General features: G+C 46.4%; 61 protein-coding genes (2 of these 61 cut by a window edge). 11 read left to right on the top strand and 50 right to left on the bottom strand.

The features are described 5' to 3' along the window. From MKY16_RS09870 to MKY16_RS09750, 25 genes are all read right to left on the bottom strand, one after another. Positions 1-131, bottom strand: the start of a protein-coding gene (locus MKY16_RS09870) for an EscU/YscU/HrcU family type III secretion system export apparatus switch protein (RefSeq protein ID WP_023988176.1). The gene continues 169 nt to the left of window position 1, outside the view; only the first 131 of its 300 coding nucleotides appear in the window; its start codon is at positions 129-131; its stop codon lies off the left edge, out of view. Continuing rightward, entirely contained in the window at positions 128-2,254 is a 2,127-nt protein-coding gene (locus MKY16_RS09865) for a DNA ligase (RefSeq protein ID WP_340955199.1), read from the bottom strand. The genes MKY16_RS09870 and MKY16_RS09865 overlap by 4 nt, the downstream gene beginning before the upstream one ends. A 92-nt stretch (positions 2,255-2,346) precedes the next feature. Continuing rightward, positions 2,347-2,994: a ribonuclease HII gene (locus MKY16_RS09860; RefSeq protein WP_081112524.1), complete on the bottom strand. Its 648-nt coding sequence runs from the start codon at positions 2,992-2,994 to the stop codon at positions 2,347-2,349. A gap of 209 nt (positions 2,995-3,203) precedes the next feature. Next, on the bottom strand, positions 3,204-4,064 hold the full coding sequence (ylqF, locus tag MKY16_RS09855) for a ribosome biogenesis GTPase YlqF (RefSeq protein ID WP_029514994.1): 861 nt from the start codon (positions 4,062-4,064) through the stop codon (positions 3,204-3,206). A gap of 77 nt (positions 4,065-4,141) precedes the next feature. Continuing rightward, on the bottom strand, positions 4,142-4,768 hold the full coding sequence (gene lepB, locus MKY16_RS09850; RefSeq protein WP_025721709.1) for a signal peptidase I: 627 nt from the start codon (positions 4,766-4,768) through the stop codon (positions 4,142-4,144). Between the two features lie 101 nt (positions 4,769-4,869). Further along, on the bottom strand, positions 4,870-5,214 hold the full coding sequence (gene rplS, locus MKY16_RS09845; RefSeq protein ID WP_010346403.1) for a 50S ribosomal protein L19: 345 nt from the start codon (positions 5,212-5,214) through the stop codon (positions 4,870-4,872). Positions 5,215-5,438: 224 nt separating this feature from the next. Next, positions 5,439-6,257, bottom strand: a complete 819-nt coding sequence (gene trmD, locus MKY16_RS09840; protein WP_340955197.1) for a tRNA (guanosine(37)-N1)-methyltransferase TrmD — start codon at positions 6,255-6,257, stop codon at positions 5,439-5,441. After that, positions 6,257-6,772, bottom strand: coding sequence for a ribosome maturation factor RimM (gene rimM, locus MKY16_RS09835; RefSeq protein ID WP_013309864.1), 516 nt, complete (start codon positions 6,770-6,772; stop codon positions 6,257-6,259). The genes trmD and rimM overlap by 1 nt, the downstream gene beginning before the upstream one ends. A gap of 98 nt (positions 6,773-6,870) precedes the next feature. Next, a complete protein-coding gene (locus MKY16_RS09830) occupies positions 6,871-7,101 on the bottom strand; it encodes a KH domain-containing protein (protein WP_013309863.1) in 231 nt (76 codons plus the stop codon). A 23-nt stretch (positions 7,102-7,124) separates the two neighbouring features. Continuing rightward, positions 7,125-7,397 carry a 30S ribosomal protein S16 gene (gene rpsP / locus MKY16_RS09825; protein ID WP_013309862.1) on the bottom strand — a complete coding sequence of 91 codons (273 nt, stop codon included), beginning with the start codon at positions 7,395-7,397 and terminating at the stop codon, positions 7,125-7,127. Positions 7,398-7,463: 66 nt separating this feature from the next. Then, positions 7,464-8,840: a signal recognition particle protein gene (ffh, locus tag MKY16_RS09820; protein ID WP_069011393.1), complete on the bottom strand. Its 1,377-nt coding sequence runs from the start codon at positions 8,838-8,840 to the stop codon at positions 7,464-7,466. Between the two features lie 51 nt (positions 8,841-8,891). Next, a complete protein-coding gene (locus tag MKY16_RS09815; RefSeq protein ID WP_029514999.1) occupies positions 8,892-9,260 on the bottom strand; it encodes a putative DNA-binding protein in 369 nt (122 codons plus the stop codon). A 166-nt stretch (positions 9,261-9,426) separates the two neighbouring features. Beyond that, positions 9,427-10,077, bottom strand: a complete 651-nt coding sequence (gene trhA, locus MKY16_RS09810) for a PAQR family membrane homeostasis protein TrhA (RefSeq protein WP_025721713.1) — start codon at positions 10,075-10,077, stop codon at positions 9,427-9,429. Positions 10,078-10,242: 165 nt separating this feature from the next. Further along, a complete protein-coding gene (gene ftsY / locus MKY16_RS09805) occupies positions 10,243-11,259 on the bottom strand; it encodes a signal recognition particle-docking protein FtsY (RefSeq protein ID WP_025721714.1) in 1,017 nt (338 codons plus the stop codon). A 38-nt stretch (positions 11,260-11,297) separates the two neighbouring features. Further along, positions 11,298-14,867, bottom strand: coding sequence for a chromosome segregation protein SMC (smc, locus tag MKY16_RS09800; protein WP_340885080.1), 3,570 nt, complete (start codon positions 14,865-14,867; stop codon positions 11,298-11,300). A gap of 255 nt (positions 14,868-15,122) precedes the next feature. Beyond that, positions 15,123-15,821, bottom strand: a complete 699-nt coding sequence (rnc, locus tag MKY16_RS09795; RefSeq protein WP_029515003.1) for a ribonuclease III — start codon at positions 15,819-15,821, stop codon at positions 15,123-15,125. A gap of 12 nt (positions 15,822-15,833) precedes the next feature. Further along, complete coding sequence (gene fabF / locus MKY16_RS09790; protein WP_029515005.1) at positions 15,834-17,072, bottom strand: beta-ketoacyl-ACP synthase II; 1,239 nt, start codon at positions 17,070-17,072, stop codon at positions 15,834-15,836. 228 nt (positions 17,073-17,300) lie between these two features. Further along, positions 17,301-17,534 carry an acyl carrier protein gene (locus MKY16_RS09785; protein WP_007429985.1) on the bottom strand — a complete coding sequence of 78 codons (234 nt, stop codon included), beginning with the start codon at positions 17,532-17,534 and terminating at the stop codon, positions 17,301-17,303. A gap of 108 nt (positions 17,535-17,642) precedes the next feature. After that, a complete protein-coding gene (gene fabG, locus MKY16_RS09780; protein WP_039274753.1) occupies positions 17,643-18,392 on the bottom strand; it encodes a 3-oxoacyl-[acyl-carrier-protein] reductase in 750 nt (249 codons plus the stop codon). A gap of 50 nt (positions 18,393-18,442) precedes the next feature. After that, positions 18,443-19,387 (bottom strand): ACP S-malonyltransferase, encoded by a 945-nt coding sequence (gene fabD / locus MKY16_RS09775; protein ID WP_029515007.1) that lies wholly within the window; start codon positions 19,385-19,387, stop codon positions 18,443-18,445. A gap of 81 nt (positions 19,388-19,468) precedes the next feature. After that, positions 19,469-20,458: a beta-ketoacyl-ACP synthase III gene (locus tag MKY16_RS09770; RefSeq protein ID WP_029515009.1), complete on the bottom strand. Its 990-nt coding sequence runs from the start codon at positions 20,456-20,458 to the stop codon at positions 19,469-19,471. A gap of 8 nt (positions 20,459-20,466) precedes the next feature. Continuing rightward, entirely contained in the window at positions 20,467-21,459 is a 993-nt protein-coding gene (gene plsX, locus MKY16_RS09765) for a phosphate acyltransferase PlsX (RefSeq protein WP_340955193.1), read from the bottom strand. After that, a complete protein-coding gene (gene fapR / locus MKY16_RS09760; RefSeq protein WP_039274761.1) occupies positions 21,443-22,039 on the bottom strand; it encodes a transcription factor FapR in 597 nt (198 codons plus the stop codon). The genes plsX and fapR overlap by 17 nt, the downstream gene beginning before the upstream one ends. Before the next feature lie 281 nt (positions 22,040-22,320). After that, positions 22,321-22,494 carry a 50S ribosomal protein L32 gene (gene rpmF, locus MKY16_RS09755; RefSeq protein ID WP_007429979.1) on the bottom strand — a complete coding sequence of 58 codons (174 nt, stop codon included), beginning with the start codon at positions 22,492-22,494 and terminating at the stop codon, positions 22,321-22,323. Positions 22,495-22,680: 186 nt separating this feature from the next. Next, entirely contained in the window at positions 22,681-23,199 is a 519-nt protein-coding gene (locus tag MKY16_RS09750; RefSeq protein ID WP_029515015.1) for a YceD family protein, read from the bottom strand. Between the two features lie 356 nt (positions 23,200-23,555). On the opposite strand from MKY16_RS09750, the gene MKY16_RS09745 reads away from it, so the two are divergent. Further along, positions 23,556-24,791 carry a nucleotidyltransferase gene (locus MKY16_RS09745; protein ID WP_340955191.1) on the top strand — a complete coding sequence of 412 codons (1,236 nt, stop codon included), beginning with the start codon at positions 23,556-23,558 and terminating at the stop codon, positions 24,789-24,791. On the opposite strand, the gene MKY16_RS09740 is transcribed toward MKY16_RS09745, so the two are convergent. Next, positions 24,781-25,812, bottom strand: coding sequence for a YlbL family protein (locus tag MKY16_RS09740; protein WP_340955189.1), 1,032 nt, complete (start codon positions 25,810-25,812; stop codon positions 24,781-24,783). The genes MKY16_RS09745 and MKY16_RS09740 overlap by 11 nt on opposite strands. 197 nt (positions 25,813-26,009) lie before the next feature. Here MKY16_RS09740 and MKY16_RS09735 point away from each other — a divergent pair, with 197 nt between their 5' ends. Then, positions 26,010-27,293 (top strand): nucleoside recognition domain-containing protein, encoded by a 1,284-nt coding sequence (locus tag MKY16_RS09735; RefSeq protein WP_069011387.1) that lies wholly within the window; start codon positions 26,010-26,012, stop codon positions 27,291-27,293. On the opposite strand, the gene coaD is transcribed toward MKY16_RS09735, so the two are convergent. From coaD to MKY16_RS09695, 8 genes are all read right to left on the bottom strand, one after another. Beyond that, entirely contained in the window at positions 27,256-27,777 is a 522-nt protein-coding gene (gene coaD, locus MKY16_RS09730; protein ID WP_013309846.1) for a pantetheine-phosphate adenylyltransferase, read from the bottom strand. The two genes, MKY16_RS09735 and coaD, sit on opposite strands and share 38 nt — an antisense overlap. Next, on the bottom strand, positions 27,770-28,411 hold the full coding sequence (rsmD, locus tag MKY16_RS09725) for a 16S rRNA (guanine(966)-N(2))-methyltransferase RsmD (protein WP_340955187.1): 642 nt from the start codon (positions 28,409-28,411) through the stop codon (positions 27,770-27,772). The genes coaD and rsmD overlap by 8 nt, the downstream gene beginning before the upstream one ends. A 313-nt stretch (positions 28,412-28,724) precedes the next feature. After that, entirely contained in the window at positions 28,725-28,847 is a 123-nt protein-coding gene (locus tag MKY16_RS09720; protein WP_023988155.1) for a cyclic lactone autoinducer peptide, read from the bottom strand. Between the two features lie 5 nt (positions 28,848-28,852). Next, positions 28,853-29,368 carry an accessory gene regulator ArgB-like protein gene (locus tag MKY16_RS09715; RefSeq protein WP_340955186.1) on the bottom strand — a complete coding sequence of 172 codons (516 nt, stop codon included), beginning with the start codon at positions 29,366-29,368 and terminating at the stop codon, positions 28,853-28,855. Continuing rightward, positions 29,361-29,993, bottom strand: a complete 633-nt coding sequence (locus MKY16_RS09710; RefSeq protein ID WP_209948015.1) for a hypothetical protein — start codon at positions 29,991-29,993, stop codon at positions 29,361-29,363. Before MKY16_RS09710 ends, MKY16_RS09715 begins: the two co-directional genes overlap by 8 nt. A gap of 171 nt (positions 29,994-30,164) precedes the next feature. Then, entirely contained in the window at positions 30,165-31,283 is a 1,119-nt protein-coding gene (locus MKY16_RS09705) for an acyltransferase family protein (RefSeq protein WP_340955184.1), read from the bottom strand. 139 nt (positions 31,284-31,422) lie between these two features. After that, a complete protein-coding gene (locus MKY16_RS09700; protein WP_029514744.1) occupies positions 31,423-33,240 on the bottom strand; it encodes an APC family permease in 1,818 nt (605 codons plus the stop codon). Positions 33,241-33,433: 193 nt separating this feature from the next. Then, the gene (locus tag MKY16_RS09695) at positions 33,434-34,270 is read right to left on the bottom strand and encodes an AraC family transcriptional regulator (RefSeq protein WP_029514745.1); all 837 of its coding nucleotides are present in this window, start codon (positions 34,268-34,270) and stop codon (positions 33,434-33,436) included. A 138-nt stretch (positions 34,271-34,408) separates the two neighbouring features. Between MKY16_RS09695 and MKY16_RS09690 the strand changes: the two genes are divergently transcribed. The 3 genes from MKY16_RS09690 to MKY16_RS09680 all read left to right on the top strand — a co-directional run bounded on the left by MKY16_RS09690 (position 34,409) and on the right by MKY16_RS09680 (position 38,579). Then, positions 34,409-36,436: a beta-galactosidase gene (locus MKY16_RS09690; protein WP_029514746.1), complete on the top strand. Its 2,028-nt coding sequence runs from the start codon at positions 34,409-34,411 to the stop codon at positions 36,434-36,436. A 69-nt stretch (positions 36,437-36,505) separates the two neighbouring features. Then, complete coding sequence (locus tag MKY16_RS09685) at positions 36,506-37,732, top strand: MFS transporter (RefSeq protein ID WP_340955182.1); 1,227 nt, start codon at positions 36,506-36,508, stop codon at positions 37,730-37,732. A gap of 211 nt (positions 37,733-37,943) precedes the next feature. Beyond that, the gene (locus MKY16_RS09680; RefSeq protein ID WP_340955180.1) at positions 37,944-38,579 is read left to right on the top strand and encodes a hypothetical protein; all 636 of its coding nucleotides are present in this window, start codon (positions 37,944-37,946) and stop codon (positions 38,577-38,579) included. A 73-nt stretch (positions 38,580-38,652) separates the two neighbouring features. Here MKY16_RS09680 and MKY16_RS09675 read toward each other — a convergent pair whose 3' ends face one another. From MKY16_RS09675 to MKY16_RS09655, 5 genes are all read right to left on the bottom strand, one after another. Next, positions 38,653-39,483 (bottom strand): DegV family protein, encoded by an 831-nt coding sequence (locus MKY16_RS09675; RefSeq protein ID WP_039274794.1) that lies wholly within the window; start codon positions 39,481-39,483, stop codon positions 38,653-38,655. A 21-nt stretch (positions 39,484-39,504) separates the two neighbouring features. Beyond that, entirely contained in the window at positions 39,505-39,942 is a 438-nt protein-coding gene (locus tag MKY16_RS09670) for a MarR family winged helix-turn-helix transcriptional regulator (protein ID WP_029514750.1), read from the bottom strand. Between the two features lie 385 nt (positions 39,943-40,327). Next, positions 40,328-40,909, bottom strand: a complete 582-nt coding sequence (locus tag MKY16_RS09665; protein WP_340955177.1) for an NAD(P)H-dependent oxidoreductase — start codon at positions 40,907-40,909, stop codon at positions 40,328-40,330. A gap of 72 nt (positions 40,910-40,981) precedes the next feature. After that, positions 40,982-41,404, bottom strand: a complete 423-nt coding sequence (locus tag MKY16_RS09660; protein ID WP_029514751.1) for a MarR family winged helix-turn-helix transcriptional regulator — start codon at positions 41,402-41,404, stop codon at positions 40,982-40,984. Between the two features lie 212 nt (positions 41,405-41,616). Further along, positions 41,617-42,738, bottom strand: coding sequence for an NADH:flavin oxidoreductase (locus tag MKY16_RS09655; protein WP_029514752.1), 1,122 nt, complete (start codon positions 42,736-42,738; stop codon positions 41,617-41,619). Positions 42,739-42,984: 246 nt separating this feature from the next. On the opposite strand from MKY16_RS09655, the gene MKY16_RS09650 reads away from it, so the two are divergent. Next, positions 42,985-43,581, top strand: a complete 597-nt coding sequence (locus MKY16_RS09650) for a TetR/AcrR family transcriptional regulator C-terminal domain-containing protein (protein ID WP_029514753.1) — start codon at positions 42,985-42,987, stop codon at positions 43,579-43,581. Positions 43,582-43,676: 95 nt separating this feature from the next. Here the strand turns inward: MKY16_RS09650 and MKY16_RS09645 are convergent, their stop codons facing one another. Then, positions 43,677-44,828 (bottom strand): iron-containing alcohol dehydrogenase, encoded by a 1,152-nt coding sequence (locus MKY16_RS09645; RefSeq protein WP_340955175.1) that lies wholly within the window; start codon positions 44,826-44,828, stop codon positions 43,677-43,679. A gap of 253 nt (positions 44,829-45,081) precedes the next feature. Between MKY16_RS09645 and MKY16_RS09640 the strand changes: the two genes are divergently transcribed. The 4 genes from MKY16_RS09640 (at position 45,082) to MKY16_RS09625 (ending at position 48,341) form a co-directional block, all read left to right on the top strand. Next, positions 45,082-46,116 carry a C40 family peptidase gene (locus tag MKY16_RS09640; protein ID WP_340955173.1) on the top strand — a complete coding sequence of 345 codons (1,035 nt, stop codon included), beginning with the start codon at positions 45,082-45,084 and terminating at the stop codon, positions 46,114-46,116. 270 nt (positions 46,117-46,386) lie between these two features. Beyond that, complete coding sequence (locus MKY16_RS09635; protein WP_340955172.1) at positions 46,387-46,917, top strand: GNAT family N-acetyltransferase; 531 nt, start codon at positions 46,387-46,389, stop codon at positions 46,915-46,917. A 202-nt stretch (positions 46,918-47,119) separates the two neighbouring features. Further along, positions 47,120-47,491, top strand: a complete 372-nt coding sequence (locus MKY16_RS09630; protein ID WP_340955170.1) for an iron chaperone — start codon at positions 47,120-47,122, stop codon at positions 47,489-47,491. Between the two features lie 172 nt (positions 47,492-47,663). Next, on the top strand, positions 47,664-48,341 hold the full coding sequence (locus MKY16_RS09625) for a tetratricopeptide repeat protein (RefSeq protein WP_029514758.1): 678 nt from the start codon (positions 47,664-47,666) through the stop codon (positions 48,339-48,341). 102 nt (positions 48,342-48,443) lie between these two features. Here MKY16_RS09625 and MKY16_RS09620 read toward each other — a convergent pair whose 3' ends face one another. The 10 genes from MKY16_RS09620 to MKY16_RS09575 form a co-directional block, all read right to left on the bottom strand. After that, entirely contained in the window at positions 48,444-49,088 is a 645-nt protein-coding gene (locus MKY16_RS09620) for a GDSL-type esterase/lipase family protein (protein ID WP_340955168.1), read from the bottom strand. Between the two features lie 71 nt (positions 49,089-49,159). After that, entirely contained in the window at positions 49,160-49,582 is a 423-nt protein-coding gene (locus tag MKY16_RS09615; protein ID WP_340955166.1) for a GNAT family N-acetyltransferase, read from the bottom strand. A 43-nt stretch (positions 49,583-49,625) separates the two neighbouring features. After that, complete coding sequence (locus tag MKY16_RS09610; RefSeq protein WP_340955164.1) at positions 49,626-50,180, bottom strand: nucleotidyltransferase family protein; 555 nt, start codon at positions 50,178-50,180, stop codon at positions 49,626-49,628. A 19-nt stretch (positions 50,181-50,199) separates the two neighbouring features. Beyond that, positions 50,200-51,453 (bottom strand): MDR family MFS transporter, encoded by a 1,254-nt coding sequence (locus MKY16_RS09605; protein ID WP_340955162.1) that lies wholly within the window; start codon positions 51,451-51,453, stop codon positions 50,200-50,202. A gap of 55 nt (positions 51,454-51,508) precedes the next feature. Next, positions 51,509-53,224 carry an ATP-binding protein gene (locus MKY16_RS09600; RefSeq protein WP_340955161.1) on the bottom strand — a complete coding sequence of 572 codons (1,716 nt, stop codon included), beginning with the start codon at positions 53,222-53,224 and terminating at the stop codon, positions 51,509-51,511. Positions 53,225-53,273: 49 nt separating this feature from the next. Beyond that, entirely contained in the window at positions 53,274-54,338 is a 1,065-nt protein-coding gene (locus MKY16_RS09595) for a cobalamin B12-binding domain-containing protein (protein WP_340955159.1), read from the bottom strand. Between the two features lie 192 nt (positions 54,339-54,530). Then, positions 54,531-54,992: a MarR family winged helix-turn-helix transcriptional regulator gene (locus tag MKY16_RS09590; protein ID WP_029514766.1), complete on the bottom strand. Its 462-nt coding sequence runs from the start codon at positions 54,990-54,992 to the stop codon at positions 54,531-54,533. A gap of 199 nt (positions 54,993-55,191) precedes the next feature. Beyond that, entirely contained in the window at positions 55,192-55,641 is a 450-nt protein-coding gene (locus tag MKY16_RS09585; protein WP_340955157.1) for a VanZ family protein, read from the bottom strand. Then, a complete protein-coding gene (gene rpiA / locus MKY16_RS09580; RefSeq protein WP_068940619.1) occupies positions 55,641-56,309 on the bottom strand; it encodes a ribose-5-phosphate isomerase RpiA in 669 nt (222 codons plus the stop codon). The genes MKY16_RS09585 and rpiA overlap by 1 nt, the downstream gene beginning before the upstream one ends. A gap of 60 nt (positions 56,310-56,369) precedes the next feature. Then, positions 56,370-56,840: a GNAT family N-acetyltransferase gene (locus tag MKY16_RS09575; RefSeq protein ID WP_340955154.1), complete on the bottom strand. Its 471-nt coding sequence runs from the start codon at positions 56,838-56,840 to the stop codon at positions 56,370-56,372. A gap of 466 nt (positions 56,841-57,306) precedes the next feature. Between MKY16_RS09575 and MKY16_RS09570 the strand changes: the two genes are divergently transcribed. Continuing rightward, positions 57,307-57,671: the beginning of a methyl-accepting chemotaxis protein gene (locus MKY16_RS09570; RefSeq protein WP_340955153.1), read on the top strand. The gene runs 1,405 nt beyond the window's last position; 365 of the gene's 1,770 nt are visible here — the first part of the coding sequence; the start codon lies at positions 57,307-57,309; the stop codon falls past the right edge of the window.

Raw genomic sequence — 57,671 nt, 5'->3', positions numbered from 1 at the left:
TCTAAAATGCTATCCGCAATACGGCCGCTCCCTTTGGCAACGACAATCGGTGCTTCGCTCTCACCAGGCGTATATTTAAGGGCGACCGCCTTCTTTATGGAAGGAGAAGGAGGCTCCAACGGCTCTTTCATATTTTAAGATCGACTCCTTTATACGGCTGAGGTACATAGCTTTGTACTTCAGAAGAGACGAGGCTGTTCTGTTCAGTCCTTATAGGCATGGGCTCGGTACGAAGCGATAGAAGTTGGTATCCTAGTGACTCCAATGCTGTGTGAATGGACTCACGCCCACTGGTTAACAACGATGCCGCCCATTCATGATCATTATGGAGCTTGACACTTACAATCCGATCTACAACCTGGACATCTACCAGGGTCCGTCCAAGCCCCTTCATGTCCAAATCAAACCAAAGACGACAGTTGGAGGCGTCCAGTTCTCCCCGTTTGCCGCGGCGAGACTGAATCTGGATCGTAGCTGTTTCACGACCGTCCGGTCCAACGAACGGTATAAACATGTGTACTTGTGCAAAAGGCGCCGTTCGGTCTGTATTGAGCAGCAACTGCTGACCTGTCAGGTGCTGTACAACCTGCTGAGCCGCCTCTTTCAAAGCGGGCGGCAGGTCGTCACTGCTCATCAGCTGGAGCAGCGCACCTTTTACGGTGGCTGCGTCTGCTGACACTGTGTCGCCTGACGTAGCCGCTAATCCCGGCAGTGTCTGGGGCATTCCCTCTGGCGACTCCATACGTGCCGTCGCCCCTTGCGCGACCTGTGTAGTCGCGCGGTGCACTTGCTGCTCATGCTCTGCACCGAGCAGCTTCAGTACGCGGCCCACCCACGGATCCTCCGTGGGGGTGAGCTGCGGGCTGGATGCCGCAGGCTGTGAAGCAGCGGCATCCGCAGTCCGCGAGGCGCCAGCCGCCGGCTGCGCTACCTCTCCCGTGGACTGGTCTGGTGCAGCCGTGCTCAGTTCGGGTGGCACGGCTGCACGCAGCTCTTGCAGCAGGAGGCGCAGCCGCTGGAGCGGCGCCTCTGGCGCAGTAACGTTGTTCGCCGCGGATGGTAGCGTAGAGCCAGCGGCTTGCTGTGCGGAAGGACGGTCTGCCATGACTGCGTTTAAGGCAGACTTCGTCCCCGTAGGCTCTGCCGTGGCCGGAGTTGGAGCACCATCGGCATCCTTAAGCTGCGTACCTGCCGCAGTAGCTTGCTGTTGTTGCTCCGCTTTGACGCGGGAGCCGTTTAATGCATCAGCAGCGCCCGATTCAGACGCATTGGCACCAGCATCCAATACCACTGTCGCTCCTCGCCCGCTAACTGCTTGCGGTTCTTCTGAAGCAGTCCCGTTGGATGCAAATGCAGTAGATCCCGCCGAAGTATCCGAATCTGTAGCCAAAACACTCGCTTCGCTTACTGTAGCAGCGAGATTGGCTGCCTGAGTCCCTTTTAACAATTCCTTGCCACCTGTGACTTGTTGTCCTGTTTCTGCCTGTTTTGTAGCAGCAGAGGCAGAAGCATCCTTGGACAATGTTAAAGCTTGGCCTTCCTGTCCATCTGCAATCACCACAGAAGAAGTGCCTGTTGGACTAACTGACGTTCGGTCAGTGCTTTTTATTGTGGCTGCTTCCCCTACTGAACGGTCAGTAGGCGTTCCCTGTCCTTGCTGCTTTAACACCGCTTCAAGTTCTTGCTCCAGCGAAGATAACAGATCATTTAAAGGAGGCCCAAACATCGCTTGACGCAATCCGTTTATGCTTTCTGCCGTCAATGGAAGTCCCCGCTGAAAAGCAACTGCCGCCGCCTGCACAAATGTTCCCAACTGTACATTGCCACTTTGCTTCGCCATAGCTTCTCGCAAAGAAGCCGCATTTTCAGATGTCAACGGCACACCATTCTTTTGCATTGCCTGTATAAGCTCTCTGTTCTGAGCTGTATCCGGCAGTCCCACCGATTCCAATACATCTGTCAGCGCTACGGTTTGCTGTGGTGTATTGGCCACATCGTTCAAAGGTTTAAGCACCGTCATTCCGCTGGGGGAAGCCGGTTGAACCTGAAACGTTGTAGTCTGCCCAGGTTGAAGAGGGGTCTCCAGCTTTGCCCTGACCTGAGAACCTTGTATTTGCAACACAGCCTCGCCGCCGTCCTCAGACACCTTTAGCACAACTCCTCGTACGACCTGACCTGGCTGCATATCAAGTTTTTTCGCCTCTCCCGCCTTCACATCTCCAAGTAATCCCCGAAATACAGATCCGATGTTCATATCGCCCCTCCTCTCACTCTCCCCCTACTCAAAAGGGGCTTATGGTATTAGTTATCCTTTATATCGGCATTGTCCCGATTCATAATAAGTAATCACAGATCAAACAGCGTCGGTTGCTCCGTCAACAGATTTCCCAGAAAGCTGCGTCTATGCATCTTTGTAGGTCCTAGCGCCAAAATTTGTTCCCTATGCAACTTGGTAGCGTAACCTTTATGTATACCGATCCCATATTCCGGATACTTCGCATCCCATTCACCTTTGCACAGCCGATCACGGGTTACCTTGGCGATGATAGAGGCCGCCGCAATAGACTGACTGTTCGCATCTCCTTTAATAATAGAGAGCTGAGGAATAGGCACATCTACCTTTTCTGCATCCACCAGTAAATAATCAGGAGACACATGTAAAGCCTCAATAGCCTGCTTCATAGCCAAACGAGCTGCTTGCTTAATATTGATATCATCAATCGTCTGCGCATCTACATAGCCAACTCCTACAGCAATGGCCTTCTCCATAATCAGCTCGTAGTACGCTTCTCTCTTCTTATCCGTCAATTTTTTGGAATCATCCACACCTTCCAGTAACTCACCCACTGGTAAAATGACTGCTGCGGCCACAACATCACCAAACAGACATCCGCGACCTACCTCGTCAATTCCTGCAATCCGCTCACAAGACTGCTCCCAGCATTTTTTTTCATAATGTAGCATGTCCTTCACTACAATCTCTTTATCTTCCATATTCAATACCTGCCCATCTATATGTAGTTTAACGCGTCATTCATGCCGTAGCTCTAGCGATTGAATTCAGCTTACCACAGACCTTCATCGTCCAAAACCCTTTTCTAACTGCCTTCAAATACCAAAAAAACCTTCCTCCTCTCCGGAGAGATGGGGAAGGTTCTTCCTTGCCACAAAGTGCTATGTTCTGTATCGGTGTACCTGTAGAATCAGTAAGGAGCTTCCAGACTGAACCGTCCCAGCTTCCCTGCACGCAGCTCACGCAAAATGATTTTTGACGCCTTTTCAAGATCCACACGTCCGCCGCTAACAATACAGCCGCGTTTACGTCCGATCGCTTCCATGACGTTGACAATTTCATCAGGATTTTCTGTATCTTCAGGACGTTTGGTGAGCTCAAAGCGCTCTGCCATTACATCCCAATAGTACTGGACCAAATATTTAGTCGCAAAAAAAGCAATATCCTCGACATTCAGAATTTCTTCCTTGATCGCACCTGTAACAGCCAGACGATAGCCTACATTCTGATCCTCGAATTTAGGCCATAGAATACCTGGTGTATCCAGCAATTCAATTTCACCGATCTTGATCCACTGCTGTGCCTTCGTTACCCCTGGACGGTCACCCGTAGCTGCAATATTACGTCCCGCCATTCGGTTGATCAGTGTCGATTTACCGACATTCGGAATACCAACAATCAACCCACGCATAGGACGCGGGTTCATTCCCTTCCGAATCTGCCGATCTATCTTTTCCTTAAGCAACAGCTTAGCCTGAATCGGGATTTCTTTTAGCCCCGTTCCAGTTGTGGCATCCACTGGTAAGGCCACATGCCCCTGTTCCTTAAAGTAGGCAATCCATTGCTGTGATACTACGGGGTCCGCCAAATCTGCTTTATTCAATATAATCATTCGCGGCTTGCCTTGCAAAATATCATCAATCATTGGATTTCGGCTGGAGAGCGGCAATCGAGCATCAATCAGCTCAATAACCAAATCAATCAGCTTTAATTTTGCTTCAATTTGGCGGCGCGCTCTGGTCATGTGACCAGGAAACCATTGAATCGTCACCGTCATCACCCCATTGTGCGTAACTCCAACTTTTACCCTTAGGCTCTTAGTTAGGATTACGGCAGCTATTAGTTATTCTAGTGGTTAATCCACTGCATATCTTTCGCCGGCCAGAAAATAACGTCAGCCCGACCCACGACTTCTTTCAAATCAATATATCCGATCATCCGACTGTCTGTACTATTGGAACGGTTATCTCCCATTACAAAAATATGCCCAGCCGGAACTTTTCCATCCTTAAACTTCTCATTTGGAAAATTTGTAAACTTGTTGTAAAGCTCGCCATTTTGATGCGCTTCTTCCAAAGGAGCTTTCAGGTAAGATTCCTGAATCGGCTTGCCATTTACTGTAATTGTGTCACCTTCTACCTTGACCGTATCTCCTTCAACGGCAATGACGCGTTTGATAAAGTCTCTTCCTTCCTCCGGCACATGAAACACGATCACTTCGCCTGGTTTAGGGGCACGGAAATCATACAAAATCTCATTCACAATGACGCGTTCTCCGGTATGAAAGTTAGGCTGCATCGACGGGCCATCCACAATAAACGGCTTAAAGAGAAGCCAGCGGATTAAAAAGACAAGCACTAACGCAATAATGATGGCCTTGAGCCACTCAAAAATCTCATTTTTTGGTTTACGCTTGGGCGTACCATCCTGATCAGTTGGCTGCTGTACAGCTCCTTGTCCTACTTCTTGCTCCATAGCTCACTGTCCTCTCTTTACGGTCAATAATCCACAGTTCCCTATGTACGTAGAAAAAACGAAAGGAGCTTGTAACCAAGCCCCTTTCGTTATTCGTTGTATTAACGACGAATTTCTTTAATTCTCGCTGCTTTACCGCGCAGTTCACGAAGATAATAAAGCTTCGCACGACGCACTTTACCACGGCGAGCCACGTCGATTTTATCGATTTTCGGGGAATGAAGCGGGAAAGTTCTTTCCACACCTACACCGTAAGAAATTTTACGAACTGTAAAAGTCTCACTGATTCCACCACCACGGCGTTTAATTACAACACCTTCAAACAACTGGATACGCTCACGAGTTCCCTCAATAACTTTCACGTGCACTTTCAAAGTGTCACCAGGACGAAAGTTAGGCAAATCTTTACGCAGTTGTTCTTCAGTGATCGCTTGGACGATATTCATCTATGACTCCCTCCTTCCGTACAGGTGTTCATGCTTCTTCTGGAAACACAACCGTTTCCTTCATCATCCACAGAGGACCACCGTATTACACACAACAGATGTATTGTATCATGGAGGATACCGCATTGCAACAACAAAAAGGGATTTGACCAAACATTATTTAATTGACTTTATTATAGAACAGGTCACTGCCTGCTTTCAAATCCACTCATGTTTAAAGCGTTTTAATGCTTGTCTTCCAAAAAGTCAGCTTTGCGTTGCTCCTCAATCCACACGCGCTCCTTGCCTGTCAGTTCAGCTTGTACCAATAGATCCGGTCGGCGTTCCATCGTGCGACGTAACGCCTCTTGTCGTCTCCAAGAATCAATATTGACGTGATGCCCTGACAGGAGTACATCGGGGACTTTCCAGCCCCGAAACTCCGCAGGCCGGGTATAATGGGGGTACTCCAGCAGCCCCGTACTAAACGAGTCCGTTACCGCACTCGTTTCGTTCCCCAGAACTCCTGGTAGCAATCGTGTCACACTGTCAATGACGGTCATGGCTGGAAGCTCACCACCAGTCAATACATAATCTCCGATAGAAAGCTCATCCGTCACCAAGTGCTCTCGAATACGCTCATCATAACCCTCGTAATGCCCACATATAAAAATAAGATGGTCCTCTTTGGCCAGCTCTTCCGCTTTCTTTTGCGTAAAAGTCTCGCCTTGTGGACACATCAAAATGATACGCGGAGATTTTATGTCTGTGTTACGTTCTACCCCTTCAAGTTGGTTAACTTCATCGGCAGTCTCTAATGTTGGTTGCTCTGATTTATCCAACAGCGCTTCCACAGCAGCAAAAATAGGGTCAGGCTTCAAAACCATGCCACCCCCACCGCCATAGGGCGTATCATCCACTTGTCCGTGTTTGTTGCCGGCATACTGACGAAAATTAACCGCTTGCAGTGATACAATTCCCTTATCCCTTGCTTTTCCCAGAATGCTTGCATTAAATACTCCATCAAACATCTCTGGAAACAGGGTCAGCACATCCACCCGCATTACAGCAGACCTTCCATTAACCGTACCGTAACTCGTTTTTCACGCACGTTTACATCCAAAATAACATCTTCTATATACGGCAATAGCAGTTCCTTGCCTTTAGGCATTTTGACTACCCATACGTCATTGGCTCCCGGAGTCAAAATTTCCTTGACCACGCCGAGCTCATTTCCGTCCTCGGTCACCACTTCCATGCCGACTACTTCATGAAAATAGAATTCATTTTCTTCCAATTCGCCTAACCGCTCAGCAGATACCTTCAACAATGTACCTTTATATTTTTCAACTTCATTAATATTGTGATATTCCTTAAATTTAGCGACAACCATATTTTTTTGAAAACGCGCTGTTTCAACAGTTACGGGGATCGGTGCTTTACCTTCAGCCGGAACAATCAAAAGCTCACTGCCTTTTGCAAAGCGATCCTCTGGAAAATCTGTCGTCGTTAATATTTTTAGCTCCCCACGGATTCCATGGGTGTTCACAATTTTTCCGACATTAAACAATTGTTGCATCGTGTTCCTCCTGCTTGTAATCGGTCCCGCTCCATATACATCTTCATCATGTACGAAAAAGGGTTAGGACATACATCCTAACCCACTTTCGTATATCTTTAAGATATGATGTCTACGGTAACCCGTTTATCCATCTTAACGGCTGCTGATGCAACCACAGTGCGAAGCGCCTTGGCGATACGACCCTGCTTACCAATGATCTTGCCTACATCCTCAGGATGTACACTAAGCTCATATACAACAAGCCGATCCTTCTCCAAGGTCTTCACGGTTACATCTTCCGGATGATCGACTAAAGCCTTAGCAATGATTATCACTAATTCTTCCATGGTTGACCCTCCGTATCAGCACCTTATTTCTGTAGTTTAGACTCATGAAACTTTTTCATTACGCCCGCTTTGCTAAGCAAGTTACGGACTGTGTCGGATGCTTGTGCACCATCTTGCAACCATTTCAGCGCTTTATCTTCATCAATTTTTACAACCGCTGGTACTGTGATTGGGTTGTAGTAACCGATTTCTTCGATAAAACGACCGTCACGCGGGGAACGAGAATCAGATACCACGACGCGATAGAAAGGAGCTTTATGTGCACCCATACGTTTCAGACGAATACGAACTGCCACGAAAATTCACCTCCTTCAAAAAGTAGACTGTATATTGTTATCCATAATTCCAAGGGCCTATTGGCCTTAGCGGAAAGGAAACTTCATACCTTTACCCATACTCTTCAACTGCTTCATAGCCTTGTTTTTGCCACCCTTAGGTCCCATCATATCTGAGAACTGCTTCATCATGCGACGCATTTCGTCAAATTGCTTTATCAGACGATTTACCTCAGCCAGTGATGTTCCACTGCCTACAGAAATACGTTTGCGACGGCTATGATTAATCATGTCTGGGTTTTGCTTCTCCTGTGTGGTCATAGAATGAACGATAGCCTCAATTCGGCCCATCTGTTTGTCATCCACTTTGATATCTTTCATTTGCTTCATGTTGCCCATACCGGGAATCATATCAAGAATCTGGTCGATTGGGCCAAGCTTCTTAACTTGATCCATTTGCTCCAGAAAATCTTCGAAAGTAAACTCGGCATTACGCATTTTCCGTTCCATTTCCTTCGCCTTATCGGCGTCGATATTGGACTGCGCTTTTTCAATCAGGGACAACATGTCACCCATACCTAAAATCCGTGAAGCCATCCGTTCAGGATGAAACGGCTCCATCGCATCCAGCTTTTCACCCAATGTAGCAAACTTGATCGGACATCCCGTTACAGCTTTAACCGATAAAGCTGCACCACCACGAGTGTCGCCATCCAGCTTTGTCAGTACAACTCCCGTTAACTCTAGGCTAGTATTAAAGTGCTCCGCAACGTTAACCGCGTCCTGCCCCGTCATGCTATCTACAACCAGTAAAACTTCATCCGGGTTGACGTTGGTATGAATCTGGCGCAACTCTTCCATGAGCTCTTCATCAACATGAAGACGACCGGCAGTATCTATAATAACGTAGTCATTTCCATTATCCTTAGCATGCTGCAAACCCTGTTTTGCGATTTCCACTGGGCTTGTCTGATCTCCCAGAGTAAATACAGGAGTATTAATCTGCTCCCCAAGAACCTGAAGCTGCTTGATCGCGGCTGGTCTATAAATATCACCAGCTACAAGCAATGGGCGATGATTTTGCTTTTGCAGCAATTTCGCCAGTTTACCAGATGTCGTCGTTTTACCTGCGCCCTGGAGACCCACCATCATAATGACCGTAGGCGGTTTGTTTGCTTTGGCAAGCTTGGCCTGACTGCCACCCATCAACTCGGTCAGTTCCTTGTTCACGATGTCGATGATGACCATGCCTGGCGTAAAGCTGTCCATCACTTCCTTACCAACGGATTTCTCCTTTACCTTGGCAATAAAGTCCTTTACAACCTTGAAGTTAACGTCCGCCTCAAGCAAAGCTAATCGTACTTCGCGCATCGCCTGAGCTACATCATCCTCAGACACTTTTCCTTTACCGCGCAGTTTACTGAATACATTTTGCAAGCGAGTCGATAATCCTTCAAATGCCATACTTTCGCACCTCCTTGTCTACCAGGGTTGTTTGTTCTTAATCTATATGTCCTACAGTTCCTGCAGGCGATTTACAATTTGATGGACATGTTGCAGAGTGCCTTCATCGGACTCACTGATTTTACCGAATGCCTCATACAACGTCTTATTTAATTCATCGAGATCTTGGATTCTGCGCTCATACTTACTTAGCAAACCAAGCTTTTCCTCGTACATTTCCAATACCTGTTCAGCACGTTTAATATGTTCATATACTGCCTGACGGCTAATTTGAAATTCCGATGCAATTTCCCCTAAAGAAAAATCATCATGGAAGTAATATTTTAAAAACATCTGTTGCTTCTCTGTAAGCAGAGGTTCATAGAAGTCAAACAGTCGGTTAATCCGGTTTGTCTTTTCCAGCCGATTCTCCTGACTCATCTTGTATACCTCCATCGTCAAGGAAAAACACTTTACAGTTCTTTTCAACGTTCCTTATGATACCTAAAAGAAAAGAAGATGTCAAGCGTTATCCCTTGTCATACAAAAAAAAGCCGATCCACTGTCCTTAAACGGAAGTACGGATCGACTTTTTACCCATTGTTACTTAAACCCTTACCGGAGTAAGATACAGCAGAACAGCCAGAAAATGAAGTATGCTGCCTGCCAGAACAAACAGATGCCAGATCGCATGGTGATATGGAAATGCCCGCCACACATAGAAAATCGTGCCCAACGTATACATAAGGCCACCTACGAACAATAACGTCATCCCTCCGGCGGGAACAGTCGCAACCAGAGGATTCCAGGCAATGGTGATGAGCCAGCCCATCACAATGTAAAACACGGTAGACATAAACAGGAAGCGCTTGGTGAAGAACGCCTTGAACAACACACCGAACAGTGCAATCCCCCAAATCACTCCAAACAGTGTCCATCCCAGAGTACCTCGCAGTGCAACGAGCATAAACGGGGTGTAGCTACCTGCAATAAACAGGTAAATGCAAGAATGATCGAATATTTCGAACAAATCCTTCATTTTTCCTTCACGCAGGCTATGAAGCAACGTTGAATTGGTGTACAACAACAGCATCGTAATCCCGTAAATCGTAAAGCTGACGACATGCCAAGTGGTTCCTTTCATGCTAGCAAAAACAATAAGCAACACAAGCGCTGCCACGCTTAAAACGGCTCCAATTCCATGTGTAATGGCGTTGGCTACTTCTTCCCGTCGGGAGTAGGTATAGGTGTTTGCCATCGGTTTTTCACCCGGCTTCCTGATTTATATTTTACATACAAGATACATTACATATACGACATCGACAGACCTCTTGCTTTCATTATACATCTGGGCAAACTTGAACAGCAACAGGATGGCTACTTAGTTATCCCAAACGTAGCATGAAAGCCCACTTTAAACGTATCAGTTCTGTTCTTCCTCGCCTGTAGCAGTTGCTTCGACCGTCTCTTCCTGAATCAACCCCGCGAACAACGCATGAACGAATTGCTCGGAATCAAACGGTTGAAGATCATTCACTTTTTCACCTAAGCCCACCAGCTTAACAGGCAAATTCAGCTCCTGACGGATGGCCACAACAATCCCGCCCTTCGCTGTACCATCCAACTTCGTTAGTACCAGCCCGGTTACACCGCTTTTCTCACCAAACAGCTTGGCTTGGTTAAGTGCATTTTGTCCAGTCGTCGCATCAAGTACCAACAACACTTCATGAGGAGCATCTGGAATTTCGCGTTGAATCACACGGAAAATTTTGTTCAGTTCCTCCATCAGATTGCTTTTATTCTGAAGACGTCCTGCGGTATCACACAACAAAACATCCACTTGTCGCTGCTTGGCAGCCTGTACGGCATCAAACATAACTGCAGCCGGATCGGAACCGGATTGCTGCTTAATAACCTCTACACCTGCCCGCTCGCCCCATACCTCCAACTGTTCGATCGCACCCGCCCGGAACGTATCTCCGGCAGCCAATAATACTTTTTTCCCCTCTTGTTTAAAACGATGAGCTAACTTGCCAATGGTTGTCGTTTTGCCGACGCCATTGACTCCCACGAATAGAATGACTGTAATTCCGTCAGGACTCATTTTGAGCTGACTGTTGTCATTCCCCCGCAGCAACTCGGACAGCTTTTCCGACAATACAGGCTGTAATTCGGATGCATCCTCAATTTTGCGCTTTTTCACTTCTTCTCGCAGGTCTTCAATGAGGTTCATAACCGTGTTGACGCCTACGTCCGCTCCGATCAGAATTTCTTCCAGTTCCTCATAAAATTCCTCATCAATCTTTTTACGGCGAATCATCAAGTCCGTTACTTTTTCAACAAAACCTTTACGCGTTTTTTCCAAACCATCTTTGAACTGTTTTGTGACCGATTCAGTTTTGTTTGCAATGCTTTCCTTCAATTTCCTAAAGAAACTCATGGATTCCCTCCGTTGGTCTGAAAGTATGTTGTTTAATGTCAGGCAATCTCAGCTTCATCGTTGTCCAGCTTGACAGATACGAGTTTGGAAACCCCGCCTTCCTCCATCGTAACCCCGTACAGCACATCAGATTCTTCCATTGTGCCCTTGCGGTGTGTGACTACAATGAACTGTGTCTGCTCCGAGAATTCTCGTAAATACTGGGCAAAACGCACCACGTTTGCTTCGTCCAATGCAGCCTCTACTTCATCGAGTACACAGAATGGAACAGGTTTAACGTGTAAAATGGCAAATAGTAACGCCATCGCTGTTAACGCACGCTCACCGCCCGACAGTAGCTGCAAGTTTTGCAGTTTTTTGCCCGGTGGCTGAGCTACGATGTCAATTCCCGTCTCCAATAAGCGTTCCGGGTCAAGTAACACGAGATCAGCACGTCCGCCTCCGAACAGCTTGGAGAATACCGTTCCAAATTCGCGCCGAATAGCATCGAACGTAGTCTTAAAGCGTTTGGACATTTCTTCATCCATTTCACGAATAACCTGATAAAGTGTTGTCTTGGCCTCCACCAAATCAGACTTTTGCTCATCAAGAAACGTATAACGCTCATGCACACGCTGGTATTCATCAATGGCGCCCAGGTTCACCTCACCCAACGCGGAAATACCACGTTTGAGCCTTTCTACCTCGCTCTGCGTGCCTTCAATATCTTCCGGTATAGGGTAACGCTGCTTGGCTAACTCATAGCTGAGTTCATAATCATCACTTAATTTTTTCAGTACGTTTTCCAGCTCCACATCAAGCCGATTTACTCCAATTTCCGTTTGACGAAGCAACTCCTCCACTGACTTGAGCTGAATTCGCTGTTCTTTCGTGTCGTTCTCAGCCACTTCAAGCTTTTTGGACAAGCTACTGCGTGCAGCCCGCTTGAATTCCAGTTGTTGTGCAGCTTCTTCTTTTTTCAAACGGTATTGATTGAGATTTTCAATCTGTTTCACAGTCTCCTGCTCATTGGTCAGCAAATCTGCTTCAATGGAAGCTAGTAAGGTCTTGTTTTGTCTCGAATCCTTACCAAGAGTATCATAATCCCCACGCAATCTGCGCAACTGCTCTTCCAATGAAAAGCGTTCCTGGTCCAGCTTTCCTTCTCTTACTTTGAGATTCGTGAGCTCTCCCTGCAACTGCTCTTTGGCAGATTCGTTGGCTTTACGGGCGAATTCAGCAGCGTGAATGGCCTGATGCGTTTTCTTTTCTTCTTCCTCCAGCGCAGCTAACTTTACCAACGCTTCTTCCCGGGAAGTTTCCAGCTCCTTGATTTCCTGATCAAAGCCCTTTTTCTCCTGACCAGACGCAGCGACCTGTTCCAGAACATGACGAAGTTCATGCTCCAGTTGTTTGAGCTCCATAGCCATCTGCTGCTCTTCACCACGCTTCACATCACCGCCCTGACGTAGCTCGTCCAGACGGATCTGTGTCTCTTCCAACTGGCGTTTGGTATCTATTGCACTCTGGCGCAACCTTGCAATTTGCTGCTCCGTATCTACAATGTCTTGATCCAACTGATCCAACTGACGTTTGCGTCCAAGCAGATTAGCATTTTTCTTGAACTGGCTTCCCCCAGTCATGGAACCCCCTGCATTGACAACATCGCCTTCCAAAGTGACAACGCGGTATCTATATTGGCAACGGGCCGCAATACGGTTTGCATCTTCCAATGTACGGGCAATGACCACATTCCCCAACAAACTGCCTACAATTCCAGCATATCGATCATCGTACTGAACAAGATCAGCACCGATCCCGACAAAGCCCTCAGCTCCTTCTGCAATTTGGCGTTCCCCTGCGCCGATTTGACGCGGGCGGATAACATCCATAGGCAAAAATGTCGCTCTGCCCAGTTGACGTTGCTTTAGAAAACTGATTGCCTGTCTGGATACGGATTCATTTTCCATCACGATATGCTGAACTGAAGCACCCAAAGCAGTTTCCATTGCCTGCTCTAAATGCTCAGGCACCCGAATCAGCTCTGCTACCGCTCCATGCACACCGTGCAAGGTTTCTTTTCGTGCAGCCTTCAATACCTCTTTAACTCCAAGCATGAAGCCGTCAAAGTCATCCTGCATTTCCTTCATTGTATCTCGCCGTGAAATTTGAGCCTCACGTTTTTGTTCCCATTTACGAACTGTACCCTGGTTTTCTTCCAAAAGTTTTTGCAGGGCCTGGTACTTTTCACTTCCCTGAATATAGCCACTACGCAAACTACTGATTTCCTGCCCCAGCTTCTGAACCGCAGCTTCCAATCCCTTTTTGCGCTGTTCAAGTTGTACTTTCTGGGCTTCCCATTTGCCGGATTCGTCACTTACGCGAGTCACACGCCGTTCCAATGCTTCCTTCTGTTGGTCTGTATAACGGATTTCGTTACGCGCCTGCGCCATCTGATTCATCAGCTCCAGCAGACCACCCTTTAGACTTTCTTCCTGCTCCTGGCTGATTCCGCCTGTAACTCCAATCAGTTTGGCCTCTTCGTCAGACAGCCGCGCACGCAACTCGTCAAGCTCTACATTCAGTGCAGACAGCTTTTCGTTCAGCTGATCCAGTTCACTCTTGCGCTCGGAATGCCGTGATTCGCTTGTACTAAGTGATAAGATCAGTTGTTCCCGATTAGCCGCCAGATTGCGTGTGCGCTCTTTGAGCAATTCGCCGTAGCCTTCACTTTTCTCCGTCGCTTCACTGTATTGCAGCAGATCCCTTTGCAACTGTTCTACTTGCTCTTCCAGCTGGCGTAATTCGTTGCGGTCGCTTTCCAGCATCGCATCATGGCGGGATACCACCGTGGACAACTGAAGTTGCTCCTGCTGCAGCAAAGCTAATTTGGAAGTCGCATCGCTCCACGAAGTATGAATTTGTTCAATTTGATGGACGTACATAGAGATTTCTTTTGATTTCAATTCACCGCGTAGCTCTTTAAAATGAATCGCCTTTTCAGACTGCTCCTTAAGCGGTCCAATCTGATCCTCCAGTTCACTAACTAAATCGTGAATACGCAGCAAATTTTGCTCCGTCTCATCCAGCTTGCGAACCGCATCTTTTTTACGGGATTTATATTTTACGATACCCGAGGCTTCCTCAAAAATACCTCGACGATCCTCAGATCGAGTACTTAGGATTTCTTCAATGCGTCCCTGCCCAATAATGGAATAAGCTTCTTTACCAATCCCTGTATCCATAAACAGCTCTGTAATATCTCGGAGTCTGCATGATTGCCGATTAATGAAATATTCACTATCCCCACTTCGATGTACACGTCGCGTTACCGTAACTTCACCAAAATCCAGAGGCAACGCCTGATCTTCATTATCCAACGTAAGCGATACTTCACCGTAATTAACAGCCTTACGAGCATCACTACCTGCAAAAATAATGTCCTCCATTTTGCCGCCACGCAGTGATTTGGCACTCTGTTCGCCCAGCACCCAACGAATCCCGTCGGAAATATTACTTTTTCCGCTTCCGTTGGGTCCGACGACTGCCGTAATGCCGCGGACAAATTCCATTTCCGTTTTATCTGCAAACGATTTGAAGCCCGCCAGCTCAATGCGCTTTAAAAACATGCTCAATCTCACCTCTAACATTTCAAATATGCTTGTACAACACCGTTTACCTGATTGATATGAATTATCCCTATTGTAGCATAAACTAGCTTGTTTAAAGCACAGTACCAACACTCACATTACACCAGCAAGCCACGAAAAAAGAGCAAAACGCAGTCCATTCGCCATTACGGGCCGGGACTCCCCGCGGACTGCCCTTTGCTCTTACTTTGTGCCCCCTGCTTGCGTAACCCGTCCGGGCTGCTCAGGTACCGATTACGATTCTGCCAGCTTCAAACGGTTTAAAGCTACTGCCGCCGCTTGCTGCTCTGCTTCTTTTTTGGAGCGCCCCGTACCTGCCCCTAGCCGTTCGCTGTCCATATATACCTCGGCTACAAACTCGCGCTCATGGGCTGGTCCGCGCTCCTCTACAATCTTGTATTCAAGCATCCCCATGTTATGATGCTGTGTCAGTTCCTGAAGCTCTGTTTTGAAATCACTCATCTGAAGTTTACCATTTAATACAATTTGAGGAAAAATATAATGTTCCAGAAACGAACGGACGGCCTCCAGACCCTGATCCAAATAAAGCGCACCTACGAACGCTTCGAATACATCAGCCAACAGAGCCGGACGAGTACGTCCACCTGTCAACTCTTCACCTTTTCCAAGCAGCACATATTGCCCGAACTCAAGCCCGACAGCAAACTTCACCAGAGAAGGCTCACAGACAATAGCTGCACGCAGCTTGGTGAGTTCGCCTTCGGGTCGGTTAGGGTACTGATTGTACAATTGCTCGGACACCGTCAATTCCAGAACAGCGTCACCTAAAAATTCAAGACGCTCATTGTCTGCATGCTGACTGAACCGATGTTCGTTTACGTAGGAAGCGTGCGTAAAGGCCTGCTTCAGAAGCTGCCGATTGTTGAATTGAATATGAAGTTTCTGCTGTAATTGCTTCAAGTCTCCACTCAACGAACTGACCCCTTATGCTTCATATTTTTTTAGAATAACCGTAGCATTGTGACCGCCAAAACCAAAGGAATTGGACATAACCACATTCAGTTCCGCTTTTCTCGGCTTATTAGGTACATAATCAAGATCGCATGCCGGGTCTTGATTATCCAAATTAATCGTTGGCGGAATCGTCTGATGCTGAAGGGCGAGACCACAGATCACGGCTTCAACGCCGCCCGCTGCACCCAATAAATGCCCTGTCATCGACTTAGTTGAGCTGATCGCTACCTTATAGGCATGATCTCCAAGCGTTTTCTTAACTGCTTCCGTTTCGGATTTATCACCGACTGGCGTAGACGTACCATGTGCATTGATATAATCAATCTCTTCAGGATTCAATCCAGCGTCACGGATCGCCATTCTAATGCAGCGTGCTGCTCCCTCTGGATCAGGCTCTGTCATATGATGAGCATCGCCAGAAAGACCGTAGCCAATCACTTCACCGTAAATACGCGCACCACGCTTCAAAGCATGATCCAACGATTCCAGAATAAGAACACCAGAGCCTTCGCCCATAACAAACCCGTCTCTTTCGGTATCAAAAGGGCGGCTTGCCTTTTCAGGCTCGTCGTTACGCGTGGACATCGCTCGCATGGAACAAAATCCAGCCATACCAATCGGACGGATAGTCGCCTCAGCTCCTCCGCAAATCATGGCGTCTGCGTCACCGCGCTGAATCATGCGGAAGGAATCGCCAATAGCATGACTGCCCGTGGCACAAGCCGTAACTGGTGATGTATTTGGGCCTTTAGCACCGAGCGAAATCGACACTTGACCGGAACCCATATTAGCAATCATCATCGGGATGAAGAAAGGGCTTACGCGTTTAGGTCCTTTTTCAATCAGTGCGTTGTGCTGATCTTCCCAAGTTCCCAATCCGCCAATACCGGAACCGACAGATACACCAACACGCTCAGCTTCCGCATTTTCTCCGATTACAAGTCCGCTGTCCTCAAGCGCCAATTTACTAGCAGCAACCGCAAACTGCACAAAGCGGTCCATTTTACGCGCATCCTTACGTTCAATATAATCCTCTGGATTAAAATCTTTAATGGAAGCGGCTATTTTCGTAGTGTACTCACTTGTATCGAAAGCTTCGATTTCACTGACGCCGGATTTTCCGGCCATCAGATTATCCCATAGTGTGTTCAAATCCTGTCCCAGCGAAGTGATTACACCCATTCCTGTTATGACAACACGTTGTTTCAAAGATAATCACCTCTATGTCTACTGCATATTGTATTTTAAGACCGCACACTTTTGTGCGTAAAAATAATATAGAATCAACTAAAGTTAGTAATGCGGCATACTTCTCAGCCTTTGACTAAGTTAAGCTGAACCAAACTCAAAAACACGCAGCAATTCCGCCTTTAGTTCAATCTGTATAATTAGGAGAAAGTCCCGCCTGTAACAGAACGGGACTTTTGATGACATGAATTAGGTATGAGATTGTATGTACTTCACAACTTCACCTACAGTTGTAATTTTCTCTGCATCTTCATCAGAGATTTCCATATCAAACTCATCTTCCAATTCCATTACCAATTCAACTACATCGAGAGAATCAGCGCCTAAATCATCTTTAAAAGATGCTTCAAGTGTAACTTCGGCTTCGTCGGCTCCCAAACGGTCAACGACAATGCGTTTTACGCGCTCCAATACATCGGACATCCGGCTCACCTCCTCTTAGGTATTATACGAAAATTACAATTAAAATGCCATAGAAGAGAGTTTTCTTTGACAACTCTTCATCGGGGCATGCAGATTGGCAACATGCTACTACATATACATGCCGCCATCCACATGCAAAGTCTGGCCCGTCATATATGAGGAAGCATCCGAGGCCAAGAACAGCACCACGTCAGCAATTTCCTCAGGCCGTCCAAGACGGGCCAGCGGAATACCGCTAAGCATATTGTCACGCAAATCATCAGCCAGTACCTGTGTCATCTCAGTATCGATGAATCCGGGAGCTACACAGTTCACTGTAATACCTCTCGATGCAAGCTCTCGAGCAGAGGATTTGGTAAGACCAATCACCCCTGCTTTAGCAGCAACGTAGTTGGCTTGTCCTGCGTTGCCAAGGACACCAACCACGGAGGAGATATTGATAATTCGGCCAGAACGCTGTTTCATCATTGGACGTGTTGCCGCCTTAAGACAATTAAACACACCCTTCAGATTCGTTTCGATCACCTGATCGAATTCCTCTTCCTTCATGCGCATGATTAAATTATCTCTTGTTATGCCGGCATTATTCACCAGGATGTCAATCTTGCCCCAAGCGCCAATCACATCCTTGATCAACTGATCTGCTTCGTCAGCGCGACCGACATTAGCCTGAACTGTAATAGCCTCCACACCTTTGGCACGAATCTGCTCAGCTACCTCAGTCGCAGCCGCTTCACTGCCAGCATAGTTTACCGCCACATTAGCGCCTGCATCAGCCAGCGCCAGCGCGATACTACGGCCAATTCCGCGCGACGCTCCCGTAACGAGCGCCGTTTTTCCACTTAATGGCTTAGACATCATAGTCCTCCCTTGCAAGTATATAACCCGTTAAGGCAATGATTATACTTTTAACGGGCCTCCAAGGCTTCCGTTACAGAAGCAATCGACTCCAGGCTACTTATATTATACAGCTTAACCGTTTTGTCGATTTTTTTAACCAGTCCAGTCAAAACACTTCCCGGTCCAAACTCAACAAAAGTGTCAACACCTTGTTCCAGTAGCCATGCTACACTGTCTTCCCACAGTACCGGAGAATAGACCTGATCCACCAACAGTTGGCGGATTTCATTCCCCTCACGTACAGGTTTAGCTGTTACATTAGCCACCACCGGAATCTGAGCTTCAGAGAAAGTTACAGTCCCCAACTTGTCTGAGAGCTTGGTCGCTGCTTCCTTCATCAATGACGAGTGGAAAGGACCGCTAACCTCCAGAGTAATAGCACGCTTGCCGCCTGCTTCCTTCACACGTTCAGCGACAGCAGCTACGCCTTCCTTCGTACCAGATACGACAATCTGTCCGGGACAATTGATGTTGGCTAGTTCGACCAGTTGACCAGACTCCGTAATATCACGGCACAATGCTGCCAATGCTTCACGATCAGCTCCCAACACAGCAGCCATACCGCCTTGTCCATCAGGAATAGCCTGTTCCATAAACTGACCACGTGCACGAACAGTCTCAACCGCATCCGCAAATGCAAGGACACCTGAAGCAACTAGCGCGCTGTACTCTCCTAGACTGTGCCCAGCTACATAATCGGGATGAATGTCCATTTTTTCCTTGAACGCTTCATACAGTGCAATGCTCGCCGTTAACAGTGCAGGCTGCGTATTGGATGTTTGCTTCAAAGCTGTGTCTGGCCCTTCAAAAACCAGTGTGCTTAGTGCGAACCCTAACCGTTCGTCCGCTTGGCGAAATACTTCTGTTGCAGCTGGAACTGCTTCATAAGCATCTTTAGCCATACCTACAGCTTGTGAACCCTGACCGGGGAATATAAATGCCGTTTTGCCCATCGTGTATGCACCTCTCTATATCCAATGCTTGTCCTGTAAAACACTACACAAATTCAATATTATATCAAAAATTCCATCTTATTACCAGACAAGAACCGACGCTCCCCAGGTCAAGCCACCGCCAAAGCCCACCATTAATACACGGTCGCCTTCCTTCATGCGGCCTTCCTCAGCTGCTTCTACTAGGGCGAGAGGGATTGATGCTGCGGATGTATTCGCATATTTATGAACATTAACAACTACCTTTTCCTCTGGCAAATCCAGACGTTGCATCGCCGATTGGATGATGCGAACATTGGCTTGATGCGGAACGAACAGATCAATATCATCTTTGGACAGCCCTGCTTTTTCCAACACATCAACCGTTGCCGTTCCCATAACACGAACCGCGAACTTGAACACTTCGCGTCCGTTCATGTAAATATAGTGCTGTTTATTCTCCAGTGTGTCTGCACTCGCAGGCAAACGCGAGCCACCAGCTTCCAGCTTAAGCAAGGTTCCACCTGCGCCTTCAGCCCCGAGATCAAAGGATTGGAATCCTCTGCCTTCAGGCACTTCGCCAATCACTACAGCTCCTGCACCATCTCCGAATAGGACACAGGTATTGCGGTCGGTATAATCTGTAATCCGAGAAAGACAGTCTGCCCCAATGATTAACGCATTATTATAAATACCTGTCTTAATGAAGCTCGTTGCCGTAGCCAGTCCGTATACAAAACCCGAGCATGCCGCAGACAAATCGAAAGCCGCTGCGCCTTTGGCTCCCAGTTTGTCCTGAAGAATGCAGGCAGTTGACGGAAACGCCATATCCGGTGTAACCGTAGCTACAATAATTAAATCCAGATCCTGTGCCGTCATACCCGCGGACTCCAACGCCTTAATTGCTGCTTCATAAGCTAAATCAGATGTAGCCTGCTCTGGAGCTGCAATATGGCGCTCCTGAATCCCTGTACGGCTGACAATCCATTCATCACTTGTTTCTACGATTGCTTCCAAATCTTTATTGGTCAGAATTTTCTCAGGTACGTATTTCCCTGTTCCGATAACACCAACCGGCCGTAATTTATTCATATCGTCACTCACTTCCTGCTGATTTCCTTGGATATACTTTCCACCAACCGGTTTTGCAAGGCCGTACGAGCCTGCCTTACCGCATTTTTGACGGCAACGCCGTCAGACGAACCGTGACTTTTCAGGACGAGTCCACTCAAACCCAGCAAAGGAGCCCCGCCATGCTCTTTATAATCCAATTTACCTTTCAGACTGCGGAGCTCAGGCATAATCAAGGCTGCCGCAAGCTTGGTCTTCAAGGATTTGGTGAATTGCTCTTTTAAGAGAGAAAATATGGCCCCCGCTGTACCCTCTAGTGATTTTAGCATGATATTTCCAGCAAATCCATCACACACCAGTACATCGCAATTTCCAGTTAACACATCTCTCGATTCAACATTACCCACAAAATGGATAGGTAACTGCTCAATAAGTGGAAATGCCAACTTCGTCAGTTCATTGCCCTTCCCAGCTTCAGTCCCCACATTCAGCAGACCCACCCTTGGAGAAGTCACACCGTGAACTTTCTGACGATACAAGCTCCCCATCAGTGCATACTGGGCAAGATGCTCAGGCTTGGCATCCATATTGGCTCCCAAGTCAAGCGCCAGAATACCCTGATCGTCAATCGTCGGTATCATCGGCGCGAGAGCCGGACGTTCAATGCCCTCCATTCTTCCAACCACCAGCAACCCCGTGGTCATTAGCGCGCCTGTATTACCTGCAGATATCATGGCATCCGCTTCGCCTTCTCTGACCATTCGACCAGCTACGACCATTGAAGCATCCTTTTTGCGGCGCACTGCCTTTACAGGCTCGTCCTGCGCATCTATCGTTTCGGATGCATGGCGAATGCTGAGGTTCGTCGGCAACGCTCTACCGTTCAGAACCGATTCAATTCGTTCCCGGTCACCAACCAGCGTAATGTCCGTATCCTTCCATTCCGCCGCCGCAGATAGCGCGCCCTCTACTGTCGCCTCAGGAGCATTATCTCCCCCCATGGCATCAATGGCGATCCGCATGCTGACTTCCTCCTTCGCTATACTCTTCCTCCGTGGAGCGATAAATGACAAAGTTGCCTTGGAACACCATTTCTTCTCCTACGTAGGCGAAAACTTCCACTTTAGCCTTCCCTTTTTGTTCTGGATTTGAACGTACATATGCCTTGGCAATGCACTTCTCACCTAAATGAACCGGGCGGACAAAGCGTATATCCGCTGATGCAGTCAATGCTATCTCATCATTAATCACAGCAACGGCCAATGAATTGGCCTGAGCAAATACATAATGCCCCCGCGCAATGCCAGTACGCGAAAAAACATGTTCCTCTTTAATCTCAAAAATCGAAATACCGCTTCGATCCAACTGCAGATCAACGATATCCCCGATCACTTCATGCAAAGGCAAGGAACGAACCTGGTCGTAGGAGCGCTCAGCCATCAGCTTTAGCCGTTCCCGCAATTCGGGGATTCCCAGCTCCATCCGGTCCAGCCGAATAGTCTGAATACTCACCTTCAGCTGTCTTGTCAATTCCTGATCCGTTACGAATGGATTATCATCAATTAATTGAGTCAGCCGCTGCTGTCTCTGTCTCTTCGGCAAACGTTCGATGTCAGTGACGCCTCCTTTCCCTACAATAAACCATCGTTCAGACGACAGTTCGGGTTACTTTACTTCACTTTCTAACGGCGAAACTTCAAGCCGATTTGTCTTCTTGTATGTATAAAGGAACCCCTTCGGCCCTTCTTTCTTAGAACCTGGTACTAAAACAGTATATAGCATGCTGACGTAAAAAGGAAGCATGCAGACAAAAAAAGTAGCGCCTCACTGAAGTGAAGCGCTACTTTTTCTGCGAAGATTCCAAAGAATCCGCTTATCGGACATTATTGAGAGATGATCTCTCTAGCTTTGTACGTTCCGCAAACTTTGCACACATGGTGAGCAAGTTTCAATTCGCCGCATTCGGAGCATTTCACCATACCTGGTACTGCCAGTTTAAAGTGAGTACGACGTTTGTCGCGACGAGTTTTGGATGTTCTCCGTTGAGGTACTGCCATTATTCCCACCTCCTTAACCAGATCAACCCCGCATAACGGGTATGACTTCTTATCTCATTCAAGACTGAAGAAAATGCCAGAAGCAATTATCTTACAGCCGGTGAATCAAGCCTGCAACATCCACGCATCGGTTCAGTAACTCTCCGGCACAAGCGGATGATGATTTTTCAGAATTGAACTCAATTCTCATTTAAAAAAATCCTTAAGCCCTGCCAGACGCGGATCAATCTTTTCCGTATCGCCATCGCTACTGTCATCGGAGCCAATACTCCAGTTTTGTCCGGTCTTTGGTGCGATTCCCTGACAATCCTCACTGCACAAAGGCGCAAACGGCACATGCAGTACAAACAGTTCTTCACAATACGGTGCAATGTCGAAGGAGTCCTCCGTCACTGCGATAAAATCGCCATCTTCATCCTCCTCTTCAACACTCGAAGAGGTTTGCTTGAACCGTTCACGGAATTCAATCTTTAAATCCTCGTGCATCGGGCTTAAACAGCGTGAGCAGAGCATGTCCAGACCTGCGGTCAACGTGCCTTCCACGCTCATCAACCCTTGACCCAGACTAACGGCGACCAAGTCGGTCTCCAGCGGGGAAACGGCCGTAACATCAGCACGATCATCCACCAATTCACTCACATTAAGAGATTCACGGATAGGAAAAGGACCGTCACTTGTTGCTACTTTGCGAAAAAATAGTTGCATCACTATCACTCCAAACAAACAAAAATTATTATACCGACTGATCGAGTCGTTTGTCAACACCTTTCACTTTACACCACTCACAAATCCACCGGTTTTCCAATGGTTCGACAAGTTTTATGCAGAAGCAAAAATGCATTGTGCTAAACATGTACTGATGAGTATTCGTACCCCCGCCACTCTTCGTGTACAATAATGCGAGTATAAAGCTTTTTCGTCCAGGTCTCAATGGTCTTGTTCATGCCGATGCTGAAAAATCAGTATAGCTGCCCTGAAAACAATCATTCACGGGTACTTAACCATTATTGTCAAAATAGTTATCCAATAAGCTACTATAAGAAAGGAGCCGACATACGGTCTTGAAAACACTCGGTATGATTGTAGAGTACAATCCCCTGCATAACGGACATGTCCATCACTGGGAGGAATCTCTTCGCATCACTGGTGCACAGCGCACAGTGGCTGTGATGAGTGGTCCTTTCCTTCAGCGAGGTGAACCCGCGATTATAGACAAATGGTCCCGCACCGAAATGGCACTTGCCATGGGTGTGGACCTGGTACTGGAGCTGCCTGTGGCCTATGCCGTCCAGCCTGCAGAATGGTTTGCCCGCGGAGCAGTCGCCCTGCTCCATGCGACGGGTATCGTAGACGCGCTCTGTTTCGGCAGCGAGAGCGGAGACATCGCCCCGCTGCGCGCGCTGGCCCGCGTGCTGGCGGCAGAGCCGGCCGAGCTCAAGGCCGGCATCGCGCAGCGCCTGAGCAGCGGCGCGAGCTATCCCGCTGCCTACGCGGGAGCCGCAGCCGCACTCGCGGCCGAAGGAGCGGACGGCGCTGCGCTCGCCGCCCTCATGCAGCAGCCCAACAATACGTTGGGGCTGCATTACTTGATTGCGCTGGAACGGCTGGGCAGCACAATCAAGCCCTTCACGGTAGCCCGCACGGGATCGGGCTACCATGAAGCCGTGGCCCCTGCGGACGGAGTCATCGCCAGTGCCACGGCCATTCGCCGTCTGCTGCTGGACGGCGGGCCGGAGGCCGCGTCGCCATACATACCTGCGGCGACACTGGGGATTTTGCGGCGCGAGTGGCAAGCCGAACGCGCTCCGCTGCATTGGGAAGCGTTCAGCCAGCCGCTGCTGAACGCCCTGATCACACGTAGCTCGCAGCAGCTGGCGGAGCTGCACGAGGTCACCGAAGGGCTGGAGCATCGTCTGCGACAATCGCTTTACACGCTGCCCCAGCCCTCTGTGGAGGCCCTGCTCGCCGCGATCAAGACAAGGCGCTATACTCGTACGAAGCTCCAGCGGATGTGTGCACATATTTTGCTAAATCATGCCAAAGCCGATATGACTCCGGCTGAGCTGGCGAAAGGTCCGGGCTATATCCGCGTGCTTGGCTTTAACAGGGCTGGACGCGAACTGCTGGCACGTATGAAGCAGACAGCCACCCTTCCGGTATGGGTCAAGCTGTCTGCCGGATCACATCCTCATCTGGACTGGGATACAGCCGCAGCCGCCATACATGCAGCCGGGATGCCACGCCCCGCCATCCGCGACATGTATGCTGATTACTTGCGACCGCCCATTATGGTTTGATGGGCAGCTTTTCCATATAATTCAGCGCATCGCCAAGTTTGCGAACCGGAACAAGCTTCATCCGGGTTCCAATTTGCTCAGCTTTGGTCTTGGCCTCTTTATAATTATCCGCAGGGACGAAAAACAAATCCGCACCCTGACGGTCAGCAGCAACTATTTTATACTTTGCACCACCAATCGCTCCAACCTGACCGTCCTTATCAATGGTACCCGTACCGGCTACACGATATCCCTTACTCAAATCACCTGGTGTCAGTTGGTTATAGATTTCCATGGTAAACATCAAACCTGCCGAAGGACCGCCAACATCCGTAGATGTAAAATGAATCGTTTTACGTCCATCCTTCGGCTCTACCTTCTGTACCGTGGCAATACTGACGCCAAATCCGGAACGTTGCTTGCCCGTCTCACTGTCCGTAATGGTCGTTAAAGGAGCTTGCACGGACAGCAACTTTCCATCGCGCTTTAGCTTCACTTTAGCCATTATTCCCGGTTTTTCGTCCTCCAAAGCCTTCCGAATGGAACGATTATCGGTCACCCTCACGCCGTTCAGCTCCAATATTTCATCCCCGGGGTCAAACACGCTGCTCGATCCCGGGACCTTAAATACATACACGTAATCCGGCACAATGCGATAGGGGACATGGGCACGGGTGTAGGCAGCCTCCATCGCGGAAGATTGGGAATCCCCCATATACCATAACTGTTCTGCCGCATACTCGTCTTCACTTTTTCCATGCAGACGATCCTCTTTGCGCTGAATCTCCGAATTGCGGTCCAACTTGGACAGACCCAACATGATAACATTGGTATAACGCGCCGATACCGTCGTCATCATAAAGGCCCCCCGTTCGATGCTGTCACCCTCCCGGACTCTAACCATCGGTTTGATCTCATTTGCCCCACCTGGTCCGTAGATCAGATAAGGGGTTGGCATATAGACCAGCACATAGACCATTGCAGCCAGCATTAAGACATAACCGGTTGTAAAAAAAGCTCTTTTCCGGTTTATTCGTTTCATTGCTTCTCCCCCCTTCCAGCCTAACTTCTCCCATCTTATCCAAGTGCCTCTGTGCACCTGTTCTCAAGCCTTTCAAAAAAGCATACATTATTTACGACAACGTATACGAACAACCTATCCCAAGACAACGAACGTGAATAAACGCTGGAGATAGCATCCGACTCTCCTTAGCATATTTATGAGAGGTGAATTTTTTGATGCAAAAGGAAGCCCATTCCGCTCCTTATTGGACAACCGTACTGCTTGGCCTCGGAGCCATTTTGCTTGTACTGGCTGTTGTCGCCTCACCAGAAAAAGTATTTCAAGCCTCTACTCAAGGCCTTAAGCTATGGTGGAGTATTATTTTCCCAGCTATGCTACCTTTTTTGATGCTGTCCGAAATGCTCATCGCCTTTGGTCTAGTACATGGACTAGGTGTCCTGCTGGAGCCGTTTATGCGATTCTGGTTCCGTCTACCCGGACGAAGTGGCTGGGTGTTGGCCCTCGGCCTGACCGCGGGATTCCCGGCTGCTGCGGAAGCAGTACGCCAATGGTCACAACAGGAAGATATGACCGCGCTTCAGCTTCGACGTCTAACCGCCATCGCTCATTTCTGCAATCCGATTACCATCCTGCTCGTCATCGGGACAGGGCTACTGCACAATGCTGCCGTAGGCGTGATGTTACTTGCCGTTCACTGGATTTCCGGGCTGCTGGCAGGCTGGATCACCGCCAGACTACCTGTATCGTCCAAAGAATTGCAAAAACGGGAAACGCCAGCTGCCCTTCGGCGCACCTCAGTTTCCCGTACTTCTCCCTCCCTGATCCGATCCGCATGGGAAGCTACCCGTTCTGCCAGAGAACGGGACGGCCGCAGCTTCGGAAAACTGTTGGGCGAAACCGTATCCCATGCTGTACAGACGCTGATGGTGACAGGTGGATTCATTATTTTCTTTTCCGTACTGATTCGACTGCTGTCCATATACACAGGCCAAGGATCGCTTTCTTTCATATGGCCTGCTTGGATGGAAATCCATCTGGGTTCCTATGAAACCAGCCGTCTGCCCTACGATCTCCGTACACAAGCAGCGCTGATCAGTGCTGTGTTGGGCTGGGGCGGCCTGTGCGGCTGGCTTCAAATTACCGCCGTCACCAGACCTTCCGACAAGGGTATCACCTTCACCTTGTCACGAGTGCTCCATGGGATCATTGCTTTTGGACTTACCTTGGCGACATGGGTCCCGCTTAACCGCATCGTCAGCAATACAATTCCCGCTTACGTCAGTCGCAGTTCTGTGTCTTCTTTTGCGGAAAGCGTAAATGAATCCGGCACGCATCCTGTCATGGCCGAAGCCAGCAGCTTACTAACACAAATAGAAGGAACATCTATGTACCCCTGGCAACTAACCGTACTGTCCATTGCGCTGCTGGGTACAATTATAGTTACCCTGCTGGCCTTTTCCTTTATGACTTCATGGTGGAGCCGCCGCGATTTGCGTTGACCTTTGCACGCAGCGCGTCTTCCACCTCCGGTGCCACCAGATCTACAACCTTGCCATCAAAATGCGCAATTTCCTTCACCATACTGGAACTCAGATATGAATAAGCCGGATTGGTCATCATAAAGATCGTTTCCGCATCCGGGTTCAGCTTATGATTTGTAGAGGCTAATTGCAGCTCATATTCAAAATCAGTCACCGACCGGATTCCTCTGACAATAACTTGGGCCCCTTTTTGACGTACATAATTAGCTGTCAAATCACGGAAGCTGTCCACTTCAACGTTCGGGATATCGCGAGTTACCGTTCGCAGCAGCTCCATTCGTTCCTCAAGTGAAAACAGCGGATTTTTACTAATATTGTTAAGAACCGCGACAATCAATAGATCAAACTGTCTGGCTGCTCTTTGAATAATATCCTGGTGCCCCATTGTCACAGGATCAAAGGTTCCCGGATATACGGCAATACGTGGTTTGTGCTCAATCATGATGGTCCTCCCCGTCTGATTCGATGATGCCGAACTTGACCACTCCGGCTTCTGTATGTTCTTCGACATCCGATAAAGCATCGGCTGCAAAATGATAAATGGATAACGCCGTTTCCCCATAGACTGCTTTTCTAACCTGTTCGAACGGCCCGAAGCTTTCCGGATATTCATGTCCCGATTCATACTCCAGCACGATGATTGCATCTGAACGAAGCAAGTTCAATTCAACCATACGGCTCATCAATTCATCTCCGTGTTTGAGACGATAGGGCGGATCCAGAAAAACAGCATCAAAAAGAGCTCCACGTTTTGCCAGCGCCTTGAGCGCTCGTCCGGCATCATTGCGGAACACTTCAGCCTGTCCTTCCAATCCAGTTTTTCGCAAATTTTCTTTAATGACATCAATGCTTTTGGATTCCATATCAATAAAAACAGCCTTGTCCATCCCCCTGCTAAGCGCCTCTATACCCAGGCCACCACTGCCAGCAAACAGATCAAGTGCGACTCCCCCATCAAAATAAGGACCTATCATGCTAAATAGCGCTTCCTTGACCTTATCCGTGGTTGGCCGCGTCCCTGTGCCGGGAACTGCCTTTAACCGCCTTCCTTTGGCACTACCCGATACCACTCTCACGCTGAAACTCACCTATTTTCTATATGTGTTCATAACCATAGATTATGACGCTATCGTACCACATGCACCGCCGTTTGAAAAACTTAGGATGAGGCAGGTATAAAAAACCATTCCCTGGGCATCCTTAGGATATCGGCATTCAACCAATGTCGTAGACAACCGCGGAGAAGACTTACGTTTCCCCATAAGCTCTTCGTCCGGTTTCTCCTCTCCCATTCGGGCGCTCTTTAAATGGAGCGCCTGATTTTTTTTGCATAAAAAGGAGCTGCTTAAGAGCAGCTCTATGTATCATTTTTCTATTTCGGCATTTTGTTTATTTCAGTAGTTCCTCGGGTGTATCCCCTTGATAAACATACACGTAACTCGCCACTGATACAGCAAATGTAGCAAACATAGACAACGATGTGGCTAACCCATATACCATTTTTCTCATCATTCCACTCACCTCCTTCCCCGGATCAATGTTAGGCTTTGGACCAAAAAAGCAACAGCCACTACAGAGGAACCGATTACAAAATTAGTACATACAAGCAAGGAGGATAACAGCCGCAAGAGGGGATAAAACCGTACTGGAATGCGCGACTGCTTTTCAATTCTGGACGGGGCAAAACATAAAACGAAAATGAGAGCTATTCCGGTAAACAGGTTTGTCCACCCACTATTTAAGGCAATGCAGGATATGTAAGTAAAAGCTGCTGAGGTCACCAACACACATGTCATGCCCGTTTTCAAATGAATGCCTCCTGACATTTGGCGCAGTAGGGCGAAAGCGACGAGAATCGTAACAGCCTCTACCATACGCCCCGTGAAGAATGAGGCGAATAGTGTCAACACAATGATCAGGGACGCATTCAGAATGAGAGCAAGTGCGTATTTAAGTACCGCGACAGAGGCCGGATGATCAGGCACAGTACGTTTGATCTGGTTAGCAAGTTTGAAAGCCATCGCTTCAATCATCCCGGTATTCCTTTCCGATTGCATAATAGATGAAAAATCCCGAAACCAGTGCAAAAAATATCATACTTAACCATACCTCGTTATAGTAGAGCACAATAGAAGTTGAAATGAGAGACAGGATAATCAGCGTGATGACAATGCCATATTCCTCTTTGAACTTAAGCTTCTTGAAATTAGGGGAAAAGCCGATCCCTTTTCGAGACAACATCAATGAAATAAGCAGTCCTACTGCCGCGCTTACCACTTGTAGCTGATAGCCCTTCAAGGACCCATCCTGCAGCTCAGAAACCGGAAGATTGCCGAACATGACTTTTAAGAATACCGACTGAACAACGGCATATGCAAAATAACCTGTAACCGTCATAATACCGGACCACACAATCGGAATCTTCACGACCGTAGCGAGTAAAAAAATAAAAAGCAGCATATTTACGACAGGCACCAAATACGAAAGGGAAAACTCCTCTCGAAGCATATAACTTTGCATATTCATAATCAGGTTAACAAAAATGGCCTGCCATAGATAAGGGGTCATTTTAACTTTAAAAACACTCAAAATAAGCGCAAAAACAGCGACTCCCTCAAGTGTGGAGAAAAGCAAAAAGCCGATTGGCTTCAAAAGCATGCGTGCATCTCCTTTACAATTCCAACAAACCTCATCGGTGTATTCAAAAACTTGGATGTACATCGAATATAAAGGGCTGGGAGCTACTTTTCAAGAGGTCTTTTCAATTATTTCATAGATTTATTCAAGCACTTCAACCAAATGTTATCGGATGCTGCTTCAAGTTGTAGCTTAGGCAACACTTTCTTTGACCGAATCTCCCTGCTTGCGCACAGGCTTCATACGTGATATAAGCTTTTTCCCCCAACGGATGCCGGGCTGTTCAATCCACGAGTAGGTAAACCAAGATAGTCCGATGGTGACTAGCAACGTCATGATAAACATAAGTGCGAGGCTGACTAGGGGAGCAAAAGGTATTTTAACCTGTACGACTAGTCCCAGAGCCAGCATATGCGTCAAATACATGCTGTAGCTAAGGCGGCCGATCCATGACCATACCCGATTAAGCAGCCATATCGGCTGCCAGTGATACAAAGCATACGCTCCCAGCAGCAACCCGACACCTATGAGAACATCGGTCATGCCTTCTAAAAATGAAAATAGCACAGAAACAAGCAGCAAAACTCCACTAACCCGGTCTATACTTTTCCAATGCCGCTCGTCTTTCCAAATGAAAAACAACAATATACCTAGCCCAAAGACAGGCAATTGATTCGGAAACCATAAATACAGATAGTGCCCCCATAAAGAGTGATCACTAATCCATGGATATTGAACACTTACCGTATTTAGCCCCAAGCTTACCACAAGCGCCATCACGACAAACCACGTCGCATGGCGGACGGATCGGATCAGCTTAAATAATAGAGGGATAAACAGATAAAACATACATTCCACCGCAATGGACCATTCCACACCGATAATGCTGTTGATCCAGTACGGATTCAGACCATTCAAAAACAGGACATGAGCTGCGATATTGGCGGCAGTGACTCCCTCCTGATCCCCAAGCCAAAATCGTGGACCTGTCCCGTTCACAACTAAATAGATTCCTAACATCACGTAATACAAAGGAGCAATCCGAAAAAAACGACGCATCAGGTAAGCTGAAATTCTTTCACTCTTGTTACCCGAACGTCTGCTTAAGGACAAAAATAGCGTAAAAGCGCTGGCCATATAAAATAAAGCGACACCTTTGGCTCCTATACTCAAGCCTTTTTGCAACCAACCGTTTAATCCGTCCACATGCTGGCTGACATGCACAAGTAAAACTCCAATAATAGCCAGCGCCCTTAGCGTATCTACAAATTGCAGCTTGTCATCTTCCATTTTCCCCTTAGCTTCGGGCATCGTATCCCTCCATAACAGCCTCAAATGATACATTTCGTATCTATAATACACAAAATGTATCACTAAAGTAAATATCCTCGTTATGCAAAAAAAACACCTTCCGACCGCAAAGAAATACGGCCAAAAGATGTTCATTTTGTCATTTGTTTAAATGAAAAGGTACGGTCGTTACGATCACGTCTTTATAATTAATTAAATAAGCTCTCATCAGTAAGCTGGTCTGATTGTGTAGAATATTTTCCCACCAGTGCTTGGTGATGAATTGTGGAATGAGAACAGTGATATGGTCCTCGTCTGCTTTTTTCCACTCTACTGTATCGATGAACTTGCGAAGCGGATTAATAATGCTGCGATAACGGGATTTCAGTACGACCAAACGTATACCGACATCCCACTCTTCCCATTTCTGTTCCATTTTGCGAATTGCATCATCATCCACACCCACATATACGGCAACCACATTGTCCGACAAGGTTTTGGCATAGCTGATCGTATTCATGACGACTCGCGTAATGCCTGCCACCGGAATAATAATCGTATTGCCTTTCACCATAGGTTTATCCTTGGTAATATCAATGCGCAGTTGTTCAGCCGTATTTTTGTAATGCCTGTTGATCTTCATAAAGAAATACAGAACCAAAGGCAGGAAGATAAAGACTACCCACACCTGGCTAAACTTGGTGAAGATAAAGATGAGCGTAATCGACAGCGTGGTCAGCATCCCAACCGTATTAATAGCAAGTTTGACGATCCAGCCTGGCGGTTTGAGCTTGATCCAGCGAATCATCATACCAAGCTGTGAAAGGGTAAACGGGATAAATACCCCTACCGCATAAAGCGGGATCAGATTTTCTGTGTTGCCGCCAAATACGATGACCAGCAATGCCGAGAAGATACTCAGAAACAAAATACCATTAGAGTATCCGAGCCGATCTCCACGAACCATGAACATGTGCGGCATGTATTTGTCCTTCGCGAGCATAAAAGCAAGCAATGGAAAGGCCGAATAGGCTGTATTCGCCGCCAAAAACAAGATGAGCGCCGTCACGCCCTGAATGATGTAATACATCACACCGCGCCCGAAAGTGGCGTTCGCAATTTGCGAAATGACCGTTTCATGCGGATTAGGACGAACACCGTACCAATAAGCCAGCAAACTGATTCCGATAAACATACACCCGAGAATCAAACCCATCATCATTAGTGTAGTTGCTGCATTTTTGGCAGCTGGCTTGCGGAAGTTCGGAATGGCATTCGAGACAGCTTCTACCCCAGTTAACGCCGAGCAACCCGAGCTGAACGCCTTCAGTAACAGGAACAGGCTGACGTTGGATACCGTAGCTCCAAATTGCGGTGCTGCAGCATGAGCTCCCCCTGCCACGTAATGAATGATACCGCTAATAATCAAAACAAATATGGCAACAACAAATAAGTAAATCGGTACAGCCAGCACTGAGGCAGATTCTGTTACTCCGCGCAAGTTCATAATCGTCAAAAAGATGATCATAATTAGAGCAATGGCGATCCGATGATCATGTAACGATGGGAACGCCGATGTAATGGCATCTGTACCTGCTGATGAGCTAACTGCTACCGTCAGAATATAATCGACCAGCAAAGAACCGCCTGCAATCAGACTCGGACTCTTTCCCAAATTGTCCTGTGCAACAATGTACGCTCCTCCGCCACCAGGATAGGAAAAAATGGTCTGTCTATAAGACAGGATCAGAATGATCAGCAAACCCAATACCGCAATGGATATAGGAATGGAATACCATAGGGCAGCAAAGCCGGCTGTAATTAAAACCAGCAGAATTTGCTCCGTTCCATAAGCTACAGAGGATAAGGCATCTGAGGACAGAATGGCCAGTGCCTTGAGCTTATTCAGCTTCTCATCTTCAAGGGCCGTCGACTTTCGCGGACGACCGATTAATAATCTTTTGACTTTGCTCAGCATTTCGTTGACTCCTTCTTTGGATGAGGGTTTTGCAAAAGAATTATGGATCTTATGTTTATTATGTCACCTGCACATCAGATTGATGAAACAAATGAACTATTATTTTATACTCCCTCTTCCTGAAAAAAACAATAAGGAATGCTCCCTAAAAAGAGCATTCCCGAGTAAGAAAGAGCATTTCGATAAAATACCTTTATGTATACAGTAATTTGAACCTTTCCGGGGTAATTCCTTCAGCTCGGCGAAAAGTTGCCACAAAATGACTGGTATCTCGGAAGCCCACTCGCTCCGAAATCTCCTTTACTGTTAATTGCGGATATTCCGCCATCATTTCCTTGGCCTTCCGCAGCCGAATCACAATCAGATAAGCATACGAAGTCACACCAAACGCTTGCTTAAATAATGTATTTAAATGACGGGAGCTGACATTCATCATAACTGCCATATCACCTAGGCCCACATCTGGACTGGCATAATTTTGCTCCATAAAGGCCAGTACAGGGGTTAATCGTTCCACATTATGGGATAGGGAAGGCATCGAGCTATGTTGTCCATGTTTACGCAGCAGAGTCAGAAAACGATACATATTGGCCGAAGCATCTAATCCAGACAAATCACGTTCACTAACCATGGAATGAAGCATCGTTTCCCCAAAACTGTGCAGCTCGCTATCCGGGTCCCAATGATACCCACGCGTATGCTTCAACCCCAGTGCAGTCAGTACAGCAGCGGCGATGGGGCCGTCAAATGTAATGTATAACGTTCGCCATACCTTGGTCGCCCGTCTGTATGCATGGGATTCCCCAGGTAGCAGCAGAACTCCAGACTGCTCCCCCAGACGAAAGGTCCCCCCTTTAAATGTAAACATCCCTTCACCAGACACCGTCTGAATCCAGTGAAAGCACGGATAGCCCTCTGGACGGGACACATCCTCCTGCCTGCTGTTAAATCCGATACTTTCAATAAAAAGGGGTAAAGAGTGCTCACGCGTAGTCAGGAAAAATCGCAAATGATGGGGAGTTAAAATCATAAAAAGCACCTCCGGCGTATGCGGGTATGTATTTCTCATGTAGATCCATATTGTTATATACACGTTCATTTTATTATATTTAAAAGCAGTTATTTGTATTATAAGATAGAATTATTCTTATATACAGAGGTGATTGGCATGATAAGCAGTAAACTACCTAAAGTATTTTACGGTGGAGATTATAATCCTGAACAATGGGATGAGGCCACGCATCAGGAAGATTTACGGATGTTCAGGCAGGCAGGGATTGATATCGCCACGGTCAACGTATTCTCATGGGCCAAAATTCAATCCGACGAAATCACATATCATTTTGAATGGCTGGATCAATTGATTGACAGTCTTTATGAAAGCGATATCTTCGTTTGTCTAGCTACTAGCACGGCAGCGCATCCTGCTTGGATGGCTACTCGCTACCCCGACGTTCTCCGGGTGGACGCTGACGGACGGAAGCGGAAGTTCGGTGGTCGCCACAATTCTTGTCCGAACAGTCCTACGTATCGAAAATTTGCGGAGCAGATGGCTGGCCAACTTGCAGAACGATACAAAAACCATCCCGCGATCCTCGTGTGGCACGTGTCCAATGAGTACGGTGGGGATTGCTATTGTGATAACTGTGCGGCCGCATTCCGGGTGTGGCTCAAGCAAAAATACGGATCACTGGAAGAGCTAAACCGGGTGTGGAATACTTCCTTCTGGGGTCATACCTTCTATGATTGGGATGAAATCGTGCCACCAAATAATTTGAGCGAGCATTGGGGAGAAAATCACTCCTCCTTTCAGGGCATATCCCTCGATTATGCACGTTTTAATTCAGACAGTATGCTGGATTGCTATCTGCTGGAATACAACGCGATTAAAAAACATATTCCCCATGCCGTGATAACGACCAATCTGATGGGATTTTTCAAACAACTGGACTATTTTAAATGGGCTAAGCACATGGATATTGTATCTTGGGATAGTTATCCTGCGGCTAATACCCCGCCAAGCTATACCGCGATGGCACACGATCTGATGCGCGGCTTGAAGGATGGGCAACCCTTTATGCTGATGGAGCAAACACCGAGCCAGCAGAACTGGCAGGCGTATAATTCGCTTAAACGGCCCGGCGTTATGCGGTTATGGAGTTATCAGGCAGTCGCGCATGGCGCGGACACGGTCATGTTCTTCCAGCTTCGCCGCTCAATCGGCGCATGTGAGAAATTCCACGGGGCTGTTATTGAGCATGCCGGGCATGAGAACACACGTGTATTTCGCGAGGTGGCACAGCTTGGCAGTGAGCTTGGCGCATTAGGCAACACGCTACTTGACGCGACCGTCAATGCCAAAGTAGCCATTTTGTTTGATTGGGATAATTGGTGGGCATTGGAAAAATCAAGCGGTCCTTCTGTCGCCTTGAAATATGTGGATCAGGTGCATAAGTATTATGCGACCCTCTTCCGGCGTAACGTACAGATAGACCTGATTTCCGTTGATGCAAATTTCCAGAAATATGATCTCATTATCGCGCCTGTACTCTATATGGTCAAGCCAGGTACCGCCGAGAAGCTGGAACAATTCACAGAGCATGGAGGCACCTTCGTAACGACCTTTTTCAGTGGCATTGTAAATGAAAACGATTTGGTCACAACCGGAGGATATCCTGGTAAACTGCGTAACTTGCTCGGGATCTGGGTGGAGGAAATTGACGCGCTTCTGCCGGAATCATACAATCGCATTGTATTAAAAGAAAAGGTGGGCGTATTACAAGGTGAATATCAATGTGGTCTGCTCTGCGACCTGTTGCATAGCGAAGGTGCCGAGGTGCTGGCGGAATACGGCGATGATTTCTATCAGGGCATGCCAGTGCTGACACGCAATCGTTTCGGTCAAGGCGAGGCATGGTACGTTGCTTCAGATCCTGAAGAGACTTTCCTTGATGGCCTGCTGGGCTACATTTGTGAGCAAAAAGGGATTCCATCTCTGCTGCGCGCTCCTGCGGGTGTAGAAACCACTGTACGGACCAAAGATGGAAAATCATATCTGTTCATTCTGAATCATAACGCCCAGACGCAGCAATATCATCTGGATGATCAGAAAGGGAATGAGCTAATCAGCGGTAAATACCTGGAAGGAGATATTTCTATTGAAGGTTACGGCTTTCAAGTACTGGAGCTATCATAATCACTCAGATTTGACACATACAGTTCACTTTGCTGCATGAGTATAATCTAGGTATCAAAGGAGTTCATCATGAAACGACTGCTATGGATCGGCAGCTTGTCTTATTTTTTAATCGGCCTGGCACACGTGGTTGTAGGCTCCCTACTGCCTGTGTTGTTAGAGCATTACGGTAGAAACTATACGGATGGCGGTAGTCTAATCTTCGCTCAATTTTCCGGTTTTCTGGTTGGAGTCCTGCTGTCACCGTGGCTTGCCCGGAGTTTCGGCAAACGCCGAAGTCTGGTATTCGCCCTGCTCTTGCTGTGCGCGGCTGAAGTGCTATACTCATTGCTGCCGCCTTGGGGTTGGCTATATGCCGTCGGGGCAGCAGCGGGGTTTGGCTTCGGCATGGTAGAAACACTCATTGGCACTATTATTATCAGCGGCATTACTCAAGGAACGGGCGCGGCGATGAGCCGTCTGGAAGTCTTTTTTGGGATCGGCGCTTTGGCTATGCCCGCTATCGCCAGCCAACTCATCGCTCTTGGTTGGTGGCGATTGGCCTTTCCCATCATTTCCATGTTTGCAGCCGTGACCATTATAGCTTGGCTGCGCGGGTCCTTCGGCATGCTGGACGCTGTATTGGACCCACAGGAACACCGAGATAACAGCCTTAAGCGTTCGACTAATTCTCTGAAGTCACCCACGGAGAAAGTCTCTGAGGGTAGCCCTATTGGCAATTGGAAGCTACTTACACTATTTATCGTTTTTTTCTTTATCTATGTAGGAACAGAGATGAGCTTGGCCAATTTCCTGCCCTCCATGTTCATCGAACGGCTGGGCCTCACTCAAGCGGAGGCAGCACTCAGTGTCACCTGCTTCTGGCTAGCAATGGCTACCGGACGGTTGTTCGCAGGAAGTATTGCTGATCGGTACGGCTATGGTGTCTTTGTAGCCCTAAGCTCGCTTGCGGCGACCGTGCTGCTATGCGTGTTCCCGCTGATCAAAGGCACTGCCGGCGCCTTTGTACTTATCGCACTGCTGGGGCTGGGCATGTCGGGCATTTTTTCCATCGCACTTGTTTTTGCCAGTAAAATGATGCCAGGCACCGAAGAATCTACCACCAGCCTGCTTATAGGCGCAGGTGGAGTTGGGGGAGCTCTGCTGCCTTTATGGCTCGGAAATAGCATGGATCGTGGTGGAGCAGTCTCATCGGCGTGGTTGCTGGCAGGCTTCACATGTATCCTGTGCCTGCTTGGGGGCATCTTGTACGCCCTATATGTGCGCAAAAAGCGGCTTCAAACCGCCTCATCATGATATATACCTCTACTGGTGCCTTTGTCTGTTCCTTGGTTGTCATCCAAGTGCACATTCAAAGGTGCTTTTTTTACATACTAGACGAATGTACCTTGTACAGTAGCCTGTTTTTAGTCAAAATAGATCGTTTCCTATGAATCACAGGACAGATATCCATGCCTCCTCTAGATGAATGGAGTAGTATACAACAAACCATATGGAGGTGTTTGTATTGGGTCATCCTGAATTAAAACGAAAAAAAGGCCGTAAAAAAAATGTTTTTGTCCGTGCCTGGTTTGATAAGTTAGAAAAAAAGTTTGAGGAGAAACCCCCAAAGAGAAAAAGCCGCTCGAAACGGAAAGGGTTTGGGAAAGACATCATCGTCAAAAAGCAACTTGTAAGTGTGAATATTAATCATGGTGCTTTAGGGCCTGAAGGGGATTCTGGAACCATAGGTGATTTAGCGCAGTTCGGTTATATTTACAATGTGAAACCCCAAATTGTTCCGATTGAAGGGGATGTCATTTGGGATACGAACGGTATACTTACACCTGGAATTGCTCATGTTCCAGGAACTACACAGATTGCTGTATCCGATACTGGAAAATATGAAGTTCACTTTTCGGTGTCCGGTGTGGAACCTAACCAATTCGCCATCTTTATTAATGGCGCACTGGCTGTGGGAACTGTATACGGTTCAGGAGCCGGGACACAACAGAACACAGGGCAAGCCATCCTTGCTCTGGCATGCGGTGACATCCTTACTCTGCGAAACCATAGCTCTACTACTGCTGTTACCCTGCAAACACAAGCCGGAGGAACTCAAGCCAGCATAAACGCTTCTGTCCTCATTAGAAAATTGAGATAGGCTTGAACTCCCGCAAAGCCTCAGTGTACTAAAAAAGGGTTTATCCATACAGCGAGGATAAACCCTGAATATTTTAAAAAGCCATAATGATCCCTTTGTCATTGGCATACATTGAACTAATCCCTCTGGTGGACACAATATGAATATCTTTAAATTGATAGCGTTTCTTCAGCGCATTCATTAATTTTTCCGCCAGCCCAGGATTATTGCAGTGAGTAATGACAATGCTCTCTCCTTCGGTAGCCCGGCCACTTTTTTCAATAGTATCTGCCAACTTTTCGATAATTTGATTCTGGCCGCGTGCTTGAGTAAAAAATGCGATATTACCGTCACCATCCGAGCCTAAAATAGGCCTGATATGCAAGAGTGAAAGTATCTTCCCAGTGATTTTATTCATCCGCCCGTTCTTAACCAGATTATCTAGATTTTCTAAAACAAAGTAGGTTTTCATCTTGCTGATAAAGCTCTCCAAGGATGAAATAATTTCGCTTTTATGATATCCCTCGTCAATCAACTTGCGCAGTTTTAGAGCTAACAAGAGCTGTCCAGCCGAAGCGCTTTTCGAATCAAATACATGAACATCCGCCCCCTCTTCTTCCGCCATATCTTTTCCTACCAATGCACTGGAATACGAACTGGACAGGTTGCTGGATAATGTAATGGCAAAAGAAGTATGCGCACCTTGAAAGGCTTCCTTATATAGCATAGGTGACGGTGATGCGGATCCAATTTTGGTTGTACAGGCTTTCATTTCTTCCATAAACTGAGGTAAGTCCAATGTGTCATCATCTACGAAGCATTTATCTCCCAGCGTCATATTTAACGGGATCGTAGTAATCTGCATCTCTTCTCTAAGCTCTCTCGTTAAATCACAGCAGCTATCTGCTATTATTTTATATCTCACCCGGTACACCCTCACATTATGTTATTTTTCAATAGAACGCGCGTTCATAATACTCAAAGAAAGCTCAATTAACCGTATAAATTCCTTCACATTCTTCTCACCCAAACCTACTACAAGCGCTTCAAAATAACCTTCAATTCTCTCTTGCTTCTGTCTGATCAAGGATTCACCATTTACTGTGAGCCTTACACACATTCGTCGTCTGTCATGCTCAGACATTTCCATAGTCACATAGCCTTTTTTCCTTAATCCCGTAAGCGCTGCCGTAATTCTTGATCTGGATACATGCAGATCATCGCTGAGCAAGGAAGGATTAATTTCATCATCCCGGTGCTGAACTAAATATTGAAGCACATGGTTTTCCCCCTGAACAAGCTCCGTCAGGCTACTGAATAATTCCATGTCATAAATCCGGTTAACGGATTCTCTCAATTCGTCCCTTAGTTCATAATCTTTCATAGTGAACCTCCGCAACACACATAATACATACAGTTAACTATTAATACTATGTACTATAATGAATTGCCCACGATAATAACAATGAAATATTTGTGAATTTTTATACTTTATCCCCCTTGAATGTCCAGTAACAGGAGGTTTTATACAGTGGACTGTGAGACACCCAGAGGAGACAACAAGGAGTGTTTTATTGTATGTGGTTCTGGAAATGTGTTATATCATAGAATTTCAAGGAAAAGGGGGATTTGAGCAGCTCCAAATGAGATTGTTGTTTGGACTATATTAGAGAAGTATTAACATTTACAGGAAAAGGCCAACCACTAAATACGGGTTGACCTCATCATTTAAAGACTGTCTTACGTTTCTAAGAGAAAATGGACTAACTTTACAGCACCGTTTTAACCGTGTCTTGGACTTGCTTCAGCAGCCCTTTATAGCCATCTTCATCAAGGTAGCCGATACTTCCAAGCAGCAAGTGACCGACGGATTCAATTCCAACGAAATCAAAAATTCTCGTATCGGATGTGATCTTCAATCCTGCGGTCATACCGATTTCATCGTAGATTGCGTTGGGAGTACCATGTGTATTCACGATAAAACCTTTTTTACCTGTAAGCAGCTTATTAATCCCTTCCGCACCAGCCGTATATGCAAAGCCGTATGCAAATACACGATCAACGTAACCTTTCAGGATAGCCGGAAGACCTGTCCACCAAATGGGAGAAATAAAAGTAATCGTATCCGCTTGTGAGATGTATTCCTGCTCCACTTTGATATCAGCCGGAGTTTGCCCTGCTCTCATAGCGGCAGTATCCTCAGGTTTTAATACAGGTTGAAAATTAAGGGCATAAAGATCGCGTACAACGACTTCATCACCTTTTTCTTTCAAGGTATTTACAACCGTTTCGAGTATCGCGTGATTGAAGCTTTCTGCGTTTGAGTGAGCATAGATAATAAGATGTTTCATTTTAATAACCTCCAGATGTTTTATTGTTATTTTGATATTAATATAGATATCTATACATTTACTTAAAAAAATTTATAATCTGTTTTTGACATGCTCCAGCAAATATTCCAGTTGTTCTTTTTCTTCATCTTTGAGACCACCATAGATGGTTTCTTGTAATCTATTGGAGATCACCTCAAATACAGGCTCTATCTCTCTTCCCTTATCGGTCAGAAATATCAGGGTAACTCGGCTATCCTCCCTTTCTTTTTTTCTTTCGACATATCCCAACTTCACTAGCTTGTCGATCAAAACAGTGACCGTGGGTTGCTGACGAGAAATTTTTTGCGTCAATTCCTTAATAGAAAGCCCGTCGTTTTGATAAAGGAACATTAGGATTCCGCCATGAGTAGGAACAATCCCTTCAATTCCATTCGATTCGAGCTCAGACACAATCAATTTATTGATCGAGTCTCTAATGGTTCCTATCAGTGCAGCTGCATTATTTTTTAACATACAAGCATTATTACATAGACATCTATATATATCAAGTGTTGGTGTCAGTCTGAACTAAAAGCAAATATGACTTAATCTATAATGGTTCATGGTGGATTACTATCGCAGACGCATAAAAAAGCCAAAATACCCAAGTTCCTTACCTGACTTTGAGTATTTTGGCTTACAGTATTTATTTATGAAATGAAGAGATGTTCAAAGTATGATATGTTTTAGTTGAGCGTTTGAAGTATCTCAGGTGTAAAGGTTTGAAGATCATGAATTCGGCCTTCACGTATTTTCGTAGCCCATGCAGGATCGCCCAGAAGCGCACGCCCAACAGCTACCAGATCAAATTCATTGTTGTCGAGCCGTTCCAGAAGTTCATTAATATCTTGGTGTCCTGCCCCTTTCCCTTCGATATAACTTACAAAATCCTCATCCAGACCTACAGAGCCAACCGTAATCGTAGTTTTTCCAGTCAGCTTCTTCACCCATCCGGCAAAGCTCAAATCGGAGCCTTCAAATTCAGGTACCCAAAAGCGACGTGTCGAGCAATGGAAGATGTCCACGCCCGCTTCTACTAATACATTCAGGAATTGCTCCAGTTTATCCGGTGTATCGAACGGCTTTGCGTTGTAATCATTCATTTTCCATTGGGATAGGCGCATGGCAATAGGGTAGTCAGGGCCAACCTCAGCACGAATAGCTTCCACAAGCTCAATGGCGAATTGAGCACGTTTTATGATATCGCCACCATAGCGATCCGTACGTTGGTTCGTCCTCTCCCAAAAGAATTGATCAACCAGATAGCCGTGTGCTCCGTGAATTTCAACGCCGTCAAAACCCAGTCGTTTTGCATTCGCAGCTGCATCGACATAGGCGCGAATGACCTTGACAATTTCTTCTTCTGTCATCGGCTCGGTCACTTTATTGCCTTCCAGATCCAGCCCCGATGGACCAATCGATAGCGCTTCGGGATTCGGCTGAGATCCCAAAGGACGAGCCATCCCCATATGCCAAAGCTGTGGGAAAATTTTACTACCAGCTTCATGAACCTGTCTGACCACTTCAGCCCAACCGTTTAAAGCCGCTTCCCCATAAAAATTAGGTATCCTCGGCTCACTTGTTCCAGCCGGATGGTCAATCACTGCGCCTTCAGTAATAATAAGACCTACATCATTCTCTGCGCGACGGCGATAATAAGCGGCTACATCCGGTCCTGGCACACCATTTGGTGAAAAAGCGCGGCCCATTGACGGCATTACAATACGAGTCTGTAGGGTTAGATTATGAATGGTATAAGGTTGAAATAAAGCTTCTGTTGAATGAACATTTTGCGGTTGATTACTCAAGGATTGTACCTCCTCATTTTCTTTTATTCTTTTAAAGGATTATATATAAGGCTCGTGCATCATCAAACGGGGTGCAAGTGAAATGTTAGCAATGTTTAATTTATCATTCAACCGACAAAATGTTCATTCTGTTGCTTAACCAAAAGGGTTATGAAATTGTTGTATATCTAAATTCACTTGTTGACAAAACAACACATGTTTATAATGGGGGAATCATTTGATTTACCTGAAAGGAGTGTCTTTAGGATGCCTGGTGTAACTTCACCCAACCCAAACGATCCTCGCGTCATTCGAACACGTAGATTAATTCTCGACGCATTCGTTGACCAATTAAATAAGAAAGACTTCTACACGATTACGATCAATGACATTACCCAAAAAGCCACCATTAACCGCGCCACGTTCTATGCACATTTTCAAGATAAATATGCACTGCTTGAAACCCTTTTGTCAGATGCATTTTTGGAGTATGTTATCAAGAGGATTGATGCTGAGGCACGTTTGTCGGAGGAGATCATTCAGAAACTTATTCTTTCGTTATGTGACTATCACGACTCAAGTAACCAATGCGTTCATAAATATAATTCAGTGGCACCGATCCTGGAAGAACATATTAAGAATCAATTACAGCAATTCATACTTCAACTCATAACAAGAGAAGCCAATAATACAGACCAAAGAACGTTAGAACTTGCCGCGACCATTTTAAGCTGGTCCATTTATGGTGTAACCTTTCGCTGGAATGTGGAAGGAAAAAAAGAGTCTCCTACAGATTTAGCCGAGAGAGCTGTGCCTTTAATCTTCAATGGGGTTGTCTTATCTCTAGTCTCACAAATCTCTTAGTAGAAAATGCGAATAAAAAGGGCCGTTCCCAGTATACTTCGATCAGTTCCTGGGACAGCCCTTATAGTATTTAGTAAAATAATTGCCTCTTTTATTTAAAGAATTTTCTTAAACATCTCGATAACTTGTTCTTTGCTAGGTATAAACGGATTGCCCGGAGCGCAAGCATCCTTCATTGAGTTCTCGGCAAGCAGATCCAAATCCACTTCATTTACACCTAGTTCAGAAAGTTTGGAAGGAATCCCTACTTCCTTCGACAGGTCTTTGATTCTTTGGATTACATAGTCTGCGCATTCCTTATCCGTTTTCCCCTTATCTTCAAAACCGATGGCTTTAGCGATGGCACGAAACTTCTCCGGTACATGCTTGGCATTCTCCTCCTCCACGATTGGCAGCAGCATGGCATTACAAACACCATGAGGCAAATCGTAAACGCCGCCAAGCTGATGCGCCATCGCATGAACGTAACCCAATCCGGCATTATTAAATGCAAGTCCTCCCAGGAAAATAGCGTATACCATTTGCTCACGTGCTTCTATATCATGACCGTCTCTCACTGTACGAGCCAAATGATTAAAAACAATTTCTACTGCTGCCAAGGCAGTCGCATCCGTTACAGGATAGGAACCTGGAGTAACCAAAGCTTCAATGGCATGGGTCAAAGCATCTAGTCCTGTAGCTGCCGTTAACGCGGCCGGTTTGTCTACCATCAGTTCAGGATCATTAACTGAAATCGTAGCTACACTATTCTTATCAACCATAACCATCTTGACCTTGCGCTCTTCGTCCGTAATGACATAATTGATCGTGATTTCAGCAGATGTTCCTGCTGTGGTATTAATGGCGACAATAGGAAGCGATTTATGCTTGGATTTATGAACGCCCTCATACTCGGTTATATGTCCCCCATTGGTGGCAATAATGCCGATTCCCTTAGCCGTATCCTGTGGTGATCCTCCGCCAATCGAAATTAAAAAGTCACATTCATTTTCTTGCAGAAACTGAACACCATCATGTACATTTTTACAGGTCGGATTTGGTTTCACTTCATCGTATACCGCATAGTTCAATCCAATATCATCCAGCAAAGATGTAACCTTGCCTGCAATACCACTCTTCATCAAAAATTTATCCGTCACGACTAGAGCTTTGTTTAAATTCAGTTCTTTTATATACGGCCCAACTTCTTGCAAACAGCCTGTTCCCATCAGATTGATAGATGGTACAAAAAATACATGTGCGCTCATATAAAATCGGCCTCCTAAAGGATTCACTTCTTGTTGCCTCGCTAAATATAAGGGTATTTCTCAAAAGTGAAATATTTCACATGTATAATGTTATCTTTATTTTATTTTGATGTCAACAATTAAACACAGATATTTATTGGTTTTATTTTTGTTTGTTTACGTTTTTCGAATCAGTCCAATATTTGGTACACAACTAATCGGAGGAAGCCTCGTACAACTTAGATGAACACATTAACAACGAGGTGATGACAGCATGACAATCAACAAGGGAGTATTGCTGGCTCTGCTGGCAGTATCGCTACTCCAAGCAAACCCGTCTTATGCGAAGTCGGTACCGCTGACTCCGGTGACGACCGTTTATGTAGATGACCGCCCACTTCAGCTTGCTGCCCAGCCGCTGCTGCTAGAAGGAACAGCGCTCGTCCCGATGCGCCAGTTGTTTGAGGCACAAGGAGCCGAGCTTTCCTGGAACGCATCCAGCAAAACCGTAACAGCTACCAAAAATGACACGGTGCTGACCTACCGTATGGGGGAACTTGCTGCCACCTTAAACGGCAAAACGCTGTCCCTGAATGTTCCTGGACAAATTGTTGAGGGCAACACAATGATTCCACTACGTTTTGTGAGCGAGGCACTTGGGAGCACAGTGAAGTGGGATGCCCTGACCCGAGCGATTCGGATTGTCTCCAGTAACGATTTTTTTACAACGGTTCTTTCGGGAGTCAACCTGCGCAGCAAACCGGATTCGTCGGGAGCTTCCCCTTCCCTGCGGCTTATTCCAGCCGACGAAAAGGTTCATGTCATCCGTGAGGTCAATGCCCTCTGGCTGGAAGTGCGCACTAAAGACAACCTGACCGGATACATATCGGCTAAACCCAAATACAGCGATTATACCAGCTCATCCCTGGTGGAACGGCAGGGAGATGAACTCATCGCCTACGGAGAGAAATTCCTTGGTACTCCTTATGAATTCGGCGCAGCAAGCGGCCAGACATCGACCTTTGATTGTTCTTCTTTTGTGGGGGAAGTGTTCCGACATACGCTCTCCATCGACCTCCCCCGTGTCTCTTACGATCAGGCTAAAGAAGGCCAGAAGGTCGGGCTAAACGAGCTACGTAAAGGCGACCTGCTGTTCTTCAGCGCACGCGACCTGGAGATCGGCCATGTGGCGATCTATGCAGGGAACAACAAATTGTTGCATACATTCTCCAAAGAACGTGGCGTTCATTTTGACACGCTTGATGGTAAATGGCAGAATCGTTTCGTAACAGCCCGCAGGCTGTTTTAAGACAAACTGGATGGCTAATAATAGCGGGCTATTCTAGTACCACATTCAATATTTTCTGTTTGCATTTTTGCCGGACGCCTCCCTTGCGGTTTGCGTTCAGGTGGCAAAAGGTATTGATTCGTTCCCATTGTTCAACACGTAATTCGATCCTCTTCTCTAGCACTTTCTCTCAAAATCTTGGATCTTCCCCATCAGATCTGCTTAAATAGGATTAATAGAATGTGCAGAAAACACGAATATGTATGCTAATTATAGACAGGAGGAATCGTTATGCAATTTGAGACAAAACGGCTCATCATTCGTGATATTTGTACATCCGATTGGGGAAGTATACATACCTACACGTCATTGCCTGAAGTTACTAGGCACACAGCATGGGGACCCAATACAGAAGAAGATACAAAGGCATATATAGAACAAGTTCTAGCCTCACAGCAGGAAATGCCACGACAAGACTACGAACTAGCCATATGTCTGAAAAACACTGGAATCCTGATCGGCGGTGTTGGTATTCATGTCAAAGATACTAATGCAGAAATGGGCTATATTCTAAACCCAGATTATCAAGGAAAGGGTTATGCAACAGAAGCGGCACGAGCCCTGCTAGGCTTTGGATTTAGCACACTTGCTGTCCATCGTATTTATGCAACATGTCGTCCAGAAAATAAGGCTTCTGAGAAGATTATGCAACAGATCGGAATGCAACGTGAAGGTATAATGCGAGAACACTGGTACTACAAAGGCGAATTTCACGATTCATATTTGTACTCTATTCTTTCTGAGGAATATAACAGGACATAAAAGGTATTGTTTACATCTTGGGAAGCATGTTGCTGCGATAAATTGATAGTAAACCATTTTGACTATCTAGTTTGAAAATATATATCGTTGGAAATAGGTGTTGTTAAGAACGTGTCTGAGCCATTCTATGAGGAGTTTTAACGACAAATAGGTTCGAGGAACTTCTCTGAACGATACAATTTTTAATTAAGGAGGGAACAACATGGAAGCTTTTGCAGAATATTTAGCGCATATTGATAACCCCCAACATCGGGCTCGAACGCAAGAAGTATTGGCTTGGGTAACCAAGAAATTTCTAAATTTAATGTCAAAAATTGCGTGGAATCAGCCTATGTTTACGGATCACAGCACATTTATTATTGGCTTTAGCGTAGCCAAACATCATTTGGCCGTTGCCCCTGAAAAGGCAGGGATTAATCATTTTTCTGAGTTAATTGTGCAGGCGGGCTATGATCACACCAAGCAGTTGGTACGTATCCAGTGGGATAGTCCAGTTGATTTCTCATTACTTGAGAAAATGATCGAGTTTAATATTTTGGATAAGGCAGACTGTTCAACCTTTTGGCGGGAATAAAAAAAGGTTCCTTTTCTCGTAAAACTATACACCGAGCATCACAAATAAGTGTTTTTCTTCTCACCCCCTCTACCATCCTTCGAAATCTCATCAGGCTAATGCCCCTTAAAGCGGCTTTATGCTATAATGTGGAAAGTATGGATTGTTACATGCACAGGAGGATTGGAGAAAAATGATTGGGAAATTTTTAATTTTCTCTCTACTATGGAGTTTGCTCGGCAACCCGTTTCTGGCACTGCTCGTACTCTTAATCGTGATCTATATATTGGATCGTAGCTTTGTCGGTGTATTGCCCAGCATCAGCAAACCATGGAAAAGAAGACGCAATGCCGCTCGATTGCGCCAACAGATTGCGCTAAACACCAACGATGTGGCTGCTAGGTTCGATTTGGCTCGTATCTGGATCGAAAGCAAGAAATATCCGCAGGCTTTGGAGCTCTTATTGGAAATTCAATCCCGTTATGAAGACTCAGCAGACTATTGGAACGCACGGGGAACGGCTGAAGTACATACAAACCATCTGGAGGATGGAGAACAACATTTACTAAAAGCACTGGATATTAACCCGCGGGTACAGTACGGTGAGCCTTATTTGCATTTAGCCGCTGCTTTCAAGGAACGTGACGTCAATAAGTCGCTTCATTATCTGCAGCAATTTCAGGAGATTCAGTCTTCTTCCAGCGAGGGTTATTATCTGACAGGCTTGATGTACCGTATGCTGGGACGCAAGGATGAAGCCACTATAGCCTTTAACCAGTCCATTGCCGTCTATCGTTCTCTACCCAAATACCGCAAACGAAGTGAGCGCAAGTGGGCTGCGCGTAGCTTATTCCGTAAATCAATCGGCTAAACAGCGCCTACTAACGCAAACAAAGAGGTTCATAATGGTCAGTTTCTACTGTCATCATGAACCTCTTTCTTTAATATACTTTGTCTGATCCAAAGCATCCTCTCACGCTCGCCTTAATGGCGCATAACCAAGCCGATTCAACTCTTCCGCAATCACGCGATAACCACGACTGTTCGGATGCACCCGGTCTAACGAAAGTAGTGCCCGTTCATAGCCCTCAAATGCGGGATAACTATTCGCCACCCGGTAATTCGGTCCGCCTAATGTATAGAGAAACGAGTTGTACTGACGCACATATACTCCCGCCTCCCTTACTTCTGGAAAAGGATTATATAATCCCACCATTCGAATGATAAATGGCTCACGCTGACCGGACTTTATCTGATACAGGGCATGTACAATTTGGCGTACATGTTCTTTTGTGTGATTCAACGCTTGTGGAATGGAAGAACCCGACAAGCCGGACCCTCCAGCAAGGGCGCTGATGTATGGGCGCAGATCATTCCCGCCGATCGTTACCGTTATAAGTTCAGCCCGGCTGATCGCCGACCGAAAAAGTGGATTGTTGCGGACCATGGACAGCAACTCCTGCGATGTCAGCCCGTTAATTCCCAGATTCTCGTAACTGACTGGCGTACGCAGATGTCTTTCTGCCATTCGCCGATAGATAGGTACAAATCCGCCGCTCAGCAACGTCCCTGCACCTGTTGTTAAAGAATCTCCAATCGCTGTGTAGTGGTACGCCAATGAAACCCACCTCCCTCTTTCTGCATAACATATCTTATGTAGAAAGAGGGACGCGGGACCCGGAGATTCGCTTATTCTTCGTCTATTTCATATACACAATGGAATTGCCCACCATCCGGCAAATCCTCTGATCCATACACGGCAAAGCCCACGTTGCGGAAAAAATCTGCCCCCTCCGCATCCGTGTCCACAGTAAGCCGTTTTGGATTACGCTCCTGAATGAGCGTAAGTAGCATACCTCTGGCATATCCTCTATAGCGGTTTTCAGGCAACACGGCCAGATGGCGAATTACAGTTGTTCCATCCTCCTGGTCCTCAAAGCCGACAATACCTACAATAAGTCCTTCATCTTCTACACCGAACAGCTTCCAGTCATCCGAGGCTTGATAGGTACGTAAAGCTGCTTCTCCGCGTTCAGGGTGATCCAGCACGGCGTAGGTTAACAGCTCCAGAACTTCCTCACGATCTGAATCTATTTTTATATTTTTAAACATTGTTTGTCGTCTCTCCTTAATATCCTAAAATTAGGATTTCACTCTAATTCTCCATAATAAGCAACGGCCAGTTATCAAGCCATTGCTTCTCAAATACACGCTGACGATAAGCCGTTGTGTGACGAAACAAAGGGCTTTGTCGTACCCGCATATCCAGCAGATCTTCCAATCCATGCGGACAAATGACCTCTATTTGATCCTTGTCATTCAATCTAACCGCCACCGCCGTTGCCGTCTCTGGCCAGCGGCTCATCGCATCCTCTACCGAGGAATAAGGAGCCTCCCCGTTGCGAAAATGCATCCGAGCCTGATTTTTGACAGACCAGTTACGTCCGGCCTGCTTACGGTTCAAGGACAACTCTAGATACTCATCTCGTTCCTCTAGCGTGTTTTTCGGGTCAAAATAGATAACATCTATATCGTTTAAAGGTGTAGCCGTTGTATAGCCATGGAGCTTATCCCAAACGCGGTTACGTACATAGCCTGCGGCAATACATCCTTGCGGCAACTTCAGCTCTCGCACATAGCGCAAGTCTTCCAGTACCTGCGGATCATTCATATATTGTATGACTCGTAGCACATCTTCTTCCGCCTTCATCCTGCACTCAACTCCCTTTTTATGATGACAGTTGCTGCACCGATTCTCCTCCTTGAGCCGCGATCCGTGCTGTACGCTGCACCAGGCGGCGGCGTGCGACCAGAAGGAACGGAATACCAATCACAACCGACAGGGCAACCGGAACAAAAACAACAAGCGGCGCCGTTTGACCATAGATATCCAGCAACCAGCCACCAAATAAAGGAGCCAGCACGCTTCCCAAATTATTAAAGCCGATTGTACCGAAGTAGGTCCCTTTATATTGAGCATCTGCAATTTGGTCAATCAATACGTCCAGCATCGTGAACAATAGCACTTCACCAACCGTAAACAGCACCATATCCAGTATAAACATCCAGCCTGAGTTTAGCATACCGCACAGCAACAGGCTGACCGCAATACATATATTCCCTGCAATCAGGGAATTCACCGGGGAAAATCGGCTTGCCAGCCGCACCAGCGGATATTGAAATGCCAATACACAAACCGCGTTGACCGTCAGCATATATGTAAACCATCGAGTTCCTTCCGTGAAGGATAAGGACAAGAATTGAGGCATTGTGGAATTGGAATGCGCATAGCCCATCACACAAAATACCGTTCCCAGCAAAATCGGCATAAACACCGGATCACGGCTGGCTGTACGGAATGCCTCAGCCATTCGCAGTGGAACCTCTCCCGCCGCTGTACCTATATGCAGATCCGATGCATAACGGGCAAATTGGATCAACAGCAGTACCCCGTATAGTGCGTACACACCAGCAGCTACCATAAACGGCGTACCATTGGATGCAGATCCTAACATCAAACCAAGCAACGGTCCTGCCACTACCCCAACATTAATGGCCGCATATCTCATATTATAGATAAGCAGTCTTTTCTCCTTGGGGGTTACATCTGATAACAGCGCCCGCGAGGTTGGCTCGAACAAGGACCTGCACAGTCCATTAAGAGCATTAATGACAAAAAAGGCCCAGGCCGCTTCCGCCAACGCAAAAGCAACGAATACAAGCGCCCAGCTCGCAATGGACACCAACATCACCTTACGCCGTCCGATTCGATCTGAAATATATCCACCGTAAAAGCTGGCAAAAATGCCGACCAACGAGCTTACCGACACGATCACCCCCGTATGAAAGGGGGTCACCCCTAAACGGGTGGTAAGGTAAATTGACAAAAACGGGATGCTCATGGATGTCGCCATCCGCCCGAAAATAGTACCGACAATAATCGTCCAGGCCAGCGGGTGAATGGAACGCAACTGTTCTTTCATATATGCCTCTTACGTTCTCCTTTCGCGTGAAAGTCTAATAAGGGGGGAAAACGGTCTAGCGCTGGTGAATATAACGTTCCAGTTCTAAACACGTTGCTTGATAGACAGATTGGAGCGCAGACAACTTCGCTTTCGCATTCTCGAGTCGGTTCTCCCGTGCAAGCTGTTCAATATCGGACAGCAACGAGGACAAACGCCCGACACCCAGACTCACGCTGCCTGATTTCAACTCATGAGCAGCCTCTACTACTTTTGTGACTTCGCCCGCAGCAGCCAGTTCTCTTAACTTATTGATTTTGGCAGGTGTATCACTTGTATACATTTCGACCAATGACTCCAGTAGTGCCGTGCTGCCATCCTCGTCCAGCAGCATAATTTCACGTATAACTTCCTTATCCAAAATCGGCTCGGTTTCCGGCTTTGGAAGCCATTTGACAAGCTTTTCAGAGAGCTTTTCAATCGTTACTGGCTTTATCAAGTAATCGTTCACTCCAACCTCCCGGCCCCGTGCCTGATCCTCCTCAGACACATTTCCGGTCAAAGAAATGATCGGTACAGGTGGTTGCTGGTTTTCTGATTCTCTCTGGCGGATCGCTTTTGCCGCATCATGACCATTTAGCAGAGGCATGTAATGATCCATTAGAATACAAGCGTAGGATCGTTCGGAGGCCGCTTTTACAGCAGCTTGTCCATCCTCAGCAAAATCAATATGCTGGAATCCCAAATGGTTAAGCTGTAATTGCACCACCTGACGATTTACCCGATTATCCTCAGCCACCAAAATAGTTTGAGAATGACTATGCTCACGCAGCAACTCGCTAAATACCTTTAAATCACCATTTTCATGCTTCTCCATTTCGTCTGCCTGCCCCGATCCTTTCATGAAGGGAATTTCAAACCAGAACGTAGAGCCTTGGCCTTCTTCACTGATGACCCCAATTTCTCCCTGCATGAGTTCCACAAATGAACTGCATATCCATAGCCCCAAACCCGTTCCTCCATATTGGGAGGCACTGCCTTCACCGGCTTGTACATAAGGCTGAAACAGCTTATTCTGATCCTCCGGTGAAATCCCAATACCCGAATCCTGCACCTCAAACCGAACACGTTGGGAATCTTTTGTTTCTTCCACTAATTTTGTTCGAACGATGAGCAATCCTTCACTCGTAAATTTATTCGCATTGTTCAACAGATTGAGCAAGATCTGCATGATCCTTGCCGAATCTCCCTCCAGATGCTCTGCCACATCGGTATCGGTCTCTATACTCAAACGGTTACCCATCTGATAGATTTGCGGCTCCAACAACTGAGCAACATGGCCCATAATCGCCTCAACTCTAACGTTTCCGATCTCCAGTTCCATCTGTCCTGCTTCCATTTTGGATATATCAAGCAGATTATTAATCATATTCAACAACAGGGAGGCTGACTCACGTATCACACTGATGGCCTGCCGTTGATCTGGGGAAATTTTGGATGAACCTAACATTTCGATCATTCCAAGTATTCCGTTCATTGGCGTTCTGAATTCATGACTAACCACAGCCAGAAAAGTGCTCTTTAGGTCATTAGCCCGTACCGCTTCTTCCTTCGTCCGTGATAATTCCGCATTGCTTTTGGCAAGCTGACGCTGTAGATTAACCAGCTCGTTGTTCATTGATGAAAATTCATTCAGCAGCTTTTCTTCCTCAGCCTTGCCTTTCACAATCTCATCCGTTAATTGTTCGACTGTTTTCCGCAGGACAGCCATTTCTGCTGTCGGTTCCTTCATATTAAAAGGCCCCCTTTACAAAATGACTTACAGGTTCACAAAACTAACCTTATTTCCTGAGCGAAAGTAAGTCACCCGCAACCTCCAGCGCTTCTTCCGCACCTGGCGCGTATCCGTCCGCCCCTACTTCTTGCCACAAGAGGGAATCGAGATTAAAAGGCAAGCCTCCGACCATAATTTTCACATGGCTAGTCGTTGGGTCTTGCCGAATGAGAGCAATTAACTCTTTCACTAGATGGACATGGTAAGCCATGGTAGCTGAGATAGCTACTACATCCGCCTTGTAACTCACAATGGCCTGAAGCAGACTCCGGTTAGGTACATTGGCGCCTAAATAATACGTATCCCAACCATCCATTTCAAATATATCAGCCAGCATGCGCACTCCAATTTCATGCTGCTCGCTGCCTACACACGCCGCCACGAGGCAGCGTTCCTCACTTCCACTCCCCATCCATCTAGGGTACAGGCTGGAAATAATAAATTGAGTCACGGCAGTGCAAAAATGCTCTTGACCGACGGTGATTTTGCCTTCATGCCATAGACGGCCTATTTCATATTGCGAAATTTGAAAAATATATTTATAAGTATGTTGAATAGAGATACCCTCATCCAGCAAGCGAACGATCCAATCCAAAGCCTGTCTGCGATTACCTGAGAGTAAATACTCCAAATACTGAGCCACGTCAGTAGCATAGGGATTATCACCTGTAATAAAAGAGGCATACTCCTCTTTCTTTCCAATTTGCTGTATCCCCAAATCCAGATGCTCCAGCACCATGGTTTTATCCGTATGGTCGAAGTGCTTTACCAACGTCTCCTGAATTAATCTGAAATTAATGCTCAAATCTTCTTGGGTTATGCCGAAACCCTCCAGAAGCTTTTTTAACCAGGAAACATACTGTGTAAATAAAATAGGGCTGTTCATGATTACACTTTCAGCCAAATAGTTCAAACTATATATGGAATCTTGTTTTGTCTTTATTTTACCGTTATCCCCAAAACGCTGCAAAAGATCGGGCTGTAATTCGTATTGCTTATAGGTAACTAATTCAGCCAAAGCTCCTGCTTGCATCAATAGCGATTCACCTGCGGTATATTGCTGTATACTCATGTACAGCTCCTTCCCCGACAAGGTTTTGTATTTGGAACAGGTACTGGGGATTTGTTCCGGACGTGACTATTAGACAATTATACCTGATTTGCGTCCCTACATTAACCCTACTCCCCCATAATACGACAAAAAAATAAAATACCGAAAAGTCGGTATTTTATTTAAAGCAGATTTAACCTGTACATGCACCATTTATGATCCGTTACTCTTCTGCCCCTCAGCCGTTAGTCCAAGCTTTTTTAACAGATGAATAGCCTGCTCCTTCTCTTCCACAGATAAGCCATCCACGGTCTCCATAATGACACGATGATGCTGCGGGAATATTTGCTCAAAGAAGTGACGTCCCTCATCAGTCAATTCTGCATAAATCACACGCCGATCATCTTGCGAAGCACGACGGGTAAGCAAGTTTTTCTTCTGAAGTTTATCGACCACGTACGTAATATTCCCACTAGAGATTAGTACCTTTTCTCCAATTTTCTGTAAAGGCTGTGGCCCCCGATAATACAGCAGATCAAGCACACCAAATTCTGTTGTATTTAATCCATGACTATGAATGTCCCGATTCGTACGAGACGTGACCGAATTATAAGCACGAGCCAGAACAACGAACAAGTTAAGTGCTAGGTCCTGATCATCTGGTTTTACAGACATATTAACAGCCTCCGTTACTCATATCTTTATTCCAAGATATCTTAATTGTGTACTTTTGTCAAGTTTAAGCGTTCCTCCCCCTGCTCCTACGGCCTATAAACGGAGGAATTATCGTCTATTATGTGAAGGTTACAGTTCATTATGTAAAATAAGCCCGCTCTCAGTCAGTCTTAACACACTGATCCAGAGAGCAGGACGATTATATTGCAATCCCCAACTTCTTACGTAAAAGTACGTAGGCAACGCGGCCGCATAATACTCCCAGAACATTCAGTATAATGTCATCTACATCCATTGTACCTACGCCCAGTAGCATTTGGGATACCTCAAGAATGACCAGTGAGATCACTATCGTTACCAACAGACTGCCTATACTTCGCATGGACACCCAAATGATAGGCACAAGGATACCGAAGGGAATGAATACGCCAATATTACCGAGCAAATTAACACCCCATACCCGAAAAGGAAACGACTCCATTGCCCGCCAGTATTGCCTGATTGTATCAAATGGAACCATATTATACGAATACGGAGGTCCCGGTCGTAATGTACGACCAAAACCGAGAAACATCCAATATAATAGAAGCCCTGTATATAAAATCAATAACACCAATGCCACATGTTGAAACAGGCGGGTCCTAGACATTACTTGTTACGGACGTCGATCTGTCCATTGGCCCGTGCGATAATCACCTGGTCCGCCATATTAATGAACAGTCCGTTATCGACTACACCCGGAATTTGGTTCAAGCGGATTTCCAACTCCTGCGGATTCTCAATCGTACCATAGCGACAATCGGCAATATAATTACCGTTATCCGTAAGGAAGCGCTCGCCGTCTTTCATACGCCACTCCGCTTTGCAGCCCGTCTGCCGCAAGGCCTCCAACGTCCATTCACTGGCAAAGGGTACGACCTCAACGGGTAAAGGAAATGCACCCAGTACCTTCACATCCTTGGACTCATCGACAATAATAATTAATCGGTCGCTATTGCTTTCCACAATTTTCTCTCTCAGCAGGGCTCCGCCTCCACCTTTCACCAGCACCAGCTGCTCATTCACCTCATCTGCACCGTCGATGGTAACATCAAGCCTTCCAATCTGATCAAACGGAATGATGGGAATTCCCAGCTCCCTGGCCTGATCTTCCGAGGCTTGGGATGTAGCTACAGCCTGTATATGTAATCCTTGCGCTACACGCTCACCAATTTTTTGAATAGCCCAAAAGGCTGTCGAGCCTGTACCAAGTCCTACTTTCATGCCGTCCTGAATCGCCTCAACTGCTTTTTCGGCCGCTTTTTGCTTCAAATTCATTATCATCTCTCCCGCTATATAGGCTAGTATTGATCATCATCCATTTTATAAGAGAACGCTTTATATTAACAGAGACAGCTTTTTACCATAACAAAGGCTGTTTTCATCGTGTTCATACTCCCCAAATCGTTCAATAGGTTCGTATCCCCGCTTGGTATAGAGAGCAATCGCTTCAGGTTGAGCCGCTCCGGTCTCCAGTTTAATCCTTACCACTCCCCGTTTGCTGGCTTCCTCTTCCAAAAAAGATAATAGGCTCACCGCAATTCCTTGTCTGCGATAAGAGGAATCGACATAAAATCTTTTAAGCTCCATTTCTTCCGCATCTATAGGCCTAAGCCCTCCACAAGCCACCGGTTTTTCGTCCACATACACAACAGCGAAAAACATTTCTTTAACTTTCGGATTGGAAAAATCAACCAAGTAAATTTCATCGGCAGGATACCTTTCCAGCAAGTCCTCATCCAGCCTTTGAATCAACTTATGCAGATCCTCGTGATTACTCTCAACCTTTAAAATCGTAAGCTTGGACATTCTTCTTATCCCTCTTCTCTTTGCATGGATATAAAGACTCATTTGCAAACAATTCACAAAAACCGCGATAAATCAAGCATTTACAACGTTAAATATGAAAAATGTCCCAAATTGATAAGTGCATTTGACTCTATTATAAAGTATGATGGTTTCTGTTGAATAGTTGCTTATGGACTGTAATGAATTCAAATCTCAAGTTGAAGTATAAATTGGAATATACTGAAACACAGACAGCGTTTACCTATTAAAATTAATTTTTTATTGTGTAAGGTATTCATTTCAAGGGCTTTTCGTACGACATATATATAGGGATATCATACTTGTCTGTAAAAGGACTTAAGACCTATTACATAAAATTCAAGGGTCTATGATCTCGATTATTTTGTTTGTAAGGGGGACTTGATTATCTCATTCGATAAGCGGTTCAACACCATATACAAAAAATACAACCAGGGAGTGGAACATTTTGAAAAAGTGGAGTAGCTTATCATTCTTCACCAAAAACCTATTATTATCCTTCTTCAACATCGTATTGATTGGGCTAGTTCTTATTGTGTCCAGCTATTTGATCCAACGTACGATTTTGATAGACCAATTGCATGGGCAAGTGGAAAAAATCACATTGAAGTGGGCCCAGGGCATTAATTCCGATGAAGTAACCCAAGCGGTTCAAGAGAAAAATTATGATGGACCCATTCAAACCAAACTCCGCGCGTACCTAGATAACATCATGGCGACGAATCCAAATATCTCTCATGCCTATATTTTCGGGACGGAGCTCGAAAATGGCAATCTGACATCTATTGTGGCGATGCCAACGGATCTCAGAGA

The sequence above is a fragment of the Paenibacillus sp. FSL L8-0641 genome, assembly GCF_038006265.1.
Classification (GTDB): domain Bacteria; phylum Bacillota; class Bacilli; order Paenibacillales; family Paenibacillaceae; genus Paenibacillus; species Paenibacillus polymyxa_D.
Note: the sequence above shows the minus strand (reverse complement) of the source record. Positions and strands in the feature narration are given on the sequence as shown.

Bases quoted from the DNA above. Each gene is read 5' to 3' on its own strand.
- MKY16_RS09865 (WP_340955199.1), bottom strand. From the start codon at position 2,254: ATGAACATCGGATCTGTATTTCGGGGATTACTTGGAGATGTGAAGGCG.
- MKY16_RS09860 (WP_081112524.1), bottom strand. From the start codon at position 2,994: ATGGAAGATAAAGAGATTGTAGTGAAGGACATGCTACATTATGAAAAA.
- lepB (WP_025721709.1), bottom strand. From the start codon at position 4,768: ATGGAGCAAGAAGTAGGACAAGGAGCTGTACAGCAGCCAACTGATCAG.
- rplS (WP_010346403.1), bottom strand. From the start codon at position 5,214: ATGAATATCGTCCAAGCGATCACTGAAGAACAACTGCGTAAAGATTTG.
- trmD (WP_340955197.1), bottom strand. From the start codon at position 6,257: ATGCGGGTGGATGTGCTGACCCTGTTTCCAGAGATGTTTGATGGAGTA.
- rimM (WP_013309864.1), bottom strand. From the start codon at position 6,772: ATGCAACAATTGTTTAATGTCGGAAAAATTGTGAACACCCATGGAATC.
- MKY16_RS09830 (WP_013309863.1), bottom strand. From the start codon at position 7,101: ATGGAAGAATTAGTGATAATCATTGCTAAGGCTTTAGTCGATCATCCG.
- ffh (WP_069011393.1), bottom strand. From the start codon at position 8,840: ATGGCATTTGAAGGATTATCGACTCGCTTGCAAAATGTATTCAGTAAA.
- MKY16_RS09815 (WP_029514999.1), bottom strand. From the start codon at position 9,260: ATGAGTCAGGAGAATCGGCTGGAAAAGACAAACCGGATTAACCGACTG.
- trhA (WP_025721713.1), bottom strand. From the start codon at position 10,077: ATGGCAAACACCTATACCTACTCCCGACGGGAAGAAGTAGCCAACGCC.
- ftsY (WP_025721714.1), bottom strand. From the start codon at position 11,259: ATGAGTTTCTTTAGGAAATTGAAGGAAAGCATTGCAAACAAAACTGAA.
- smc (WP_340885080.1), bottom strand. From the start codon at position 14,867: ATGTTTTTAAAGCGCATTGAGCTGGCGGGCTTCAAATCGTTTGCAGAT.
- MKY16_RS09785 (WP_007429985.1), bottom strand. From the start codon at position 17,534: ATGTCCGATGTATTGGAGCGCGTAAAACGCATTGTCGTTGACCGTTTG.
- fabG (WP_039274753.1), bottom strand. From the start codon at position 18,392: ATGTCTAAGCCATTAAGTGGAAAAACGGCGCTCGTTACGGGAGCGTCG.
- fabD (WP_029515007.1), bottom strand. From the start codon at position 19,387: ATGGGCAAAACGGCATTTATATTCCCCGGTCAGGGTTCACAAGCTGTA.
- MKY16_RS09770 (WP_029515009.1), bottom strand. From the start codon at position 20,458: ATGAATAAATTACGGCCGGTTGGTGTTATCGGAACAGGGAAATACGTA.
- plsX (WP_340955193.1), bottom strand. From the start codon at position 21,459: ATGCGGATCGCCATTGATGCCATGGGGGGAGATAATGCTCCTGAGGCG.
- rpmF (WP_007429979.1), bottom strand. From the start codon at position 22,494: ATGGCAGTACCTCAACGGAGAACATCCAAAACTCGTCGCGACAAACGT.
- MKY16_RS09750 (WP_029515015.1), bottom strand. From the start codon at position 23,199: ATGCAACTATTTTTTCGCAAAGTAGCAACAAGTGACGGTCCTTTTCCT.
- MKY16_RS09740 (WP_340955189.1), bottom strand. From the start codon at position 25,812: ATGAAACGAATAAACCGGAAAAGAGCTTTTTTTACAACCGGTTATGTC.
- MKY16_RS09735 (WP_069011387.1), top strand. From the start codon at position 26,010: ATGCAAAAGGAAGCCCATTCCGCTCCTTATTGGACAACCGTACTGCTT.
- coaD (WP_013309846.1), bottom strand. From the start codon at position 27,777: ATGATTGAGCACAAACCACGTATTGCCGTATATCCGGGAACCTTTGAT.
- MKY16_RS09720 (WP_023988155.1), bottom strand. From the start codon at position 28,847: ATGATGAGAAAAATGGTATATGGGTTAGCCACATCGTTGTCTATGTTT.
- MKY16_RS09715 (WP_340955186.1), bottom strand. From the start codon at position 29,368: ATGATTGAAGCGATGGCTTTCAAACTTGCTAACCAGATCAAACGTACT.
- MKY16_RS09710 (WP_209948015.1), bottom strand. From the start codon at position 29,993: ATGCTTTTGAAGCCAATCGGCTTTTTGCTTTTCTCCACACTTGAGGGA.
- MKY16_RS09705 (WP_340955184.1), bottom strand. From the start codon at position 31,283: ATGCCCGAAGCTAAGGGGAAAATGGAAGATGACAAGCTGCAATTTGTA.
- MKY16_RS09700 (WP_029514744.1), bottom strand. From the start codon at position 33,240: ATGCTGAGCAAAGTCAAAAGATTATTAATCGGTCGTCCGCGAAAGTCG.
- MKY16_RS09695 (WP_029514745.1), bottom strand. From the start codon at position 34,270: ATGATTTTAACTCCCCATCATTTGCGATTTTTCCTGACTACGCGTGAG.
- MKY16_RS09690 (WP_029514746.1), top strand. From the start codon at position 34,409: ATGATAAGCAGTAAACTACCTAAAGTATTTTACGGTGGAGATTATAAT.
- MKY16_RS09685 (WP_340955182.1), top strand. From the start codon at position 36,506: ATGAAACGACTGCTATGGATCGGCAGCTTGTCTTATTTTTTAATCGGC.
- MKY16_RS09670 (WP_029514750.1), bottom strand. From the start codon at position 39,942: ATGAAAGATTATGAACTAAGGGACGAATTGAGAGAATCCGTTAACCGG.
- MKY16_RS09665 (WP_340955177.1), bottom strand. From the start codon at position 40,909: ATGAAACATCTTATTATCTATGCTCACTCAAACGCAGAAAGCTTCAAT.
- MKY16_RS09660 (WP_029514751.1), bottom strand. From the start codon at position 41,404: ATGTTAAAAAATAATGCAGCTGCACTGATAGGAACCATTAGAGACTCG.
- MKY16_RS09650 (WP_029514753.1), top strand. From the start codon at position 42,985: ATGCCTGGTGTAACTTCACCCAACCCAAACGATCCTCGCGTCATTCGA.
- MKY16_RS09645 (WP_340955175.1), bottom strand. From the start codon at position 44,828: ATGAGCGCACATGTATTTTTTGTACCATCTATCAATCTGATGGGAACA.
- MKY16_RS09640 (WP_340955173.1), top strand. From the start codon at position 45,082: ATGACAATCAACAAGGGAGTATTGCTGGCTCTGCTGGCAGTATCGCTA.
- MKY16_RS09635 (WP_340955172.1), top strand. From the start codon at position 46,387: ATGCAATTTGAGACAAAACGGCTCATCATTCGTGATATTTGTACATCC.
- MKY16_RS09630 (WP_340955170.1), top strand. From the start codon at position 47,120: ATGGAAGCTTTTGCAGAATATTTAGCGCATATTGATAACCCCCAACAT.
- MKY16_RS09625 (WP_029514758.1), top strand. From the start codon at position 47,664: ATGATTGGGAAATTTTTAATTTTCTCTCTACTATGGAGTTTGCTCGGC.
- MKY16_RS09615 (WP_340955166.1), bottom strand. From the start codon at position 49,582: ATGTTTAAAAATATAAAAATAGATTCAGATCGTGAGGAAGTTCTGGAG.
- MKY16_RS09610 (WP_340955164.1), bottom strand. From the start codon at position 50,180: ATGAAGGCGGAAGAAGATGTGCTACGAGTCATACAATATATGAATGAT.
- MKY16_RS09605 (WP_340955162.1), bottom strand. From the start codon at position 51,453: ATGAAAGAACAGTTGCGTTCCATTCACCCGCTGGCCTGGACGATTATT.
- MKY16_RS09600 (WP_340955161.1), bottom strand. From the start codon at position 53,224: ATGAAGGAACCGACAGCAGAAATGGCTGTCCTGCGGAAAACAGTCGAA.
- MKY16_RS09595 (WP_340955159.1), bottom strand. From the start codon at position 54,338: ATGAGTATACAGCAATATACCGCAGGTGAATCGCTATTGATGCAAGCA.
- MKY16_RS09590 (WP_029514766.1), bottom strand. From the start codon at position 54,992: ATGTCTGTAAAACCAGATGATCAGGACCTAGCACTTAACTTGTTCGTT.
- MKY16_RS09585 (WP_340955157.1), bottom strand. From the start codon at position 55,641: ATGTCTAGGACCCGCCTGTTTCAACATGTGGCATTGGTGTTATTGATT.
- rpiA (WP_068940619.1), bottom strand. From the start codon at position 56,309: ATGAATTTGAAGCAAAAAGCGGCCGAAAAAGCAGTTGAGGCGATTCAG.
- MKY16_RS09575 (WP_340955154.1), bottom strand. From the start codon at position 56,840: ATGTCCAAGCTTACGATTTTAAAGGTTGAGAGTAATCACGAGGATCTG.